The 54,942-nt window shown below is 70.1% G+C and carries 54 protein-coding genes, 1 pseudogene and 1 riboswitch (2 of these 56 cut by a window edge); of the genes and pseudogenes, 35 read left to right on the top strand and 20 right to left on the bottom strand.

What is annotated here, in order from left to right; translation table 11 throughout:
* Nucleotides 1-1,077 carry the 3' portion of an aminotransferase-like domain-containing protein gene (locus BpN12_RS12210; RefSeq protein WP_246794702.1) on the top strand. 132 nt of this gene lie to the left of the window's left edge, so only the last 1,077 of its 1,209 coding nucleotides appear in the window; the start codon falls outside the window, past its left edge; its stop codon occupies nt 1,075-1,077.
* Between the two features lie 105 nt (nt 1,078-1,182).
* On the opposite strand, the gene BpN12_RS12205 is transcribed toward BpN12_RS12210, so the two are convergent.
* Nucleotides 1,183-2,325 carry a porin gene (locus BpN12_RS12205; protein ID WP_246792844.1) on the bottom strand — a complete coding sequence of 381 codons (1,143 nt, stop codon included), beginning with the start codon at nt 2,323-2,325 and terminating at the stop codon, nt 1,183-1,185.
* Nucleotides 2,326-2,611: 286 nt separating this feature from the next.
* Between BpN12_RS12205 and BpN12_RS12200 the strand changes: the two genes are divergently transcribed.
* Nucleotides 2,612-3,325, top strand: a complete 714-nt coding sequence (locus BpN12_RS12200; protein WP_246792843.1) for a response regulator — start codon at nt 2,612-2,614, stop codon at nt 3,323-3,325.
* A gap of 168 nt (nt 3,326-3,493) precedes the next feature.
* On the opposite strand, the gene BpN12_RS12195 is transcribed toward BpN12_RS12200, so the two are convergent.
* The 3 genes from BpN12_RS12195 to BpN12_RS12185 all read right to left on the bottom strand — a co-directional run bounded on the left by BpN12_RS12195 (nt 3,494) and on the right by BpN12_RS12185 (nt 5,696).
* Entirely contained in the window at nt 3,494-4,198 is a 705-nt protein-coding gene (locus BpN12_RS12195; protein WP_246792842.1) for an SDR family oxidoreductase, read from the bottom strand.
* A gap of 104 nt (nt 4,199-4,302) precedes the next feature.
* Nucleotides 4,303-4,890, bottom strand: a complete 588-nt coding sequence (locus BpN12_RS12190; RefSeq protein WP_246792841.1) for a TetR/AcrR family transcriptional regulator — start codon at nt 4,888-4,890, stop codon at nt 4,303-4,305.
* A gap of 92 nt (nt 4,891-4,982) precedes the next feature.
* On the bottom strand, nt 4,983-5,696 hold the full coding sequence (locus BpN12_RS12185; protein WP_280529135.1) for a substrate binding domain-containing protein: 714 nt from the start codon (nt 5,694-5,696) through the stop codon (nt 4,983-4,985).
* A 220-nt stretch (nt 5,697-5,916) separates the two neighbouring features.
* On the opposite strand from BpN12_RS12185, the gene BpN12_RS12180 reads away from it, so the two are divergent.
* The 9 genes from BpN12_RS12180 to BpN12_RS12140 all read left to right on the top strand — a co-directional run bounded on the left by BpN12_RS12180 (nt 5,917) and on the right by BpN12_RS12140 (nt 12,464).
* Entirely contained in the window at nt 5,917-6,231 is a 315-nt protein-coding gene (locus tag BpN12_RS12180; RefSeq protein WP_246792840.1) for a hypothetical protein, read from the top strand.
* A 73-nt stretch (nt 6,232-6,304) separates the two neighbouring features.
* Nucleotides 6,305-6,652 carry a hypothetical protein gene (locus BpN12_RS12175; RefSeq protein ID WP_042628821.1) on the top strand — a complete coding sequence of 116 codons (348 nt, stop codon included), beginning with the start codon at nt 6,305-6,307 and terminating at the stop codon, nt 6,650-6,652.
* Nucleotides 6,653-6,671: 19 nt separating this feature from the next.
* Nucleotides 6,672-7,220: a hypothetical protein gene (locus tag BpN12_RS12170; protein ID WP_246792839.1), complete on the top strand. Its 549-nt coding sequence runs from the start codon at nt 6,672-6,674 to the stop codon at nt 7,218-7,220.
* A gap of 115 nt (nt 7,221-7,335) precedes the next feature.
* Nucleotides 7,336-7,662 carry a hypothetical protein gene (locus tag BpN12_RS12165; protein ID WP_226993714.1) on the top strand — a complete coding sequence of 109 codons (327 nt, stop codon included), beginning with the start codon at nt 7,336-7,338 and terminating at the stop codon, nt 7,660-7,662.
* On the top strand, nt 7,659-7,856 hold the full coding sequence (locus BpN12_RS12160; protein WP_246792838.1) for a hypothetical protein: 198 nt from the start codon (nt 7,659-7,661) through the stop codon (nt 7,854-7,856). The genes BpN12_RS12165 and BpN12_RS12160 overlap by 4 nt, the downstream gene beginning before the upstream one ends.
* A gap of 86 nt (nt 7,857-7,942) precedes the next feature.
* Nucleotides 7,943-9,445 (top strand): ATPase domain-containing protein, encoded by a 1,503-nt coding sequence (locus BpN12_RS12155; RefSeq protein ID WP_246792837.1) that lies wholly within the window; start codon nt 7,943-7,945, stop codon nt 9,443-9,445.
* 6 nt (nt 9,446-9,451) lie between these two features.
* Entirely contained in the window at nt 9,452-9,814 is a 363-nt protein-coding gene (locus BpN12_RS12150; protein WP_246792836.1) for a response regulator, read from the top strand.
* A 236-nt stretch (nt 9,815-10,050) separates the two neighbouring features.
* Nucleotides 10,051-10,803: a biliverdin-producing heme oxygenase gene (locus tag BpN12_RS12145; protein WP_246792835.1), complete on the top strand. Its 753-nt coding sequence runs from the start codon at nt 10,051-10,053 to the stop codon at nt 10,801-10,803.
* 14 nt (nt 10,804-10,817) lie between these two features.
* Entirely contained in the window at nt 10,818-12,464 is a 1,647-nt protein-coding gene (locus BpN12_RS12140) for a sensor histidine kinase (RefSeq protein ID WP_246792834.1), read from the top strand.
* Nucleotides 12,465-12,618: 154 nt separating this feature from the next.
* On the opposite strand, the gene BpN12_RS12135 is transcribed toward BpN12_RS12140, so the two are convergent.
* Both BpN12_RS12135 and BpN12_RS12130 read right to left on the bottom strand, forming a co-directional pair.
* Nucleotides 12,619-13,056: a response regulator gene (locus BpN12_RS12135; RefSeq protein ID WP_042628815.1), complete on the bottom strand. Its 438-nt coding sequence runs from the start codon at nt 13,054-13,056 to the stop codon at nt 12,619-12,621.
* A 101-nt stretch (nt 13,057-13,157) separates the two neighbouring features.
* Nucleotides 13,158-15,536 carry an ATP-binding protein gene (locus BpN12_RS12130; protein ID WP_246792833.1) on the bottom strand — a complete coding sequence of 793 codons (2,379 nt, stop codon included), beginning with the start codon at nt 15,534-15,536 and terminating at the stop codon, nt 13,158-13,160.
* Between the two features lie 328 nt (nt 15,537-15,864).
* Between BpN12_RS12130 and BpN12_RS12125 the strand changes: the two genes are divergently transcribed.
* The 8 genes and pseudogenes from BpN12_RS12125 to BpN12_RS12090 all read left to right on the top strand — a co-directional run bounded on the left by BpN12_RS12125 (nt 15,865) and on the right by BpN12_RS12090 (nt 23,844).
* Nucleotides 15,865-16,041 carry a hypothetical protein gene (locus BpN12_RS12125; RefSeq protein ID WP_246792832.1) on the top strand — a complete coding sequence of 59 codons (177 nt, stop codon included), beginning with the start codon at nt 15,865-15,867 and terminating at the stop codon, nt 16,039-16,041.
* A gap of 2 nt (nt 16,042-16,043) precedes the next feature.
* Complete coding sequence (locus tag BpN12_RS12120) at nt 16,044-17,024, top strand: condensation domain-containing protein (protein ID WP_246792831.1); 981 nt, start codon at nt 16,044-16,046, stop codon at nt 17,022-17,024.
* Between the two features lie 320 nt (nt 17,025-17,344).
* Nucleotides 17,345-17,683, top strand: a pseudogene (locus BpN12_RS12115) (transposase); the annotation flags it as partial.
* Between the two features lie 454 nt (nt 17,684-18,137).
* Complete coding sequence (locus BpN12_RS12110) at nt 18,138-18,935, top strand: YkgJ family cysteine cluster protein (protein ID WP_246792830.1); 798 nt, start codon at nt 18,138-18,140, stop codon at nt 18,933-18,935.
* A gap of 427 nt (nt 18,936-19,362) precedes the next feature.
* A complete protein-coding gene (gene hmgA, locus BpN12_RS12105) occupies nt 19,363-20,715 on the top strand; it encodes a homogentisate 1,2-dioxygenase (RefSeq protein WP_246792829.1) in 1,353 nt (450 codons plus the stop codon).
* Nucleotides 20,712-22,058, top strand: coding sequence for a fumarylacetoacetase (fahA, locus tag BpN12_RS12100; RefSeq protein WP_246792828.1), 1,347 nt, complete (start codon nt 20,712-20,714; stop codon nt 22,056-22,058). The genes hmgA and fahA overlap by 4 nt, the downstream gene beginning before the upstream one ends.
* Nucleotides 22,051-22,719, top strand: coding sequence for a maleylacetoacetate isomerase (gene maiA, locus BpN12_RS12095; RefSeq protein WP_246792827.1), 669 nt, complete (start codon nt 22,051-22,053; stop codon nt 22,717-22,719). The genes fahA and maiA overlap by 8 nt, the downstream gene beginning before the upstream one ends.
* 264 nt (nt 22,720-22,983) lie before the next feature.
* A complete protein-coding gene (locus BpN12_RS12090) occupies nt 22,984-23,844 on the top strand; it encodes an NmrA family NAD(P)-binding protein (protein ID WP_246792826.1) in 861 nt (286 codons plus the stop codon).
* 125 nt (nt 23,845-23,969) lie between these two features.
* Here BpN12_RS12090 and BpN12_RS12085 read toward each other — a convergent pair whose 3' ends face one another.
* Entirely contained in the window at nt 23,970-24,824 is an 855-nt protein-coding gene (locus tag BpN12_RS12085; protein ID WP_246792825.1) for a patatin-like phospholipase family protein, read from the bottom strand.
* Nucleotides 24,825-25,202: 378 nt separating this feature from the next.
* Between BpN12_RS12085 and BpN12_RS12080 the strand changes: the two genes are divergently transcribed.
* Both BpN12_RS12080 and BpN12_RS12075 read left to right on the top strand, forming a co-directional pair.
* Nucleotides 25,203-26,219 (top strand): nitrilase-related carbon-nitrogen hydrolase, encoded by a 1,017-nt coding sequence (locus BpN12_RS12080; protein ID WP_246792824.1) that lies wholly within the window; start codon nt 25,203-25,205, stop codon nt 26,217-26,219.
* Nucleotides 26,220-26,310: 91 nt separating this feature from the next.
* Nucleotides 26,311-27,201 (top strand): AraC family transcriptional regulator, encoded by an 891-nt coding sequence (locus tag BpN12_RS12075; RefSeq protein WP_246792823.1) that lies wholly within the window; start codon nt 26,311-26,313, stop codon nt 27,199-27,201.
* A gap of 86 nt (nt 27,202-27,287) precedes the next feature.
* Here the strand turns inward: BpN12_RS12075 and BpN12_RS12070 are convergent, their stop codons facing one another.
* The gene (locus tag BpN12_RS12070; protein ID WP_246792822.1) at nt 27,288-27,596 is read right to left on the bottom strand and encodes a DUF4148 domain-containing protein; all 309 of its coding nucleotides are present in this window, start codon (nt 27,594-27,596) and stop codon (nt 27,288-27,290) included.
* A 255-nt stretch (nt 27,597-27,851) separates the two neighbouring features.
* Here BpN12_RS12070 and BpN12_RS12065 point away from each other — a divergent pair, with 255 nt between their 5' ends.
* Nucleotides 27,852-29,057 (top strand): MFS transporter, encoded by a 1,206-nt coding sequence (locus BpN12_RS12065; RefSeq protein ID WP_246792821.1) that lies wholly within the window; start codon nt 27,852-27,854, stop codon nt 29,055-29,057.
* Between the two features lie 132 nt (nt 29,058-29,189).
* Entirely contained in the window at nt 29,190-29,960 is a 771-nt protein-coding gene (locus BpN12_RS12060) for an SDR family NAD(P)-dependent oxidoreductase (protein ID WP_246792820.1), read from the top strand.
* Nucleotides 29,961-30,037: 77 nt separating this feature from the next.
* Here the strand turns inward: BpN12_RS12060 and BpN12_RS12055 are convergent, their stop codons facing one another.
* Nucleotides 30,038-30,994 (bottom strand): LysR family transcriptional regulator, encoded by a 957-nt coding sequence (locus tag BpN12_RS12055; RefSeq protein WP_246792819.1) that lies wholly within the window; start codon nt 30,992-30,994, stop codon nt 30,038-30,040.
* A 277-nt stretch (nt 30,995-31,271) separates the two neighbouring features.
* Nucleotides 31,272-31,450, top strand: a riboswitch (yybP-ykoY riboswitch).
* A 67-nt stretch (nt 31,451-31,517) separates the two neighbouring features.
* Here BpN12_RS12055 and BpN12_RS12050 point away from each other — a divergent pair.
* Both BpN12_RS12050 and BpN12_RS12045 read left to right on the top strand, forming a co-directional pair.
* Nucleotides 31,518-32,516 (top strand): sodium:calcium antiporter, encoded by a 999-nt coding sequence (locus BpN12_RS12050; RefSeq protein WP_246792818.1) that lies wholly within the window; start codon nt 31,518-31,520, stop codon nt 32,514-32,516.
* A gap of 312 nt (nt 32,517-32,828) precedes the next feature.
* Nucleotides 32,829-33,497 carry an aspartyl/asparaginyl beta-hydroxylase domain-containing protein gene (locus BpN12_RS12045; protein ID WP_246792817.1) on the top strand — a complete coding sequence of 223 codons (669 nt, stop codon included), beginning with the start codon at nt 32,829-32,831 and terminating at the stop codon, nt 33,495-33,497.
* A gap of 141 nt (nt 33,498-33,638) precedes the next feature.
* Here BpN12_RS12045 and BpN12_RS12040 read toward each other — a convergent pair whose 3' ends face one another.
* Complete coding sequence (locus BpN12_RS12040; protein WP_246792816.1) at nt 33,639-34,490, bottom strand: alpha/beta fold hydrolase; 852 nt, start codon at nt 34,488-34,490, stop codon at nt 33,639-33,641.
* A gap of 350 nt (nt 34,491-34,840) precedes the next feature.
* On the opposite strand from BpN12_RS12040, the gene BpN12_RS12035 reads away from it, so the two are divergent.
* From BpN12_RS12035 to BpN12_RS12025, 3 genes are all read left to right on the top strand, one after another.
* Entirely contained in the window at nt 34,841-35,608 is a 768-nt protein-coding gene (locus BpN12_RS12035) for an HAD family hydrolase (protein WP_246792815.1), read from the top strand.
* Between the two features lie 298 nt (nt 35,609-35,906).
* Nucleotides 35,907-37,148 (top strand): NAD(P)/FAD-dependent oxidoreductase, encoded by a 1,242-nt coding sequence (locus BpN12_RS12030; protein ID WP_246792814.1) that lies wholly within the window; start codon nt 35,907-35,909, stop codon nt 37,146-37,148.
* A 773-nt stretch (nt 37,149-37,921) separates the two neighbouring features.
* Nucleotides 37,922-38,371, top strand: a complete 450-nt coding sequence (locus BpN12_RS12025) for a PA2169 family four-helix-bundle protein (RefSeq protein ID WP_246792813.1) — start codon at nt 37,922-37,924, stop codon at nt 38,369-38,371.
* A 67-nt stretch (nt 38,372-38,438) separates the two neighbouring features.
* Here BpN12_RS12025 and BpN12_RS12020 read toward each other — a convergent pair whose 3' ends face one another.
* The 8 genes from BpN12_RS12020 to BpN12_RS11985 all read right to left on the bottom strand — a co-directional run bounded on the left by BpN12_RS12020 (nt 38,439) and on the right by BpN12_RS11985 (nt 47,433).
* Nucleotides 38,439-38,759 (bottom strand): hypothetical protein, encoded by a 321-nt coding sequence (locus tag BpN12_RS12020; protein ID WP_246792812.1) that lies wholly within the window; start codon nt 38,757-38,759, stop codon nt 38,439-38,441.
* 90 nt (nt 38,760-38,849) lie between these two features.
* Nucleotides 38,850-40,376: a UxaA family hydrolase gene (locus BpN12_RS12015; protein ID WP_246792811.1), complete on the bottom strand. Its 1,527-nt coding sequence runs from the start codon at nt 40,374-40,376 to the stop codon at nt 38,850-38,852.
* Nucleotides 40,373-41,533, bottom strand: coding sequence for a mannitol dehydrogenase family protein (locus BpN12_RS12010; protein WP_246792810.1), 1,161 nt, complete (start codon nt 41,531-41,533; stop codon nt 40,373-40,375). The genes BpN12_RS12015 and BpN12_RS12010 overlap by 4 nt, the downstream gene beginning before the upstream one ends.
* Before the next feature lie 31 nt (nt 41,534-41,564).
* On the bottom strand, nt 41,565-42,575 hold the full coding sequence (locus BpN12_RS12005; RefSeq protein ID WP_246792809.1) for a zinc-binding alcohol dehydrogenase family protein: 1,011 nt from the start codon (nt 42,573-42,575) through the stop codon (nt 41,565-41,567).
* Between the two features lie 180 nt (nt 42,576-42,755).
* Nucleotides 42,756-43,772, bottom strand: coding sequence for an aldo/keto reductase (locus BpN12_RS12000; RefSeq protein ID WP_246792808.1), 1,017 nt, complete (start codon nt 43,770-43,772; stop codon nt 42,756-42,758).
* Between the two features lie 53 nt (nt 43,773-43,825).
* A complete protein-coding gene (locus BpN12_RS11995; protein WP_246792807.1) occupies nt 43,826-44,773 on the bottom strand; it encodes an ABC transporter substrate-binding protein in 948 nt (315 codons plus the stop codon).
* Between the two features lie 85 nt (nt 44,774-44,858).
* Nucleotides 44,859-45,890 (bottom strand): ABC transporter permease, encoded by a 1,032-nt coding sequence (locus tag BpN12_RS11990; protein WP_246792806.1) that lies wholly within the window; start codon nt 45,888-45,890, stop codon nt 44,859-44,861.
* Nucleotides 45,883-47,433 (bottom strand): sugar ABC transporter ATP-binding protein, encoded by a 1,551-nt coding sequence (locus BpN12_RS11985; RefSeq protein WP_246792805.1) that lies wholly within the window; start codon nt 47,431-47,433, stop codon nt 45,883-45,885. Before BpN12_RS11985 ends, BpN12_RS11990 begins: the two co-directional genes overlap by 8 nt.
* A 233-nt stretch (nt 47,434-47,666) precedes the next feature.
* Between BpN12_RS11985 and BpN12_RS11980 the strand changes: the two genes are divergently transcribed.
* Nucleotides 47,667-48,377 carry a FadR/GntR family transcriptional regulator gene (locus BpN12_RS11980; RefSeq protein ID WP_246794700.1) on the top strand — a complete coding sequence of 237 codons (711 nt, stop codon included), beginning with the start codon at nt 47,667-47,669 and terminating at the stop codon, nt 48,375-48,377.
* A gap of 67 nt (nt 48,378-48,444) precedes the next feature.
* On the opposite strand, the gene otsA is transcribed toward BpN12_RS11980, so the two are convergent.
* Nucleotides 48,445-49,866, bottom strand: a complete 1,422-nt coding sequence (otsA, locus tag BpN12_RS11975; RefSeq protein WP_246792804.1) for an alpha,alpha-trehalose-phosphate synthase (UDP-forming) — start codon at nt 49,864-49,866, stop codon at nt 48,445-48,447.
* A gap of 584 nt (nt 49,867-50,450) precedes the next feature.
* On the opposite strand from otsA, the gene BpN12_RS11970 reads away from it, so the two are divergent.
* Both BpN12_RS11970 and BpN12_RS11965 read left to right on the top strand, forming a co-directional pair.
* The gene (locus tag BpN12_RS11970) at nt 50,451-50,882 is read left to right on the top strand and encodes an Hsp20/alpha crystallin family protein (RefSeq protein ID WP_246792803.1); all 432 of its coding nucleotides are present in this window, start codon (nt 50,451-50,453) and stop codon (nt 50,880-50,882) included.
* Between the two features lie 35 nt (nt 50,883-50,917).
* Nucleotides 50,918-51,331, top strand: coding sequence for an Hsp20/alpha crystallin family protein (locus BpN12_RS11965; protein WP_246792802.1), 414 nt, complete (start codon nt 50,918-50,920; stop codon nt 51,329-51,331).
* A 102-nt stretch (nt 51,332-51,433) separates the two neighbouring features.
* Here BpN12_RS11965 and BpN12_RS11960 read toward each other — a convergent pair whose 3' ends face one another.
* Nucleotides 51,434-52,321 (bottom strand): LysR family transcriptional regulator, encoded by an 888-nt coding sequence (locus tag BpN12_RS11960; protein WP_246792801.1) that lies wholly within the window; start codon nt 52,319-52,321, stop codon nt 51,434-51,436.
* 123 nt (nt 52,322-52,444) lie between these two features.
* On the opposite strand from BpN12_RS11960, the gene BpN12_RS11955 reads away from it, so the two are divergent.
* The 4 genes from BpN12_RS11955 to BpN12_RS11940 form a co-directional block, all read left to right on the top strand.
* Nucleotides 52,445-53,293 (top strand): transporter substrate-binding domain-containing protein, encoded by an 849-nt coding sequence (locus BpN12_RS11955; RefSeq protein ID WP_246792800.1) that lies wholly within the window; start codon nt 52,445-52,447, stop codon nt 53,291-53,293.
* A 13-nt stretch (nt 53,294-53,306) separates the two neighbouring features.
* The gene (locus tag BpN12_RS11950) at nt 53,307-53,990 is read left to right on the top strand and encodes an amino acid ABC transporter permease (RefSeq protein ID WP_246792799.1); all 684 of its coding nucleotides are present in this window, start codon (nt 53,307-53,309) and stop codon (nt 53,988-53,990) included.
* Complete coding sequence (locus tag BpN12_RS11945) at nt 53,980-54,657, top strand: amino acid ABC transporter permease (RefSeq protein ID WP_246792798.1); 678 nt, start codon at nt 53,980-53,982, stop codon at nt 54,655-54,657. Before BpN12_RS11950 ends, BpN12_RS11945 begins: the two co-directional genes overlap by 11 nt.
* Nucleotides 54,658-54,721: 64 nt before the next feature.
* Nucleotides 54,722-54,942 carry the beginning of an agmatinase gene (locus BpN12_RS11940; protein WP_246792797.1) on the top strand. It continues 763 nt past the right edge of the window, so 221 of the gene's 984 nt are visible here — the first part of the coding sequence; it begins with the start codon at nt 54,722-54,724; its stop codon lies off the right edge, out of view.

Raw genomic sequence — 54,942 nt, 5'->3', positions numbered from 1 at the left:
GGCCTGGCGGCCGCGGCCGAGCGCGCCTGGCGCAACCCGGTGCGCTGCCTGCAATACGGGCCGACCGACGGCCTGCCCGAGCTGAAGGCCGCGCTGGCCGCGCGGATGGCGGCGCGCGGCGCGCCCTGCGCGCCCGACGAGCTGGTGGTGACCACCGGCTCGCAGCAGGGGCTCGACCTGCTGCTGCGCGTGCTGGTGGCGCCCGGCGACGTGGTGCTGACCGAGCAGCCGGCCTATCCGGCCACGCTCGCGGCGCTGCGCCTGCAGCAGGCCAGCATCGTCACGCTGCCGACCGATCGCGACGGGCTCGACGTGAGCGCGCTCGCCGTGCTGCTCGAATCGGGCCGCTGCGCGCGGCCCAAGCTGCTCTACACGGTGCCGACCTTCGCCAACCCGACCGGCGCGACGCTCACGCGCGAACGGCGCCTCGCGCTGCTCGCGCTGGCGGTGCGTTACGGCTTCGTGATCGTCGAGGACGATCCCTACGCGGAGCTGCGCTTCGCCGGCGAGCCGCTGCCCTCGCTGCTCGCGCTGGCCGCCGAGGTGCCGGGCGCGCGCGAGCACGTCGTGCATTTCGCGAGCCTGTCGAAGATCGTCGCGCCGGGGCTGCGGATCGGCTGGAGCGTCGCGCCGGCCGCGATCGCGCGGCGCTGCACGGTGGCCAAGCAGACCGTCGATCTGTGCAGCTCGCCGTGGACCCAGGCGATCGCCGCCGAGTACCTGGCCGACGGCGCGCTCGAACGCCAGCTGCCGCGCATCGCGGCGGCCTATCGCGACAAGTGCGATGCGCTTTGCGACGCGCTCGACGCGGCGTTTGGCGACGCCGTCACGTTCCATCGTCCCGAGGGCGGGCTGTTCGTCTGGGCACGCGCCGCCGCGGTGGAGGCGGCGGCCTGGCTCGCGCAGGCGATCGAGCGCAACGTGATGTTCGTGCCGGGCCGAGCGTTCTACGAGGATCGCGCCGATCCGGCGGCGCTGCGGCTGTCGTTCGCCGCGCCGACGCCCGACGAGATCCGCGAGGGCGTGCGGCGGCTCAGGCTCGCGTTCGACGCGACGCTCGCGCTGGAGGCGCGGTGAGCGATTGGGCGGAGTGAGGCGCGCGCCGCCATCCGCGCGCGTCATCATCCCGCCACACAGGTTGCACTCGCAACCATCCATGCGCGGCCGCCGCGCCCGAACCCGTCAGAACTTGTGGCGCAGGCCGAGCCCGACCACGGTCTGCTGGTTCGTGGAGGACGGCGTCTGGCCGCTCACGTCGGCGCCGAGCCCCGAGCCGTCGGCGCCGATGTGCTCGTAGCTGACCTGCGCATAGACGTCGGTGGTCTTCGACAGGAAGTAGTCGGCCTGCACCGACACCTCGTGCCAGCGCGGACGATGGCCGCCCGTCGCGTTCGAGATCGCGCCCTGCGTGTAGGTGTATTCGCCATTGAGCGCGAAGCTCGGCGTGAGCAGATAGCTCGCGTTGACTTCGTAGTTGCTGAAGCTCGCGCCCTGGCCGTTGCCGGCGAGGCCCAGCCCGTTCGCGCCGTTCAGCGTGGCGAGGCCGCCCAGCTGGGTGCGGGTCCAGACGAAGCCGAACAGGGCCGGGCCGAGCCGGTAGTTCACGCCCGCGCCGTAGGTGCGCTGCAGCGCGGCCACGAAGGTGCGCTCGGTCAGCGTGATCGCGCCGTTGGTGTTCGCGCTGCCGCCGTTGTTCGCCTGCAGGTAGCCGGCCGCCAGCGACAGCGGGCCGTTGCGGTACGACGCGCCGACGCTGTAGAGGCGGTTGTCGTCGAAGCCGCCGGCCTCGTTCGAGAACGCGTAGAGCGTGCCGAACTGGAAGCCGTGCAGGTCGGGGCTCGCGTACTTGATCGCGTTGTTCACGCGGAACGAGTTGTTGAGATTGTCGTTGTCGTAGGGATGGGCGGACAGGTTGTTGCCGCCCGGATGGTGGCCCGTGAAGCTGAGCGGCGCGAGGTAGTCGACCACCGAGTCGTATTGCCGGCCGAGCGTGAGCGTGCCGAGGTCGCGGTTCGCGAGCCCCACCCACGACTGATAGCCGAACAGCCGGCCGCCCTGGCGCAGCGAGCCGTTCATCACGCTGAAGCCGTTCTCGAGCGTGAAGATCGCCGCGGTGCCGGCGCCCAGGTCCTCGCGGCCGGTGATCCCCCAATGGCTGCCGGTCACGGTGCCGCTGCCCGCCTGGAACTGCTTGTTGCCGGCCGCGTTGCTCGTGTAGACGAGCGCGGCGTCGATCACGCCGTACAGCGAAACGCTGCTCTGCGCGTGGACGGCGCCGGTGGACAAGGCCGCGCACGCGGCGACTGCGAGGGTCGTTTGCTTCATCGATGGTCTGTCGTTGGAGGTGGACGGAAAACGGCCGCGGGGCGAGGCCTGGCGAATCGTTGCGTGGCGCGGGCGGCGCGGCGCCGGCGGGTGGCGAGCGGCGGGCGACGGCAGCCTGATTTCACGGTGCGAGCCGCGAAATCGGCGTGATATATTCCGAAACACGAACGATTTCTATTTACAGCGCGAGACTGTAAAGGCCGTTTGTAATGGCGGTGTGTTGGCGCGCGGCCTTTTTGTAATGAAATGCGTTGGCGCAAACCACGCGCTTTCCCCAGACATGGCGATGGATCACATCCTGGTCGTCGACGACGACCCTCACATCCGGCAACTGCTGCAGGACTACCTGCGCGAGATGGGCTATCAGGTGCAGGTGGCTTCCGGCGGCGCGCAGATGAAGCGGGCCTTGCGGCACGCGCAGGTCGACCTGATCGTGCTCGACCTGATGCTCGACGGCGAGGACGGCCTCGATCTCACGCGCGACCTGCGCCGCGAGCACGGCGTGCCGATCATCATCCTGTCCGCGCGCGGCGGCCTGCTCGACCGGATTCTCGGGCTCGAGATGGGGGCCGACGACTACCTGCCCAAGCCGTTCGATCCGCGCGAGCTGGTGGCCAAGATCAAGGTCGTGCTGCGCCGCACGCGCGCCGTGCCGGGCGGGCGCACCGCCGACGCGAGCGCGTGGATCGGCTTCGCCGGCTGGCGGCTCGACACGCGCATGAAGCAGCTGCTCTCGCCCGACGGCGTGGTGGTGTCGCTGGGCGGCTCCGACTACCGCACGCTGCGCACGCTGCTCGATCACCCGAACCGGCCGCTGTCGCGCGAATTCCTGCTCGACCGCGTGTTCGACAAGGGGCTCACGCCGCTCGACCGTTCGATCGACGTCTGCGTGAGCCGGCTGCGCCAGACGCTGAACGATTCGGCGCGCAACGCGACGCTGATCCGCACCGTGCGCAACGAGGGGTACATGCTGGTGGCCGAGGTCGCCTACGAGGCGTAGGCGAGGAGCCGGCCGATCGAAACGGCACCGCGCTGTCCGGTGCCGGCCGACGATGGCGCCGCGCTGGCCGTGAGCTTCCTTGCCGGCGCGGCTCCCCTTGCAACGAATGCGGATGGCCGCCGTGTCGCCGTGACGGCATGCCCTCATGCGGCGCTCACGGCCGCCGTTTCACCCCGCCAGCACGTCGCGCAGATACACCCCGCCCGACAGGCCCTGCCGGACCTGACGCGTCGGCTCGTCCACCAGCACTTCCTCGGCACCGGCCTCGAGCGCGTCGAGCGTGGTGCGGATCACGTCCTCGGGGCGCGCCTTCGGCACGTCGAACTGGCGGATCATGTCGGTATCGATGTAGCCGGCGTGGAAGCCGAGCACCTGCGTGCCCTGCGCGCGCAGCTCGTGGCGCAGGCCGTTGGTCAGCGCCCAGGCGGCCGCCTTGCTGACGCCGTAGCCGGCGATCAGCGGCGTGTTGGCCCAGCTCAGGATCGACAGCATGTTGACGATCGCGCCGCCGCCGTTGCGCCCGAGGATGCCCGCGAACGCCTGGCTCACGTTCAGCACGCCGATCAGGTTCGTCTCCAGCTGTTCGCGCAGCACGGCGGTGGCGCCGTCCGTGAGCAGGCCGCCGAGCCGGCCGATCCCGGCGTTGTTGACGAGCAGCGTGACGTCGCCGCATTGCCGCGCGGCCGCCTCGACCTGCTCGGGCTTCGTCACGTCGAGTTGCACCGCCGTCACGCCGGGCAGCGTGACCGAGGCCGGATCGCGGGCGCCCGCGTAGACCTTCGCCGCGCCGCGTGCGAGCGCCTGCTTCGCGAGTTCGAGGCCGAGGCCGCGATTCGCGCCGGTGATGAAGACAACCGAACCTTCGACTTTCATGCGTGTTTCCTTTCGCGCCGGGCGGCGGGTAACAATATGATCATCATCATATCGATGATCGAAAAAACGCCCCGGGGCGATCGCCGGCCGGGGCGGTGGGGCGATCAGGCCGGCGCGTAGCGCGCCAGCAGTTCGCGTTTGGTGGCCGCCAGCACGGCGCGGCCTTCGTCGTTGTCGCCGAGCGTGCGTGCCAGCTGCAGTGCGCCGAGCAGGGCGCCGGTGATGGCCCAGGCCGCGTCGGCCGGCAAGTCGGGCGGCAGCGCGCGTCGCACGTGGCGCTGCAGGCGCCGCGCGACTTCGCGCGAGGCGGCCACCACCGGCTCCGACTGGATCGGCATCTCCGAGGACAGCGCCGCCATGGCGCAGCCGCACTCGCGGTCGGCGATCACGCCTTCGTAGAGATAGGTTTCCAGCATCGCGCGAAACGGGCTCACGCCGGCCGCCACCAGCCGGTGCGCCTGCGCTTCCATGGCGGCGATGCTGCTGGCGGCGGCTTGTTCGACGGCCGCGCAGAGCAGCGCGTCGCGCGAGGCGAAGTGCGCGTAGAAGCCGCCGTGCGTGAGGCCGGCCTCCTTCATCACGTCGGCGATGCCCACGCCGTGGAAGCCGGCGCGGCGCACGGCCCGGCCGCCGACCTCGAGGATGCGGGCGCGGGAGGCGGCCTTGCGGTCGCCGGAAGCGGGTTGGTTCATGCGAGGAATGCGATGACGTTCAAAATATGATGAACATCATATTCGTGAGTGGAGGGCGAGGCAAGCGAAATTCCCTGGCCGGCCCGGCGTGCTCAGCGCGCGGCCCACGGCGGCACGGCCAGCTGCGCGGCGATCCAGTCTGAAAACGCGCGCGTCTTGGACGGCGTGCCGCCCGCCGCCGGCGTGACCACGTGGACCGAGCCGCGATCGAGCAGCGGCCAGTCGGGCAGGATCTCGACCAGCCGGCCCGCGGCCAGATCGCGGCCGGCATACCAGTCCGACGTGTACAGGATGCCCATCCCGCCGACGGCCGCCTCGACCAGCAGCTCCGCGTCGTCGGACGCGAGCGGGCCGGACATGGTGACGCCGGGCGGCGCGCCGCCGGGCTGGGCGAACTGCCATCGGTAGGGATCGTGGCGGCCCGTGAAGCAGAGGCACGGATGCTCGGCCAGATCCTGCGGCGCGCGGATGGCGGGCCGGCCGGCGAGGAACGCCGGGGCGGCGCAGATCAGGCGGCGGCGCTGCGCGACCTTGCGCGCGACGAGACGCGAATCGGGCAGCTCGCCCATGCGGATGGCGAGATCGAAGCGCTCGCCGATCAGGTCGACGAAGCGGTTGCTGGTATCGGCCTCGAGGGTGATGCGCGGATGCCGGCGCAGGAACGCGACGATCAGCGGGTTCAGCCACAGGCGGCCGAAATTGCCCGGCAGCGTGATGCGCAGGTGGCCGCGCTCCCGCCGTCTTCTCGTCGGTCTCCCGGCACACGCCCCCGTGTGCCTCGCGGCCTCTGCGCGACCCCCGGCCAGCCCCGCCGCGGAAGCCGTCGCGCCACCCCGAAACGTGCCCTTCGCGAGCGCGTTTCAGCCACCCCTTCCACGCTGGCCCGAATCTTGCCCATAGGTAGCGCCGATCTCGCCGGGAAGCTTGCCGGGCGGGGCCGACAGGCCGCTGCACCCACACGGCGGCGCGCCGATTTACCAAAACACGTCACGTCGAATTGTAATTTTTATAAGAAGGATGAATCCAATGAACGAGGTTCAATTCGTCAGGCTGATTGCCGCCACGTTGTTCCTGATGGTCTGCTGGTCGGTGGGAGGCGCGGTGCGGATTGCCGCGCGCAGCCCGATCGAGGGCGCGGTGCGACGCGCGCAGACCGTGGTCCGGCTGATGCGCTCGGTGGTCTATGCCGCGCTGCTCTACGTGCTGTCCGCGTGGTGCGCCTACGAGGCATGGCTCGCGCCCGAGTTCGTCTCGTACACGCTCGCCACGCTGCTGGTGACGGGCGCGATGACCGGCTGCTACATCGGCTGGGTGTACCTGACCGTGCGGCCACCGGTATGAACGCGCGCCGCCACGCCGTGATTTCGCGCCGGAGCGGGACGCCGGCGCGCCATCCCACCCGCCGGACCTGCCGATGATCGCCACCCAGACCGCACAAGACGTTTTCACGGCGCTCACGCGCGCCGGCTTCGAGATCAGCCTGCCGCTCTCGCTCGCCCCGGTGCGCGAGGATCGCGATTACCGCGCGCTGGTGGCGGCCGGCATCATCGGCCTGAACCTGCCCGTCCACGCCTGGGCCGACACCGAGATGTGGGCCGTGGTGGCCGCCTACGTGAACGTCCACGGCCTGGTGCGGATCAGCGAGATCCAGGCCGCGAAGCTGCGCCTGACGCCGTTCGAAGCCTCGGCGGCCAATTCGATCATCGCGCTGGCCGCGCAGATCGCGTCGCTGGCGGCCGTGCCCGGCCGCCGTGCCGCCTGACGCGACGACGGAGCGCGTGATGAAACGACGCCAACTGAACAAGGCCCAGCTGCTGCCGCTCGCGCCCGACCACCAGCGGCGCGTGCAGCTGCGGCACCACCTCGCGCTGGCGGCGCTGCGCGACGCGCGGGCCACGCCGGAGCAGATGGCGCTGCTGCTCAGCACGGTGCAGATCGCCTACCTGCTGCGCGCGCCGGTCGCGCGCGACCTGTTGCACGACGACGGGCCGGGCGAAGGCGTGGCCGGCGGCGACGGCCTGGACCTCTACCGCCGCGCCGAGCAGGCGCTCGAGCGCTGCTACGCGCGCCTGGGCGGCGGGGCGCCGATCGCGCTGCGCGACGACGAGCGCAGCGACCTCGAACGGCTCGTGACCGCCTACGACGCGCGGCTCGCCGGCCTGCCGTCGCACCGCTACGCCGACGCGCAGGTCGAGCTGCACCACTACGTGTTCACGGGCCGCTCGCCGATCCCGCCCGCCGCCGCGCGGCGGGCTGCCGAACCCGCCGCGCCGGTCGCGCGGCGGCAGGCCGAACCCGCCGCGCCGCTGGCCGCGGCGGCTCACCCATGACCCCCGGTTTCTGCAACCGCATTGCAAAAAACGCCCGGCCTGGCCCGTGTGTCCGGCCGGCGCGTGTCTCATCCTTCGAGGTATCCGCATGAGTTTCAGCATGAACGAAAAGCCCATGTCCTGTCCGCGTCCGGACGCGCCGCGCCGCGTCGACGGGATCGTGTTCCACCTGGCGCTCAACGACAGCTGGATCGAGACGATCGGCATGCCGTTCGAATGCCGCGGCCGCGTCTGGGCGGTCCACCGCTCGCCGCTCGTGGCGCCCGACAGCCATCCGCGCTATACCGTCTCCGACGTCGAGACCGGGCGCAGCTTCCGCCGCCTGCTGGAGCCTACCGTCGAGGCCGCGCGCGCCGCGGCGATCGGCGTGATCACCACCATGCCGCCGCCCGTCTGGGCCAAGATGGTCCGCTCGCGCGATCACGCCCAGGTGGCGGCATGAGCACGGCCGGCTTCGACTATCGCGCCGACGCGCGCGGCGGCGAGGTCTCGCTGCCGCTGCGCGCCTCGATGCGCCTGCCGGCCTCGGCGCGCCGCCACGGGCGCCTCGGCGGCGACGATGCGGCGGGGCGGGCGCGCCGCTTGCTCATCGATGTCGAGAGACGAAAATCTCGCAGCGGCGGACGCACACGTTAGAATCGCGAATCCGTATCCGCCCCCGCTTTCGGGGCACGCCGCGCCCGGTCCGCCGGGATCGGCCCTCGACATCTGAACGACTGAACATGACCCAGGACGACTCCGCGCCCCATGCCCCGGCGCTCCCCGACATCGAGCCATTGGAAAACGTGGAGACGGGCGTGCCGGGCTTCGACGAGATCCTCGGTGGCGGCTTCGTGCGTGGCGGCCTTTATCTGATCGAGGGGATGGCCGGCGCGGGCAAGACCATCCTGTCGAGCCAGATCGGCTTCCATCGCGTGCGCCAGGGCGACCGCGTGCTCTACATGACGCTGATCGCCGAGTCCCATGACAAGCTGCTCGGCCATCTGCGCGCGCTCGATTTCTTCGATCCGGCCGCCGTCGCGCAGAAGATGATGTTCGTGTCGGGTTATCACGAACTGATGCAGGACGGCCTCGACGGCTTCCTGAAGCTGATCGCGGCGAGCCTCGCGAACTACCGGCCCGGCCTGCTGATCGTGGACGGCTTTCGCAGCGCGCGCGAGTTCAGCGAGACCGAGCTGTCGCTGTCGAAGTTCATCCATGAACTGAACGCGCTGGTGGCCGCGATGGGCTGCACCACGCTGCTGCTCGCGCCGCTGTCGGGCAACGAGCCGCATCCCGAGCACACGCTGGTGGACGGCCTGATCGAGCTGAACCGCTATACCGACGGCGGCATGCGCCGCGCGCGCGAGATCGAGGTCCACAAGATGCGCGCGCGCAACCACCTGCTGGGCCGTCACTTCTTCCGGATCACCTCCGGCGGCCATGCGATGTACCCGCGCCTGGAGGCGCGTTTCGCGAACCTCGAGGACGAGCGCGACCTGCGCCAGCGCCTCGACACCGGCCTGCCGCATCTCGACCATCTGCTCGGCGGCGGCTTCGTGCGCGGCTCGACCACCACGGTGCTGGGGCCGTCCGGGGTCGGCAAGACGCTGCTCGCGCTGCAGTTCCTGCAGGCCGGCGTCGCGCGCGGCGAGAAGGTGGTCTATCTCGGCTTCTACGAATCGCCGCAGCGGCTGATCGGCAAGGCCGAGACGGTCGGCATCCGGCTGCGCGACGCGTTCGCCGACGGGCGCCTGTCGATGCAGTGGCAGCCGGCCGTCGAGCTCGAGGTGGACGAGCTGGCCGCCAACACGCTCGCGCTGATCCGCCGGCTCGGCGCGTCGCGGCTCGTGATCGACGGCATGGAAGGCTTTCGCGATTCCGCGCTGCGTCCGGCACGCTTCGGCCTGTTCCTGAACGCGTTCAATCACGCGCTGCGCGACGCCGGCATCACCACGCTGCTGACCGAGGAGCTGCCGCTCTACGCGGACCCGTCGCACGGCAAGGGGCTGCGGCTGTCGGCGCTGACCGAGAACCTGGTGCTGCTGCGCTACGCGGAGACCGACGGTCGCCTGCGGCGCATGCTGTCGGTGGTCAAGCAGCGCGAGAGCGCGCACGACACCTCGCTGCGCGAGCTGATCATCACGCCGGAAGGACTCGACGTCACGCCGAACGCGATCGGCGCGGCGGGCCTGCTTTCGACACAGGGGCTGACCGTGATGCACCGCCCGATGACGGGTGGCTAGCCGTACATGAAAACCATCCTGATCGTGGACGACGAGTTCGACATGCTGACCGTGTGGCGCCTGCTGCTGGAGCAGTGCGGCTACGCGGTGTTCACGGCGTCCAACGGCGCGCTTGCGCTCGACCGGATCAAGGAGGGCAAGCCGGACCTGATCGTCACCGACTTCATGATGCCGGTAATGTCGGGCGGCGAGCTCTGCGCGGTGCTTGCGCGCGAGCCGGACTGGCGCGCGATCCCGATCATCCTCTGCAGCGCGGCGGTCGATATCCCGCCGCAGCCCAATCCGTCGATCCTCTACGCGCGCAAGCCGCTGTCATTCGACGCGCTGCTCGGGATGGTGCGGCGCCAGCTCGGCGAGGCGGCCGGCTGAACCGAATCGGGAGACAAGCCAAAAGCCGCGCCGGGCGTGCAGTCCCACGATGAGCTCCGGGCTGATTGGGGTTCGATCGAGGCCGGCGTTGCAGGCCGTGAAAAAGCGTGCGCCGATTCCGCCGGCATGCGATAGTCACAATATTGCCTGCGGCGGAGTGTCTCTAATCCACCGTTCTGGCCCTCTCTGCTGCCCCGGTTTCGCGCGGCGGAGCCCAACCGAGGAACGCCAATCCGATGCCGGACGAGATCCGACAGGGCGGTGCCGTCGCGGCATCGCCGTCCACCGCCGCCGAGACCGTCGCGGCAGCGTCCGCCGTGGGCGCCACGGCTGTTTCCAGCGTCGCGGCTTCGGCGGCGATCCCGGCCGTGCTCGCCGCACTGCGCGCCGCGACCGGCGAGCAGCATGAACGGCTGCACCAGCTGATGCCGTTGTCGGCCGACACGGCCGGCCTGCACGATTACCTCGCCCATCTGCGGATCCTGCGCGCCTGGCTGGCGCCGCTCGAGCCCTGGCTCGACGGCCCCGCGCGACAGGCGCCGGCGCACGACGACGGCGCGCCGGAGGCGAATGCCGCCGCGCTGCCGCCGGTGCGGCGCGTGGCGTTGATCGACGCCGATCTCGCCGCCGCGCCGGCCGCCGCGCTGGCCGCGCTGCCTGCCGGCCCCGCGCCCGCCGAACCGTGGTGGCCGGCCGATGCCGGTGCCGCGTATCGATGGGGCGCGCGCTACGTGATCGAAGGCTCCCAGATGGGCGGCGCGGTGCTCTACAACCAGCTCCACGAACGGCTCGCGCCGCATCCGCTCGGCTTCCTCGCGGCCGGCCGCCACGGGCTGTCGGCGCGCTGGAAGGCGTTCGTGCGCTGCCTCGCGGCCGAGGTCGAGGCGCCCGCCGCGATCGCGGCGGCCTGCCGTGGCGCGACCGACGCGTTCGACCATCTCGTCAGGCTGGCCGGCCTGGCCGACGCCGCGCGCGGCGTGCCTGCCTGATGCGGATTGCCCCGATGCACGAATTCAACGACCCGGACCCGGTCCCGCAACCCGATTTCGGCGCGGCGGCGGCGGCCTTCGACTGCCTGCCCGACGCCTACCTGATCATCAACGCGCGCCACGAGGTGGTGCTCGCGAACCGCCGCTACCTGAAGCTGGTCGGCGTGGCGCCCGAGGCGATCCTCGGGCGCCGCCTGCAGGACATCAACCAGTTCGGCACCGACGCGCAGCGCGAGGCGCGCCGCGAGTGGCTCGAAGGCACGCTGAACCGGCTGCCGCTGCGCGAATCGGTGTGGTCGCCGGTGTTTCGCTACGAGATGCCGGTCGAGCACGAGAGCGGCGAATGGGTGGCGGTGCCGCGCTACTGGCGCATCAAGGCGACGCCGCTCGACGCGTCCGGTTCCCGGCTGGCCGGCGCCGTCGCGATCCTCGTCAGCGAGGTGACCGAGCACGTCGCCGAGTACGAGCGCGACCAGCGCGAGCGCGCCAAGCTGCGCTCGCAGGCGCAGCTGCGCCAGGTGGTGGCCGAGGAGGCGCGCGCGCAGCTGCGCGAGCACCAGGAGCGCCTCGAGATCGCGATGGCGTTCTCGCAGGTGGGCGCCTGGGAGCTCGAACCGCTCACGGGCGGGATCCAATGCACCGACCAGTGCCGGACCAACCTCAGGCTCGGCATCGACGACCTGCTCACGCGCGAGCGCTGGTTCGACGAGATCGTCCATCCCGACGACCGGCCGCGGCTGCGCGAGGCGATGACGCAGGCCCTCGACATGCACGAGCCGTTCGAGGTCGATTTCCGGGTGGGCTGGGAGCACGGCCAGGTGCGCTGGATCCTGGTGCGCGGCGTGGGCCGCTATCAGGCCAACGGCGCGCTGAGCTCGGTACACGGCTTCACGCTCGACATCACCGCGCGCAAGCAGACCGAACTCGAGACGCAGGCCAACGCGGTGGCCGAAAAGCGCGCGCGCGAGCAGAGCGACCGGCTCGCCACCGCGATGGACCACTTCATCACCACCGTCAGCCACGAGCTGCGTTCGCCGCTCAACGCGATCCTGAGCTGGTGCGAACTGATGCGGCGCTCGCCCGAGCCGTCGCTCGTCACGCGCGCGGGCGAGGTGATCAACCGCAACGGGCGCCAGCTCGCGCACATGGTGGACGACCTGCTCGACAGCGGCGCGATCGTGACCGGCAAGCTGTCGGTGATCCCGCGGCCGGTCGATCTCGGCGCGCTGGCCGGGATCGTGGTCGAGGACATGCGGATGATCGCCGAGGCCAAGGGGCTCACGCTGATCGCCGACCGGCTGATGCCGGCGATGGTGATCGCCGACGAGAACCGCATTAAGCAGATCGTCTGGAACCTGCTGTCGAACGCGGTGAAGTTCTCGCCGCAGGGCACCATCGAGGTATCGATCACGCCGCTCGGCGAGCGCGTCGAGCTGACCGTGCGCGATACCGGGCGCGGCATCGATCCGTCGATGCTGGAGCGCGTGTTCGAGCGCTTCCAGCAGTCGGCGGCCGATGGCGAGGGACGCGTGGCCGGTCTCGGCCTCGGCCTCTGGCTCGCGCGCAACCTGATGGAGCGGCAGGGCGGAGAGATCGTCGCCGAGAGCGCCGGGGTGGGACACGGCTCGACGTTCCGGCTGTGGTTGCCGGTGTACCGCTGAGTCTCGCGGGCCGGGACCGGCGCTGTGGTGCCGCAGCGGTGAGGCGGGATGGCGGGGGGGAGCGGTGTCGCCGGTCACGGCGCGCGCCGCTCGGCGGGGTGGGCAAGCTGGCCGGAGGCTTCAGCGGCCGGCCGGGTTCGGCGGCTTCGGCCGCTCAGCGCTGGTACGGCGGCGGTTCGTTCAGGACCGCCCAGAACATGCCGAGATCGTTGATCGCGGCCATGAAATCGTCGAATGCCACGGGCTTCACGACGTAGGCGTTCACGCCGAGGTCGTAGCTGCGCAGCAGGTCCTTTTCCTCGCGCGAGGACGTCAGCATCACCACCGGAATGTGGCGCAGGTGCTCGTCGCCGCGCACGATCTTCAGCACTTCATGGCCATCGAGCTTCGGCAGCTTCTTGTCGAGCAGGATCACCGCCGGGCTTTCGTCGGGGCGCTCGGCCCACTTGCCGTCGCGGCGCAGGAACTGCAGCGCCTCTTCGCCGTCCCGTACCGATACCACCGGATTCGCGAGTCGCGTCTTCTCCAGCGCGATCATCGTCAGTTCGATGTCGTCGGGGTTGTCTTCCACGAGAAGGATCGGTCTTAACACGCTTGCTCCATTGAACTTGATTTGCCGATTCGGGTATGGCGCTTTTACAAGGGCGCCACCCGATATTGCAGGGGCCGCCCGGCCGTCGGTGCCCGGCGGTGTTACTTCTGCTGCTTCGGTACCGAGCGCGTGCGGCGCGTCGGTGCCAGCGCCTCGAGTCGCGCCACCGCGCTGTTCGAGGTTTCCTCGCGTTCCACCGCCGCGCCGGCAAACACGCGCGGCAGCGCGAACGAGATCGTCGCACCGCGATCGGGCTCGCCACAGGCCCAAACCTTGCCCCCGTGCCGCTCGACGATCCGTTTTACCGAAGCAAGTCCTATGCCAGTGCCGTCGAACTCCTCGACGTGATGGAGCCGCTGGAACACGCCGAACAGCTTGTCGACGTAGCGCATGTCGAAGCCCACGCCGTCGTCCTTGACGAAGAACACGTCGTGGCCGGCCAGCTCGCGTTCGCCCGCATAGCGGCCGATCTCGATGTGAGCCACGTCCCGCGCAGCCGAGAATTTTACCGCGTTCTCGATCAGGTTACGCAGCACCAGATGGATCAGCACCGGGTCGGCGGTGACGTGGCCGAGCTCGCCGACGCGCCACTCGATCGCGCGCGGCGCGGCGGTGCCGTCCTGCGTCGCGTCGCGCGTCTCGTCGGCGATCAGCGCGTCGGCCATCGCGCGCATGTCGATCTTCTGCGGGCGCAGTGCCGAACGGCCCATCCGCGAGAACGCGAGCAGATCGTCGACCAGCTTGCCGCCCACGCGCGCCGAATTGACGATGCGATCGACGAAGTGGCGGCCGCGCTCGGACAGGTTCGCCATCTCCATCTCGCGCAGCAGGTCGGCATAGCCGACGATGTGGCGCAGCGGCGCGCGCAGGTCGTGCGAGACCGTATAGGAGAAGCCTTCGAGCTCCTGGTTGGCGCGCCCGAGTTCGAGCGCGAGCTCGGCCAGCTCCTCGGCGCGGCGCAGCACGATGCCGAGCAGCGCCGCGCGGAATTCGAGCGCGATCTCGCGTTCGGCCGGGCGCCACGGCGGCGAGTAGCCGCGCACGATGTCGGTCCAGACGTCGAAGCTCTTGCGCGGCGAGAGCGAATCGGCCATCGGCGCGAGTTTCTCGCGCGGATCGCCGGCCCACTTGATGGTCTTCACCACCTCGGGCCGGAACCAGACGAGATAGTTGCGGAACAGCCGCGAGATCGACACCGCCAGCGCGCCCGCGTAATCGGGGTTGGCCTCGATCACCGGCACGTCGCGCGCGAGGTTGTCGGTCCAGAACACCTCCTCGATCTGCGTGTCGAGCCACTTCACGAGCTGGCCGACCTGCGCCTCCGACGGCGTCGCGCCGGCCAGCACCACGCGCCCCTCGAACACGATCGCCACGCCCGCCGAATGGGTGAGCCGCAGCAGGTCGCGCGGATCCTCGGCGAGCGCGTCGACGAAGCTCTCGGTGTCGGCCATCGACGCCAGCAGCCGCGCATGCAGGTGGCGCAGGTCGAGCCGCAGCTCGGCCTCGGCGTGGTCCTCCTTGGCCTCGATCTGCAGCGACAGCACCTGCGCGATGTGCTCGCAGGCGGTGCGTACCTCGAACGGCGGCACGCGCGCGGTGTCGTGGTGGCACGAGATCAGGCCCCAGAGCTTGCCGCGCACCACGATCGACATCGACATCGAGGCCAGCGTGCCCATGTTCTTCATGTACTGCACATGGACCGGCGAGACGCTGCGCAGCGACGCGTAGGTCAGGTCGGTGGGGCGCTGCGTGGCCGGATGCAGCGGCGGCACCAGCCGCACCGGCCGGTAGCTCGCGTCGGCGATCAGGCGGATGCGGTTGCGCACGTAGAGCGCGCGGGCCTGGGCCGGGATGTCGGAGGCCGGGAAGTGCTGGTCCGCATACGAGGTGTAGCCGGGCTCGATGCATTCGGCGATCACGTGGCCGTTGCCCTGCTCGTCGAAGTTGTAGACCAGCGTGCGGCCGAAGCCGGTGATGCGCTGCACCTCGGTGGCCGCGAGCCGCGCCAGGTCGGCGGTGGTCTCGACGTTCTCGAGCTGGTTGATGAAGGTGCGCACCAGCGGGTACATCGACGAGAACACGTCGATGGTGCCGCGCGCGGGTTCCAGTTCGACGATCGCGAGGCCGTCGTGGCGGTGGACCACGATCGCGAACGGCGAGCGGCGCGCGGTACCGGCGGCGCGCGGATCGTCCATCGAGCCGACGTAGAGCGGCAGGCCGTTCGATTCGTGGCTGCGCAGCGCCTCGATCACGGTGGCGGCCCAGTCGGCGCCGACGAAGCGCGCGAGCGGCAGGCCCGGCAGCGCCTCGGGCGCGCCGCCCACCAGCTCGACCGCGTTCTCGCTGGCCTGCACGACGATGCCGGCATCGTCGATCGACAACAGAAAACCGTGGGGCTGGATGCCGCCCGGGATATGGATGGGTTCGCGCGCGCAATCGGCGCTATTCGTATCGGAAACGGAGGGGAGCGGGGCTGCCATTGGCACTCCTGGCTGGGGTACCGGCATTTTCGCACAGCACCATCGGGCGCGCGGGCCCCGGGGCGCGGCGCTTCGCGGCGACGCGCCCGGCGTCGCTCGCGGTGCCGGACGGGGCGTGGCGGGCGGTCGTGACCCGACGCGCGGCGCGGTTGCATCGGCGCGGGCGCGGCGGGCCGAGCCCGCGGCCGCCGCCGGCCGCTTCGCGCCGGTGCGGACGATATTTGAGATGGACCGGAATTCAAGGACAGACAACGACGCGGCGGGTCGTTTTAATAGGCATAGAGAGAGCCGTAACCGATTCTTCCGATTATTCAGCCAGGAGAGCCTGATGTCGAATCCGTCCGACCACGGCGAGGCCGTGCGTCCGGTGTCGCGCGCCTTCGTGCGCCGCGCCCCGGCGCTGCCGTCGTGCGGGCGGACGGCGGCCTGGCTGGTGGCCTCGCTGGCAGCGTGGTCGGCGGCCGGGCGCTCGCCCGGCATCGCGGCGGCGCGGCGGAGGGCATGACGATGCGTGCCGATGCCGTATCTCCGGTCGACGACCGGATCGTCCATCCCGGCCCGGCGCCGCTCGAACCGGGCGCGCTGATCGCCGCGCTCGGCTACTGGCGCGACACGCTCGCCGGCCTGCCGGCCGCGCTGGCGCTGCCGGTGGACCGGTGCCGCGAGCGGCCCGCCGCGCGCGTGGCCGAATGCATCGACTTCGAGATCGATCCGGTCCGCCATGCCGCGCTGCGGCGCCTCGCCGTCGCGCACGGCGCAACGATGTTCGAGGTCATTCACGCCGCGCTCGCGATCGTGCTCGGCGGCATCGCGGCCCAGCACGATCTGGCGATCGGCACGCCGGTGCGCCAGGGCGGCGCCGCGAACCGCGTGGTGCTGCGCACCGACCTGTCCGGCAATCCGTCGGCCGGCGAACTGCTGAGGCGGGTTCGCACCGCCGACCGCGCCGCGCTGGCGCGCCGGCAGCTGCCGTTCGCGCGGCTCGCCGCGCTCTTCGCGCCCGAGTCCGGCGCGACCCATCCACTGTTCCAGGTGATGTTGGCGGTCGGGCAGGTCGGCGACGACCTGTCGTGGGCCGCGCGCGCCGTCGCCGACGGCGTCGAACTCGCGTTCGCGCTGCGCGACACCTACGGCGCGCTGATCGGCGCAATCGTCTACGCGGAGCAGTGGTACGACCGCGAGACGATCGAGTCGATTCGTGCGCGCCTCTGGCAGGTGCTCGACACGATCGCTTCCGATCCGTCGCGCCGGTTCGGCGACATGCCCCTGTTGACCATTGACGACCGCGAGCGCCTGCGCTCGTGGATGCGGGCGCCCGGTTCGCCGGGCGCGGCCGGACGGCGCGCGGCGCCGGTGGCGAGTGCCTCGCCGCCGGCCGCGGCGCCCGCCTGCGCGGGCCCGGGCAGCGACGCGACCGCCGACGCGGCGGCGCGCGCCTGCCGCCGCGCGGCCGCGAAGGACGCACCGGGCGAGCCGGTCGCGGCTTGAGCGGCCGGTGCGGGCCGCGCGCGTGTCGTGCGCGAGCGTGCGATCGAGCCGGCCTGGCCGCCGTGCCGGGTTGGGACCGCGCGCCGATCGCTGTCGGGATCGGCGCGCGGGGCAGTGCATCGGGCCGGACGGGCCGCCGCACGCGCAGTGCGGCCGGCCGGTCCGGCCCGGTTGTGAGGATTTCGAGCCCGTCGTGCCGGCCGGTCGGCCGGACCCGGCCGCGGGCCATTCCGCTGGATGCCGTCCGCCCGGCGACCGCGTCATGCGACGCGGGCCAGGCCGGCATTCGTGTCATCTGGCATTCCGTTGACGAGGTAATGATGACTGAACCGATACTCGACGATGCGCTGTGGTCGCTGATCCAGCCGTTGCTCCCGCCGCCCAAGCCGCGTCGGACCCGCTATCCCGGTCGCAAGCCGCTTGACGACCGGGCGGTGATGGCAGGCATCCTGGTCGTGCTCGAATCGGGCATTCCCTGGGGGCAGCTGCCGCAGGAAATGGGCTATGGCTCCGGCATGAGCTGCTGGCGCCGGTTGCGCGACTGGCAGCAGGCGGGCGTCTGGGAGCAGATCCACGCGGTGTTGATGGTGGCGCTGCCGTCGGCCGGCAAGATCGACTGGTCGCGCGTGGTGATCGAATCGCCGTCGCCGCGCACGCTCAAGGCCGATCCGGAACGCCTGCCGATCACGCCGCGCATCCTGCACGAGCCGCCGCCGCGCGTGGTGGTGCATGCGCCGATGCTGCCGCAGCCGCAACTGCACGACGTGTCCGAGGTCAGCTGACGCCGGCTGCCTGACGGCGCCGGCAGTCCGCGGCGGCGCCACGACGGTTCGCGACACGTTTTTTACCCGGCCGATCCGGGCTCGCATGCTGTCGCATGCGCGCACTTCGCGCCCGCAACACCCCGCCAGTCAATTGCGATCGCAGTTCGATCAGCCCGCCGCGCCGCCGGATTCCTTCCGCCAGGACGCGCGCCAGGACCGAAAACTCGCTATAGTTCCCGCACCAACAGGACGCCCGCCGTGCGCGCCCGCCGGCTTGCGTTTGCCTTTCCGGGCGCCGGCCCGGCGGGCGGTGCGCGAGGCCGGCGCCGTCACCCCCATCAAGGTCCCCGTGAGCGACATTTCCTTCCAATGTACGGAGTGCGGCAACTGCTGCAAGGATCTCCGTCTGCCCGTCACGCCGGCCGAGGCGCGCACCTGGCTCGAACGCGGCGGGCGCGTCGACGTGCTGTGCGAGGCGCTGCCGTGGCCGGCCGAACCGGAGTCGGGCAACGTGTTCGCCGAGTACAAGCGGCGCCGCTCGTTCGCGGCCGACAGCGGCACGCTGCCGGTGCGCATCGACGTGACGCTGGCCGCGTCGTTCAGCGGCCCGTGCCCGAACCTCGGCGACGATCTGCGATGCCGCGCCTACGACACGCGTCCGCTGGTCTGTCGCGTCTATCCGGCCGAGATCAACCCGTTCATCGAGTTGCGGCCCGAGAACAAGGGCTGTCCGCCCGAGGCATGGCGGCCGGGCACGGCGCCGTTGCTGGCGGGCGGCACGATCGTCGACGCGACCACGCGCGAGGCGGCCGAGCGCAGCCGCGTCGAGCAGGAGCTGGCCGTGCCGGCCAAGCAGGCGATCTGCGCGGCGCTCGGCATCGATCGCGCGTCGGTGGCGAACGAGGGCTTCCTGATTCTGTCGCCCGAGCCGGCGGACCTGCTGGCGGCGCTGTGCGCGCTGCCGCAGGCGCCACAGGCGCCGGAACCGGCGCCGGGCGAGGGCGCGGCGCCGCGCGGATGGACGCTGGTGTCGAACCGCCAGCAGACGATCGACGTGCTCGGGCAGGTGGGCGCGCTCGGCGAACTCGATCGCGCGCCGCAGGGCGAGCACGCCTATCTGTACATCGGGATGCACGCGGCGTCGTGATGCTTCGGCGGTGAGCGCCCGGGCCGGGTAGGCGCGGGCGCCTTGCCGTTCCCTGAATTGGCGGTTCGCCGCGTCTCCTGCTGTTCCCCCTCGCTTCGTCTTCCTCTCGCGGTTTTCCCCTGTTCCTCACCACGCCCGGCCTTGGCGCCGGTCGCTGCCGCACGCTCCCGACAGACATCCCGCCTTGCCGCCGGCCCGCGCGTTCGCGCCTGAGCGTCGCCGTCTTACGGGTAAACCTAAATTCACCTATGGGATATGAGTTATACAATTCGTAAAAAATAGCGCGGGCGATGCCGGTCCGCGCGTCACCCCTGACGGAGGTTGCTCACATGACGGTGGTTGATGATCGGCGGCGGCGTTGCGACGCCTGGCTGCCCCGAACCCGGCGCCGCGCCGCGCGCCCGGGCCGCCCGGCCGGAGCCGCGAGATGAAGCCCGAGATCGAGCCGGCCGGCCGCGCCGGCTACCAGTGCGGCTTCGCGAACCATTTCGCCACCGAGGCGCTGCCGGGCGCGCTGCCCGAGGGACGCAACTCGCCGCAGCGCGTGCCCTACGGGCTCTATGCCGAGCAGCTGTCCGGCACCGCGTTCACGGCGCCGCGCGCCCATAACCGCCGAAGCTGGCTGTACCGGATTCGCCCGGCTGCGACGCACGGGCCGTTTACGCGGCTCGACCGGCCGCGCGCCCGGGCCGGGCTCGCGGCGCTGGTGGCCGATTTCGCCGAATCGGCCGAGGTGCCGCCCACGCCGCCCGACCCGTTGCGCTGGGATCCGCTGCCGGTCCCGACCGAGCCGACCGATTTCCTCGACGGCTGGGTGACGATGGCCGGCAACGGCTCGGCGGCCGCGATGAACGGCTGCGCGATTCACCTGTACGCCGCGAACCGGTCGATGCAGGACCGCTTCTTCTACAACGCCGACGGCGAACTGCTGATCGTGCCGCAGCAGGGGCGCCTCGCGATCGCCACCGAGCTGGGCCGGCTCGACCTCGAGCCGCAGCAGATCGCCGTGATCCCGCGCGGCGTGCGCTTCAGCGTGGCGCTGCCCGACGGCGAGGCGCGCGGCTATCTCTGCGAGAACTTCGGCCAGCCGCTGCAGCTGCCCGACCTCGGGCCGATCGGCTCGAACGGCCTCGCGAACCCGCGCGATTTCGAAACGCCGCACGCGGCCTACGAGGATCGCGAAGGCGAGTTCGAACTGGTGGCCAAGCTGAACGGCCGGCTCTGGCGCGCGCCGATCGGCCATTCGCCGCTCGACGTGGTGGCCTGGCACGGCAACTACGCGCCGTACCGCTACGACCTGCGGCGCTTCAACACGATCGGCTCGATCAGCTACGACCATCCCGATCCGTCGATCTTCCTCGTGCTGCAGGCGCCGAGCGACACGCCCGGCGTGGACACGCTCGACTTCGTGATCTTCCCGCCGCGCTGGCTCGCGGCCGAGGCCACGTTCCGCCCGCCCTGGTTCCACCGCAACGTGGCGAGCGAGTTCATGGGCCTGGTCCACGGCGCCTACGACGCGAAGGCGGCCGGCTTCGTGCCGGGCGGCGCGAGCCTGCACAACTGCATGGCCGGACACGGGCCGGACGCCGGCACGTTCGAGAAGGCGTCGGCGGCCGACACCTCGGCGCCGCACAAGCTCGACGACACCATGGCGTTCATGTTCGAGACGCGCACGCTGCTGCGGCCCACCCGCTTCGCGCTGGCCGGCCCGCAGCGGCAGGCCGACTACGCGCGCTGCTGGCAGGACCTCGCCAAGCACTTCAACCCGGAGCAACGATGACGCCCGTCACCGATCTCGACGCGACGCGCTCGCCCGCGCTGCGCAGCTGGCTCGACAGCGCCAACCACGCGGACTGCGATTTCCCGATCCAGAACCTGCCCTTCGGCATCTTCAGCCTCTTCGGCGCCGCGGGCCGCCCGGCGCCGCGCGCCGGCGTGGCGCTCGGCGAATGCATCGTCGATCTGGCGGCGCTGGCCGAGGCCGGGCTGCTCGCCGTACCCGGCGCTGGCGCGCGCGAGGTGTTCGCGCAGCCCACGCTGAACGCGTTCATCGCGCTCGGGCGCGAGGCATGGCGCGCGGTGCGCGTGCAGCTGAGCGCGCTGTTCGCGCGCGACAACGCACGGCTGCGCGACGACGCCGCGCTGCGCGAGGCGGTACTCGTGCCGCTGGCCGGCGCCACGCTGCACCTGCCCGTGGAGATTCCCGGCTACACCGATTTCTATTCGTCGAAGGAACATGCGACCAATGTCGGCATGATGTTTCGCGATCCGAAGCATGCGCTGCTGCCGAACTGGTCGGAGATGCCGATCGGCTACAACGGGCGCGCCTCGTCGGTGGTGGTGAGCGGCACGCCGGTGCGCCGGCCGCGCGGCCAGCTCAAGCTGCCCGACCAGGCGCGGCCGGTGTTCGGCGCGAGCCGCCGGCTCGACATCGAACTCGAGACCGGCTTCATCATCGGGCGCGGCAACGCGCTCGGCGAGCCGATCGCCTGCGAGGCCGCCGAGGCGCACATCTTCGGCATGGTGCTGCTCAACGACTGGAGCGCCCGCGACATCCAGCAATGGGAGTACGTGCCGCTCGGGCCGTTCAACGCGAAGGGCTTCGCCACCACCATCTCGCCGTGGATCGTCACGCTCGACGCGCTCGAACCGTTCCGCGTGGCGCAGCCGAAGCAGGATCCGCTGCCGCTGCCGTACCTGCGCCACGCCGGCGAGCACGGCTTCGACATCGAGCTCGACGTGACGCTGCAGCCGCATGGCGCGGCCGAGGCCACCACGCTCACGCGCACCAGCTTCCGGCACATGTACTGGACCATGGCGCAGCAGCTCGCGCATCACACCGTGTCGGGCTGCAACACGCGGGTGGGCGACCTGATGGGCTCGGGCACCGTCAGCGGGCCGGACAGGGGCGCCTGCGGTAGCCTGCTGGAACTGACCTGGGGCGGCAAGGAGCCGATCGCGCTGACGGGCGGCGGCACGCGCGGCTTCATCGAGGACGGCGATACGCTGACGCTGCGCGGCCATTGCCAGGGCGACGGCTATCGCATCGGCTTCGGCAGCTGCGCCGGCACGATCCTGCCGGCGTTGACGGACACCGGAGAAGGCGGGGCGCGCGATGACTGAGCCCACGCTCTACAGCTATTTCCGCAGCTCGGCGTCGTACCGCGTGCGCATCGCGCTGAACCTGAAGGGCATCGACTACCGGCAGGTTCCCGTGCATCTGCTGCGCGGCGGCGGCGAGCAGCTGGGCGAGGCGTACCGGCGGATCCAGCCCGACGGCGTGGTGCCCGCGTTCGTCGACGGCGACGGGCCGCCGCTCGCGCAGTCGCTCGCGATCGTCGAATACCTCGACGAGTGCGTTCCGCAGCCGCCGCTGCTGCCGGCGGCGCCGGCCGATCGCGCCTACGTGCGCGCGGTCGCGCTGCAGATCGCCTGCGAGATCCATCCGCCCAACAACCTGCGCGTGCTGAGCTACCTGAAGACGACGCTCGGCGTCAGCGACGCGCAGAAAAGCGCCTGGTACGCGCACTGGATCGGGCTCGGCTTCGCCTCGCTCGAACAGAAGCTCGCCACCGACCCGCGCGTGGGCCGCTGCGTGTTCGGCGACACGCCGGGGCTGGCCGACCTCTGCCTCGTGCCGCAGGTGTGGAACGCGAAGCGCTTCGCGGTGCCGCTCGATGCCTACCCGACGCTCATGCGCCTGTATGAACATGCGGCGGCGCTGCCGGCCTTCGCGCGCGCCGAGCCGTCGGTGCAGCCCGACGCGGAGCCGCCGCGCGCGTAGCATGCCGGCCCGGCGTCTTGCACCGCGCTTTCCTTCATCTCCCGGACCGCCCGCCGCCCTCGATCGGCGGCGCCTTGCTTTTCCGTGCATCTCATCCTCCGACCCATGACGAAACGTCATCGATGTATTGACGTCGCGGCCATTCGTCGGCGCGGCCTCGCGGCGTAGCCTGCACGCAGTGGTCGAGCGCGCCGCGCTGCCGGTGACGGCAGGCGGCGGTTCGGGCCGATCTCGAACGAAGTCAGCGATCCGGAGGAAACGACGATGTATGCAGTGATGGGTGTGACCGGCAAGGTGGGTGGGGAAGTGGCGCGCGCGCTGCTAGCGGCGGGGCTGCCGGTGCGCGCGGTGGTGCGCGACGCGGCGAAGGGCGCGAGCTGGGCGGCGCGCGGCTGCGAGGTGGCGGTGGCGGAAATCGGCGATGCCGGCGCGCTGACCAAGGCGTTCAGCGGCGCCGCGGGCGTGTTCCTGATGACGCCGCCGAACTACGATCCGGCGCCGGGCTTTCCCGAGACCGTGGCGCATTGCGCGGCCGTCAGACAGGCCGTCGAGGCCGCGCGGCCCGGCCGGCTGCTGTTCCTGTCGACGGTGGGCGCGCAGGTGGCCGAGCCGAACCTGCTGAACAATTCGAGGATGACCGAGGCGATGCTGCGCACGCTCGACCTGCCGGTGTGCCTGCTGCGCGCCGCGTGGTTCATGGAGAACGCGGCATGGGACGTGGATGCGGCGCGCAGCGGCACGCTGCCGTCGTTCCTGCAGCCGCTCGATCATCCGATCCCGATGGTCGCGACCGCCGACATCGGCCGCACCGCCGCCGCGCTGTTGCGCGAGCCCTGGACCGGCACGCGCGTGGTCGAACTCGAAGGCCCGCGCCGCTACAGCGCGAACGACATCGCCGCCGGGTTCGCGGCCGCGCTCGGCCATGACGTGACCGTGCAGCCGGTGCCGCGCGAGACCTGGGAGGCGCTGTTCCGCTCGCAGGGCATGCAGCATCCGCTGCCGCGCGCGCGGATGGTGGACGGCTTCAACGAAGGCTGGATCGATTTCGAGCGCAGTGGCACGGAACACCGGATCGCGCCGACGGAGCTGGCGGAGGTGCTGAAGGGGCTGGTTGGCGATCGCTAAGGACAGCTACCATTGTTTTCATGGTGGAAGGGCCGTCGAGCACGGCTCTCGTGAGTGCCGGCGCCAACAAAAAAGGACCCGCGGGTCCTTTTTTGTTGAATGTCTTACGGATTACGCAACCACTTTTACCTGGCCGGTTTGCGTTTCCTGCCGTGCCGCTTCGGATTGCTCATTGGCTTGATCGATCGGCGGCGGGTCCGGTTGCCGTTTGCGGCAACCGGTTTCCTGAATGCGTCGGTCACAGTCGATCGACTCGGTTCGCCCGGTCCGGCTGACCTGTGCCGCGCTCGATCAACCGCAGTCATGTCGCCCTTGCCGGGCAGGATCGCGCTATATAGGTCCTCGAACGTGAGATTGCCAGGGATTTCGTCCCGCGGTTTTTCGCTCCGCTCCGCGAGTTTCAGCCGGATCGCGAGGTCGACCAGATCCCGAATGGGTTTCACGGTGGTGATGCCATGGAGAAACCAAAGTCCGATGGCGGCCGTCAACAGTGCCGCGACCAAACCGAAGCCGATTATCCAGCCCGGATGAAATACGTCGAGCACAAGGGCGCCGGCAATCATGCAAGCCAATAATCCAGTAATCGGCATCCATCGCTTTTTGATCCCGCGAAAGAGGGAGATCGTTGCCCAGCCTGCCGTGCTGAACAACGCGGGGGCTTTATCGTAACCTTCAGCGCGAAACTGCTGCAGGATATGCGTCTTCGCAGCGGGGTCCAGCAATTCCTGCGACGTGTAACCCGCCGCGATCAATACGGCCACCATCGCGCCGGCCGAGGTGCCGGCAACGGCTTCGATGGGCAGCTTCAGTTCCTCGACGGCCATCAGCGCGCCGATGTGGACGATGCCTTTTGCGCCGCCACCCTGAAATGCCAGGCGAACGCCGTCGATGAACTCATCGAGGCCGGGAGGCTGATGCACGGGCGCATCGGCGGATTGATCGCCTGAAACAGATTGCAGGGTGATTTCGGACGACATCATGAAATGCATCGCGAATTTGCAGAGCGGCAATCGTACTCAACGATGCGTTTCAATAAATCTCGGTCATTCGATATATCCGCGTTTACGTGAAATCGATTATTTTGTTATATCCGTATTCGCGTGTGTCAGTCGATATCGGTGTATTCCTTCCGGCGCCGCCGACGCAAGCCGGAATCGCGCACGGAAACATCGGTCCGATCGAACAAGAGAACGACTCGCCGGGGCATGGGGAGATGAAGCCGGCATGCCTAGACTGCTCGCAGGGATGGCGCCCGTCGCGGTGCCACCTTCTCGCAGCGATCGTCCGTGCGGCCCCCCGGTCCGACGGCGGGCGACCTTTGACCGATACACCGTCATTTCCCCAGGAACCCGTTCCCCATGATCCAGAAGCCCTCGAAATCCCGGACTGTCCGCGTCGCCGCGGTCCAATATGCCCCCGACCTGAACACCACCGAGGCTACCGTGCGTCGCGTACACGACGCGGTCGCCGAGGCCGCGGCCAAGGGCGCCCGGCTGGTCGTGTTTCCGGAGGCGTTCATTCCGTACTATCCGTACTTCTCGGCGGTGCTGCCGCCCTCGCTGATGGGCGCCGAGCAGAACCGGCTCTACGACAACGCGGTGCTGGTCCCGGGGCCGGTCACCGAGGCCTTGAGCGAGGTCGCCCGCCGGCACCGGATCGTGCTCGCGGTGGGCGTCACCGAACGCGAGCACGGTTCGCTCTACAACACGCAGCTCGTGTTCGACGTGGACGGCGTGCTGATCCAGAAGCACCGGAAGATTTCGCCGGCGCCGCACGAGCGCTTGATCTGGGCCCAAGGCGATGGGACCAGCATCAAGGTCGTGGACAGCGCCGCCGGGCGCCTCGGCGCGTTGACCTGCTGGGAACACTACAATCCGCTCGCGCGTTTTTCCCTGATGGCCCAGCAAGAGGAAATTCATATCTCGACCTACATCGGCTCGCTGTTCGGCCCGCTGTTCGGCAAGCAGACCGAAACCCAGCTGATGAATCACGCGCTGGAGAGCGGCTGCTTCGTCGTGAACGCCACCTCGTGGCTCAGCGACGCGCAGCGCGCCAGCATCACGAACGACGCCGAGATGCAGGCGGTCCTGAGCGGCGGCTGCATGACCGCGATCATCGGCCCGGACGGCCAGCACGTGGTGCCGCCGTTGCTCGAGGGGGAGGGCATCCTGATCGCGGACCTGGATTTCGCCGAGATCACCAGCGCCAAGCGCGGCAGGGATTCGGTCGGGCATTATTCGCGGCCCGACCTGTTCAGCCTGGCCGCGCACGGCAAGCCCACCCCGCATATCCGCGGCCTGCCCGCGTCGGAACCGGGGCAGCGGGAGGCGGCGTCGATCACGGACGCCGCGGCCGACCGGGAACCGGCCGCTTGAGGCACCGACGGCACGACACGTTGCGCGGGCTCGCGCGTGGCGTGCCGTACCATAGCGAGACTTCGAGCCTGATTGACGGGATGGAATCGTCGTGGTCCCACCAGATGCCCTGAGCCAGCTTCTGCTGCTGCACCCGGTGCGAACGGCGCTGGACACCCGCTGTCTTCTCCATGCGCCGCAACGCATGGCGCATCCGGCCACGGATGCGCAGGTCGCCCCCTATCATCTGGTGGTGGCGGGGGCGGCAAGGGTCGAGATCGACGGACGGGCGCCGCTGGCGCTTCGTGCCGGCGATGCGGTCGTGTTCCCGCGCGGCCATGCGCATCGATTCTCCGTGCTGGAGCGGGACGGGCAAACGCCGATGGCCGGGGCACCGTTCGCGACGGACGCGACGGCTGACATCCTCTGCGGGCAATTCCACTTCGATGCCGCGCATTCGCGCACGCTGATCGACGCGCTGCCGGACGTCGTGCTGGTGCGCACCGCGGGGCTCGCCGAGTTCGAGGCCTTCCAGTCGCTCGTCAGGCTGCTGCTCGAGGAAACCGGTGAGCCGGGGCTCGGCGCCAACGCGGTCGTTTCGCATCTCGCCTCGGCGTTGCTGCTGCGGCTGCTGCGAGCCTGGCTCAAGCAGGCCGGGGCGCTGCCCGGCCTGTTTTCATTGCTGGCCGACCGCAAGCTGAATCATGCGCTGCACGCCATGCTGGCCGAGCCGGGCCGTGCCTGGACGCTGGAACAGCTGGCGCAGGTCTCGGGCATGTCGCGGACCACCTTCGTGCGCACGTTCCGCGCGAAGGCGGGCACTACGCCCGCCAATCTGCTGCTGTCGATCCGGATGGCGCAGGCCGCGCAATGGCTGAAGCAGAGCCACCGCAGCGTCGGCGAGATCGGCGAGCGCGTGGGATACCAGTTGGAAGCCGCGTTCAACCGCGCGTTCTCGCGCTGCCATGGCGTCGGGCCGGGCCGGTTCCGCCGGGGGCCTTGAGTTCACCGTCGGGCACGGCATCCTTCAAGGAGGAAATCGCGCGATCGTCATGATGGCGCCCGACGGCATCCGTCAGCCGTTCCGACTCAGTGATGCGCATAGGGCGATGCATTACCGGCATTCGCGACGCGCTTCGATGAACCCGCTTCGGCGCGCGCCGCGCCCGTGCCGCCGACGCCCGACGTGGCGGCATCGAGCTTCGTTTCAGCGGCCTGCAGCGAGTCCGGGTAATGCACGTCGTTGCGCGCCGGGCGATATCCGACGCTTTCGAGTTGCACCAGTTGCTCGCGCACCTCGGCGCGCGTGACGGGGGAGGGCGGTGCAGCCTGCGATTCGGCAAGTGCGGAGGCCGACAGGGCGATCGAGACGAGCAGGAACAGGGAAGTGCGATGCATGGCAAGGCTCCGATGACGTTGAGGAAAACGAACGACGTTGCTGTGAGTGCATTGTCGCGAATGACCTACCGAAGATGAATGGCCGAGGGCGCATCGGGCCGATGCCGCGATGTCATCAATCTCGCGCGTCCCATGCCGCACGCGAGCCGGCCGGTACTCATGCGGCGCATGCATCACCGCCATGACGCCGACGGCATCGTCGGCGGCGGCCTGCCCGCGGACAATCGGTGCCTGTTGACCGACAGGAGCCGCGCCATGTCCCACGATCCGAACGCCCTCGCCACGCCGTCCGCGGCAATCGTGCTGCTGATGGCGTTCAGTTGCGGCCTGGTGGCCGCGAGCAGCTATTTCGCGCAGCCACTGCTTGCCACGATCGCGCGCGACGTAGGGCTGCCGGCCTGGGCCGCAAGCTGGATCATCACGTCCAGCCAGTTCGGTTATTGCGTGGGCCTGCTGGTGCTCGCGCCGCTCGGCGACTGCGTCGAGAATCGCCGGCTGGTGCTGCTCACGCTCGGCGGGCTCTGCGCAGCGCTGCTGGCCATGGCGCGCGCCACCGGCGGCGTGGCCTTGCTGGCCGCCGCGTTCGCGATCGGGCTCGGCTGCACGCTGGTGCAGATGCTGGTGCCGCTGGCCGCACGGATGGCCGGTGCCGACTCGCGCGGCCGCGTGGTGGGCAAGGTCACGAGCGGCCTGCTCGCCGGCATCATGCTGGCGCGCCCGGCCGCGAGCGTGGTCGCTGCGCAGGCCGGCTGGCGCGCGCTGTACGTGGCTGCCGCGCTCGTGCTGGCCGCGCTCGGCCTGCTGCTGGCGCGCGTGCTGCCCCGGCATGCACCGGCCGCGCCCACGCCGTACCGGCAGGCGCTCGGCTCGCTGCACGGGCTGCTGCGCCGGCACGCGCCGCTGCGCCGGCTCGGCGCGGTGCAGGCGTGCCTGTTCGGCGCGTTCAGCCTGTTCTGGGGCGCGGCGCCGCTCACGCTGTCGCGGCGCTTCGGCCTCTCGCCCGACGGGCTCGCGCTGTTCGCGCTGGCGGGCGCCGCCGGCGCGCTCGCGGCGCCGCTGGCCGGGCGCGCGGCCGACCGGGGGCGCGGCGTCGCGCTGCGCGCGCTCGGCATCGCGCTGGTGGCGGCCGGCTTCGCGCTGACGCTGGTGCCGAATCTGGCGGCGTGGGTCGTCGCGGCGCTGATGATCGACGCCGGCGTCCAGGTCTGCCATGTGATCGCGCAGCGCACCGTGCTGTCGCTCGACGCGGCCGCGCACAACCGGCTCAACAGCCTCTACATCGCGATGTTCTTTTTCGGTGGCGCGCTCGGCTCCGCGCTGGCCTCGGCCGCGCTCGCGCCCGGCTGGCCCGCCGTGGCCGGACTCGGCGTGCTGCTGGCGGCGGCCGCCGCGCTGATCGCCGGCGAACCCGGAATCGCGTGCGCCGGGCCCGGGGCCGCCCGTCGCGCGGCGCGGCGATGAAGCCGTCGATGACACGTCAGGGGCATCGGGTGCGAGCCTTGCGTGCGAGCGTTGCCGCACGCCGCAAGCCTTCCCGCCCCTATCATTTCGCACCACCGGATCCGGTGAGCGGATCCACAACCGGAGATCGACATGGCACGGGTTTTCATCACGGGATCGACGGACGGCCTCGGGCTGATGGCGGCGCAACTGCTGCTCGAAGGCGGCCATCGCGTCGTGCTGCACGCGCGCGACGCCGGGCGCGCCGAGCACGTGCGCCAGTGCCTGCCCGGCGCCGACGCGGTCGTGACGGGCGATCTCGCCACGCTGCGGGCGATGCGCGAGGTGGCCGGGCAGGCGAACGCGCTGGGCCGGTTCGACGCGGTGATCCACAACGTCGCCGTGGGCTACCGCGAGCCGCGCATCGAGACCGCGGACGGCCTGCCTCACGTATTCGCGGTCAACGTACTCGCGCCCTATGTGCTGACGGCGCTGATGCAGCGGCCCGGGCGCCTCGTCTATCTCAGCTCCGGCATGCATCGCGGCACGCGCGCCGCGCTCGACGATCTGGCCTGGACGCGCCGGCGCTGGAGCGGCGCCGAGGCCTATGCCGAGAGCAAGCTCCACGACGTGCTGCTCGCGTTCGCGGTGGCGCGCCGCTGGCCCGAGGTGCTGTCGAACGCGCTAGAGCCGGGCTGGGTGCCGACGCGGATGGGCGGCCCCGGCGCGCCCGACGATCTCGACCAGGCGCATCGCACGCAGGCCTGGCTCGCCGCGAGCGACGACGCCGGCGCGCGCGTGAGCGCGCAGTACTTCTTTCACATGAAGCCGCGCCAGCCCGATCCGGCCACGCGGGACACCGCGCTGCAGGAGCGGCTGCTCGCCGAATGCGAGCGGCTGTCGGGCATCGCGCTGCCGGACTGAGCGCCGGGCGTGCCGCGCGCCGGCACGATGCCACGCATCGTGCCTCCTGCCTCATGCGGAGATCGCGGCGGCCCGCGCTATTGGCGCGCCTTCGTCTTGCGTGCCGGCGCGACGGCCGCCCCGGCGCCGTCCGTCAGCGACACGACGAAGTCGAGGAACGCGCGCGTCTTGGCGGGCGGATGGTTCGCGCTCAGGTACAGCGCGTGGAGCGGAAAGCGTTCGTCGGGCCAGTCCGGGAACAGCTCGACGAGCTGGCCGTCGGCGAGCAGCGGCTCGGTGCCGAGCGCCATCACCTGCGCGATGCCGTAGCCGGCCACGCAGGCGCTCAGCATCGTGCCGACCTCGTTGACGATCAGCCGGCCCCGCGTCTCGACGCTCACGCGCTGCGTCTTGCGATGGAATTCCCACTTGAACGGCCGGCCCGTCTCGGGATCGCGATAGTCGATGCAGGTATGGCCGCCCTCGCCGAGTTCGCGCGGATGCAGCGGCCGGCCGCGACGCGCGAGATAGGCGGGCGCGGCGACGGTCAGGATGCGCGTGTCGAGCAGCTTGCGCGCGCGCATCGCCGAATCGCGCGGCACGCCGAAGCGGATCGCCAGATCGAAGCCGTCCACCACCATGTCGCCGAGCTGGTCGCGCGTGACGAGTTCGAGCGTCAGCTCGGGGTGGTGCGCGAGGAACGCCTCGAGGCGCGGGCCGAGCATCAACCGCGAGAAGAACGGGTCGAGGTTCACGCGCAGCCGGCCGCGCACGGCGGTGGCGCTGCCCGAGGCCGTGGCGGCGGCGTCCTCGAGTCCCGCGAGCAGCGGCGTGATCTGCCGGTGGAAGCGCCGCCCCTCGTCGGTCAGCGAGACCGCGCGCGTGGTGCGATCGAACAGGCGGATGCCGAGCCGGGTTTCGAGCCGTGCAATCGCGCGGCTCACGCCCGGCTGCGACATGTCGAGATGCTCGGCGGCGGCCGCGAAGCTGCCCGCTTCCACCACCGCCACGAAGATGCTCATGCCGTTCAGCACGCGTTCGTCGAATCCCGGCATCGCCCAAGTTCCCCGTCGAGAAGATGCGGCGACGATAGCACAGGCATGCGCGCCGGCCGGCCCCGGCGCGGTGCCGCGCGATACGCGCCGAAGCCGGCGCGGCGGGCCTCGGCGGCGTGGCGCAAGGGCGTCGTCTGCTTGCTCATGCGCGTTCGTCATGACCGTGATGACGAGCGCGGCATGGCCGGGGCGGCGCGAACCTGCCGGGGAGAGACGCAGGCGAAGGACGCGGCCGTCTCGTCAAAATTCGATACCGTCACGCGGTTCGGCTAGAATAGCGGCAGTCTTAGGGGAGTAGTCTGCTTCGCCTCCCACGCGAAGCGCCGTCGTCAACATATTTGGCCGAATCCGGGCCATGGCGCCGGCAGCCGTTTCCACGGCCTGACGAGACCTATGACGTTACCCTTCCACCCGGGCCGGGCGAAGGGCAGCGTCATGGTTGCGTCGCCCGGCCCTGGAGATAACAACAGATGTTCCCCACATCCCCATTCCCGGTAGACGCCGTCGTGGCGAGGTGCGCACGATGGTCGTGACTTTCGCCCTGCTGCTCGCGGCGGCCGGCATCATCTATTTCTCCTGCGAGACCTTCGTGAACGGCGTGGAATGGCTCGGCCGCAAGCTGAACCTGACGCAGACGGCCACCGGCACGATCCTCGCCGCGTTCGGCACCGCGCTGCCCGAGAGCGTCGTCACGCTGGTGGCGGTCGCGTTCGGCACGACGCCGGCGCACAAGGAGATCGGTGTGGGTGCCGCGATCGGCGGCCCGCTCGCGTTGAGCACCGTGGCCTACGCGGTGGTGGGCTTCGCGCTGCTGGCCGTGGCGCGCCGCGCGGGCCAGGTCACGAAGGCCGGCGTCGACGCGAACACGGCGCAGCTGCGCCGCGACCAGCTCTGGTTTCTCGCGATCTTCGTCGCCAAGATCGGCCTCGGCCTGGTGGTGTTCCAGTTCAAGCCGCTGCTCGGCATCGCGTTCCTGGCCGCCTACGCGTTCTACTGCTGGCGCGAGCTGACGGCCGACGGCGACGGCGCCGTCCACGACGATCTCGAACCGCTGATGCTGCGGCCGCGCTCGGCCGATCCGGCGCTCGGCTGGGTGATCCTGCAGACGCTGGGCGCGCTGGTGGTGATCTTCGCGGCCTCGCACCTGTTCGTCGGCCAGATCGGCGCGGTGGGGCCGTGGCTCGGCCTGAGCCCGCAGCTGACGGCGCTGCTGTTCAGCCCGATCGCGACCGAGCTGCCCGAGATCATGAACGCGGTGATCTGGGTGCGCCAGCGCAAGGAGCGGCTCGCGCTCGCCAACATCAGCGGCGCGATGATGATCCAGGCCACCATCCCCACCGCGTTCGGCCTGTTCTTCACGCCGTGGCACCTGGCGCCGCCGTCGATCCTCGCGGCCGTGATGACGGCGATCGCGATCGTGTTCCTGCAGTTCGTGTTTCGCGCGCCGCTGGTCAGCCGCCATCTGCTGGCCTGCGTGGGCGGCTTCTACGCGGTGTTCGCCGCGCTGCTATTCGTGATCTGACGGTGATCTGACGGTGATCCGACGCCCCGAAGCGGGCGGCCATGCCCACGTGGCGCCCGAAGGGGGCCGCCGCGCCGGGCCGGCGCCCCTGCCGCGTTGTTCCCCTCACGGCCGTTCCGGCCGAAGCCGCGGGCCGCGCGGCGCCTTGCTCCGGAATACCGGCAGCGTCATGCCACTGTCAGTTGGCAGGCGCATGATTTGAAAGTAATAATGATTCTCGTTTCACCCGACAGACGCGCGCCGCGCGGGGTGCTTCAATACCGTGGCCCGCCGACCGCGGCGCGCCGGTCCCGTTCAACCGAAAGGCTTCCCATGCATGATCATTCCGCTTCCTTTTGCCAGCACACGCCCGAGCCGGCGAGCCGGCCCGCGTTCTACCCGCTCGAGCAGTTCCCGCGTCTCGCGGCGCTGGCCGCGAAGTGGGAGATCATCCGCGATGAATGTCAGCAGCTGAACGCGCCGATGCTCGAGATCGACCGGGTCGGCAAATCGCACCTGCAGGTGTACGCGGAGACGGTGGAGCACATCCGCGCCGGCGGCGAATACGGCTGGCTGAAGGGCTGGGGCGAGGGCGGCGTGAGCAACGCCGACTGGACGCAATACGGGCTGGTGGTGCGCGACCAGCCGATCCCGTTCGCCGCGAGCCGGATGCCGAGGACGCTCGAGATGCTCAAGGAGATCGCGGGCATCAAGGTGTGCGCGCTGTCACGCATGCTGCCCAATACGCTGCTCAACACGCACCGCCACCCGGAGCTGCATGACGAGGGCATGCTGCAGATGCATATCACGCTGGATGCGGCGAGCGAGCGCGGCTTCGCGTACCTGAACGTGGCCGGCCATTTCAACCAGAACCGGGTGGGCAACGCGATCGTGTTCGACGGCTCGCTCGATCACTTCGCGCTGAACGCGTCGCCGCAATCGCGCACGATCTTCTACCTGGAATTCGAACGCGCGAAGCAGATGGTGCCGGCGGCGGGCTGAGCGCGGCGCGTTTGCGGAAGGGGATCGGGGCGGACGGCGCCGGGGAGCTGCGAGGGCCGTCGTGCCGGACCGGCTGCGGGCATTCGGCGGCGGCCCGTGATGCTTGCCGGGCGGGCAAAGCGGCCCGCCGCGGCAGCAGGCTCAGACGCCCTGCAGGAATGCCGTCAGGTGACGGTTGAAGGCGCTCGGGCGCGCCAGGTTCATGCCGTGCGAGGCGCCTTCGATCGTGACGCGCGAGGCGTTCGCGATCCAGCCGGCGAGCGCGCCGACGTTCTCACGGAACATCGCGGGGCTCTTCTCGCCTTCGATCAGCAGCGTCGGGCAGGCGATGCGGCCGGCCAGTTCCGCCGAATAGGGCGGCAGCGGGTCGCGCAGCTGCATCGACAGCGTGCGCGCGTTGTCGGTGGCCATGGTGCGGAAGCCCGGCGAGCTCTTCTGCCAGGTGCCCGCGCGGCTCACGGAATCGACGAACAGCTCGAGGCCGGCATCCACTTCGCCGTTCGCGATCAGCGTCACGGCGCGCGTGCGCAGGCGCTTGGTTTCGAGCGAGGCGGTGGGCGCGGACGGGTTCGGCACGCCGGTCAGGCCGCCGCCCGGATCGCAGAGCGTGAGCGAGCGCACCAGCTCCGGAAAACGCAGCGCCATGTGGAATGCCACCGAGCCGCCGCGCGAATGACCGACCAGATGGACCGGGCCGGCGTCGAGCTGGCGCACGAACGCGCCGAGCTGGTCCGCGTGCGTGCTCCAGCTGAAGGTGGGCAGATCGTCCGACGGCTCGGCCGGCCAGTAGTGCGTAAGGCTCGGCGCGATGCAGGCGAAATTCGGCGCGAGGCCGCTCAGTTGCGGTTGCCAGAAGCGGAAATCGCAGAGCGAGCCGTGTACGAACACGACGAGGTCGCCTTCGCCCGTCCGGACATAGGGCATCTTGATGACGGGGCCGGTACCGGGAAGGTCCAGCGAGACGGGGGCTGCGAGAGAGGCGACGGGGTTCACGATCGTTGTTTGAGCGGCTGTGGGAGCCATCATAATGGATTTCCCTGATATCCCATGACTGTGCAAAAAAAACGACAGCAGCTGCGATGCATCCCCGAATTCGTTGGATTTGCTCGAAATCCTTGACTGGCAAGGGTTTTCGGCGTCCCGGGCGGCGTACGGAAAGGCGAAATGAATACCCGTGATTGTTGTATGGATTTGCGATAATCAAAATTGACAAGGGGCGATTCGTCGCGCACGGGTGGCCGCGGCAGCGTCAGGAACGGGTGTCGGGGCGGCCCGGTGCGTGGCGCGCCGGGCTTTACAATCCACGCCGTCATCTCGTGTTTCCTCGCCCATCCCCAGCCTTCATGCAAGACAACCCAACCGTGCCGGCCCCGGCCGCTGCCGCTTCCGATCCTCCCCCGCGCCGGCCCGCGGCCCGCGCGATCCTCTGGGACATGGACGGCACGCTCGCCGACAGCGAGCCGCTGCACTTCGCATCGCTGCTCGCCGCGCTGCGCCACTTCGGCGTGGCGGCGGACGAGACGCTGCAGGCGCCGACCTGCGGCATGACGGGGCGCGCTTCCTATGATTTCTGCGTCGAGCGTTTCGGGCAGGCGTTCGATTTCTCGACGTGGTCGCGGGTCCGCTCCGAGACGTTCGCCGCGAGCCTCGGCCGGCTGCGTGCCCGGCGCGGCGCGCTCGCGCTGTGCCGCGCGGCGGCGCGTGCCGGCCTGCGTCAGGCGGTGGTGTCGAACGCGGGGCGCGGCACGCTCGATGCCGGCGTGGGCGCGCTCGGGCTCGACGCCTGGCTGGCCGTGTCGATCTGCGCGCACGACGTGCCGGCCGGCAAGCCCGCGCCGGACGGCTATCGGCTCGCCGCCGAGCGGCTCGGCGTGCAGCCCGGCGAGGCGGTGGTCGTCGAGGACAGCCGCCTCGGCGCGCGGGCCGGCGTGGCGGCGGGGATGCGCGTGCTGGTCTGGCTCGGCGCCGACGACGTGGCAACCGGGTTTCCGCCCGAGGCCGAAATACTACGCACCCCGAACGAACTGGCCGATGCGCTGGGCCTGGTGATCGACCCGCTCGATACCTTCGATTCACACGGTTCTCTCGACACCGCCATCCCCCGCGAATGACACTTCGCGCCGGCCGCGAACGCAAGCGGCGCGCGCCGGATTGCCATCATGCAGGCCGAGCGATCGCCCGCATGCGGCGCGTGCCGATTGATGCGCGCGCGCCGAACGGCGATACTCGCGGTTCGCCGATGCGCGTGCCGGGCCGCATGCTTGCCGCCCCGTGTCGCGCGATGGCTGGATGTTTCATTTCGTTAGGCATGCCGCCGCGGCGCACCGGACACGCCGGTGCCGGCTCGCGCGCTGCCGCCGGGATCGCGTCCGGCCGGACCACGGGCGCAACTGAACAAAGGAACGAAGCATGGACGCATTGGATGTGGTGATCGTCGGGGCAGGGCATGCGGGCGCGAATTGCGCGGCCGAACTGCGCAAGGCAGGCTTCGAGGGCACCGTCGCGCTGCTGTCGGACGAGGCCGAGCAACCCTACGAACGGCCGCCGCTGACGAAGGACTACCTGACCGGCGATCGCGGCGCCGAGCAGATCCGCTTTCGCACGCCGGAGGCGTGGCTCGAACGCGCGATCGACGTGCGCCTCGCGCATCGCGTCGAGGCGGTCGATGCCGAGGCGCACGTGCTGCGCCTGGCCGACGGCAGCGCATTGCGTTACGGCAAGCTGGTGTGGGCCGCGGGCGGCACGCCGCGCCGGCTCGGCTGCGAGGGCGCGACGCTCGACGGCATCCATGTGATCCGCGCCAAGCACGACATCGATGCGCTGAAGGCGGACCTCGCCGGACGCGAGCACGTGGTGGTGGTGGGCGGCGGCTACGTGGGGCTCGAGGCGGCCGCGGCGCTGACCAAGCTGGGCGGCGTGCGCGTGACGGTGGTCGAGGCGCAGGCGCGCCTGCTCGCGCGCGTGGCCGGCGAGGCGCTGTCGTCGTTCGTCGAGGCCGAGCATCGCGGCCGCGGCGTGGAGATCGTGACGGGCGCGCAGGTCGCCGCGCTGAAGGGCCGTGACGGGCGCGTGGCGTCGGTCGAGCTGGCCGACGGCCGCTCGATCGCCGCCGATCTCGTGATCGCCGGCATCGGCATCGTGCCGAACGCGCAGCTGCTGATCGACGCGGGCGCGCGGGGCGGCAACGGCGTGGACGTGGACGAGGCCTGTCGCACCAGCCTGCCCGACGTCTACGCGATCGGCGATTGCGCGCGCCGCGCGCATCCGCTCGTGGCCGGCGACGCGCTGCGCATCGAGAGCGTGCCGAACGCGGTCGAGCAGGCCGGCATCGTGGCCGCCGCGATCACCGGCAAGCCGGCGCCGAAGCCGGGCGTGCCGTGGTTCTGGTCGACCCAGTACGACCTGCGCATCCAGATGGCGGGGATTCCCGACGGCCATGACGAGGTGGTGGTGCGCGGCGACGTGGCCGCGCGCGCGTTCGTCGTGCTCTATCTTCGCGCGGGCCGCGTGATCGCGCTCGACGCCGTGAACGCGACCAAGGAATACGTGCAGGGGCGCGCGCTGATCGCGACCGACGTCGTGCTGACGCGCGAGCAGCTCGAGGATATGTCGGTGCCGCTGCAGGCGCGCATGCCGGCCGCGAGCGTGTGAGCGTCCGAACGTCCGGGCGCCTGCGCGCTCGAACGACGGGCGGCTCCCCGAGTGACCGAGGCCGGTCGCGCATCGCGCGGCCGGCTTTTTTCATCGCGTCGCGAGGCGGGCGCCGGACTTCGCCGGCCTCGGACGATGACGTCCGGCCCGGCTACGGCAGGCTTGTCCACGAAGCGTGTCGAATCCGGCTGGTGCCGGTGCGCACCGCTTCCCGCAGGCGCCGCCGGCCACCGCCCGCCTGGGGAGCGTTCGCACCGCCTCCGCGATGGAGTGCGACATCGGCGGGAGTGGTGCAACCGCCATGGCCGGCAGTCCGACCGCCTCATCGATACGACGAATCGGCGCGATCCGCTCGCGGCTTCCGGGCATGGGCGTCAGGGCGACCCTGGCGACCGTCCCGGCACCTCGCCATGCGGCGACACCGATCCGGGGGCGCCGGCTGGCCGCCAGAGCATGAAAAAATCGGTTCGACGTTTGTATTTGCTGCCATTCCCGGTGCCGGTCACGGCCCGCCGATGCCGGCGTCGCGGCAGGCCCCGCTGCCCGACAGGCGCGGCGAAGGACGTGGCGCCGGCGGCGCGGCCGCCGTCGCTCAATCCAGCGCGGCCGCCGCCCCGCCTGGACCTGCCTTGCCGCCATGGCCTCTTCTCGATACCTCGCCGCGCGAGCATGCCGACGCCCGCGAGGTGGCCGGCCGGGCGATGGGTACGGCACTTGCTCGAAAGGCTTGCCGTCTGTCGGCACCCTTCCTTCCATCCACGAGGAGATACGCCATGAGCACGAACGTTGTGTCGGTTCTGAACGACCTGGTCGAAACGTCAAAGGACGGGCAGCTGGGTTTCGAAAAAGCGGCACAGGATGCCCACGATCCGCAGTTGAAGGCGTTGTTCCAGACGCGTGCCGCCGATTGCACGCGCAGCGTCGGGGAACTGCAGGCCCTGGTGCAGCAACTCGGGGGCGACCCGAAAACGGGCGGCTCGACCACGGGCGCGCTGCACCGCGGTTGGGTCAATCTCAAGTCCGCCGTCACCGACCGCAGCGACCATGACATCCTCTCCGAGTGCGAGCGCGGCGAGGACGCCGCGAAGAAGCGCTATCACGATGCGCTCGAAAAGGACGAACTGCCCGTCGAGGTGCGCGCGCTGGTCGAGCGGCAGTACCAGGGCGTGTTGCAGAATCACGATCGCATTCGCGATCTGCGCGACCAGTTCGCGAACCGGTAACGGCCGGCGGCCCGGCGCTGCCGGGTCGCGCCCTTGCCGGCGCGGCCCCCGCTTGGGGGCCGCGCGCCTACGGGGCGTCTTGCACGCGGTCGTGCCGCTCGCGAGCGCCGCCCCCTTCATCGCCTGGCGGCTCGCCGTCGCCGAGTTCGCGCAGGAGCCGAAGCACCGCGGGGATGTGAAAGTCCTGAACGCAGGGCGCCGCGAGCCGTCGTTGCCGACACATCTGCTCGGCCAGCTCCAGTGCCCGCCGGCGCGAATCGATCAGCAGCAGCAACGCCTCGCGCATCAGCGAGCACTCCAGCGAAGACAGTGAAACGGACCGCGCCGCCGGCCCGGTCCGATGCTTCCGCGCGCGCCGCTCGATCGTCGTGGGGTACACGTCGTTCATTCGTTCTCCCAACTACGTGGCCGCCCGACGCGACCATCGAACGTCATCACCGACTGCAACTACCCGCCGTCACCGCCGGACCGTGGTCCATCACATCACCGCCCCGCGCAGCCAGGGCACGAACTCGCGGTCGCCGATGCCGTTGTCCTCGCCGCTCGTGCGTCGTCCCGAGGCGACCTCGAGCATCAGGCGAAACAGTTGCGCGCCCGCCGCCTCGACGCCGAGCCCGCCATCGACGATCGGGCCGCTGTTGAAATCCATGTCCGCGCGCATCCGCTCGAACAGGCCGGTCGTGGTCGCGATCTTGATGGTCGGCACCGGCTTCGAGCCGAACACCGAGCCGCGGCCGGTCGTGAAGCCAATCAGGTTCGCGCCGCCGGCGACCTGCCCGGTGGCCGACACCGGGTCGTAGCCGGGCGTATCCATGAACACGAGGCCGCGCGCGGTGACCGGCTCGGCATAGTCGTAGACCGCATTCAGCGGCGAGCTGCCGCCCTTGGCCACCGCGCCCAGCGATTTCTCGAGAATGGTGGTGATGCCGCCGGCCTTGTTGCCGGGCGATGGATTGTTGTTCAGCTCGCCGCCGTGCTCGGCGGCATAACGCTCCCACCATTGCAGCCTGTCGAGCAGGCGCCCGGCGACGTCGCCGGAAGCGGCGCGCGCCGTCAGCAGATGCTCGGCGCCGTAGATCTCCGGCGTCTCCGAGAGGATCGCGGTGCCACCGTGGCGCACCAGCAGATCGACGGCCGCCCCGAGCGCCGGATTGCCGGTGATGCCGGAGTAACCGTCCGAGCCGCCGCATTGCAGGCCGACTTTCAGCTGCGAGGCGCAGACGGCCGTGCGGCGCGCGCGGCCGGCATGCCCGATCAGCTCGCGCACGATGGCCACGCCGCGCGTCACCGTCTGGCGCACGCCGCCTTCGTCCTGGATCACGAGCGTGCGGACCGGGTCGGCGCCCGGCGCGTCGAGCAGGTCGAGCAGGCCGTCGAGCTGGTTCACCTCGCAGCCGAGGCCCACCAGCAGGATGCCGCCGAAGTTCGGATTGCGGGCGTAGCCCGCCAGCGTCCGGCGCAGCAGGGCGATGCCGTCGCCGGCGGCCGCCAGCCCGCATCCGCTCTGGTGCGTGATCGCGACGACGCCGTCGATGCCGGGAAACGCGTCGAGGGCCGGCCCGCGGAACGCATCCGCGATGGCGTGGCACACCGTTGCCGAGCAATTGACGCTCGCGATCACGCCGATAAAGTTGCGCGTGCCCACCTGGCCGTCGGGGCGGACGAAGCCCATGAAGGTATCGGACAGCGCGGCGCCGGCCGCATGCGGCGGCGCGGCGGCGGGCGCGGTGCCGCCGGCGGGATGCGCCGGCATGTCGACGTTATGCACGTGCACGTGCTCGCCCGCTTCGATTCCGTGGCGCGCCACGCCGATCGTCTGCCGGTATTTGGTCACGCGCTCACCGCGGGCGAGCGCGCGGGTCGCGATCTTGTGGCCGGCCGGCACCGGCGTGAGTACCGGCAGGGCATGCCCGTCGAGTTCGACGACGCTGCCGGCCTCTAGCGCGCGCAGGGCCAGCGCGACGTTGTCGTCGCCATGCAGCTTCAGGAGCGTGGCTGGATTCATGATGGGTGGACCTCTGAACTCGGTTCCGGCAGGTTGTGCGCGGCCAGCAGGCCGCGCAGACGCGGTTGGGCGCGGCCCGGCGCGTGCGCGTGCGCCAGCGCGATCAACGGGCGGATCCGGCGCCGGATCTTCTCGTCGTGGTGATTCGCGATGTCCGCGATGCGATGGTCGAGGTAAGGGTTGAGCAGACGGTCGCGCACCGTGTCGATATAGCGCTCGGCGGCATCGCGCTGGCCCAGCGCGACGAACACCGGCAGCACCTCGTCGCGCCAGACTTGCTCGATCCCGTCGCCCAGCCTGGGATCGCCCATCGCCTCGCGCACCGTTTCGTCCGGCGGGCGGCCCTGGCGCAGCCACTGCTCGGCCAGCCAGGTATGGCCCAGGTTCAGGAAGAACAGCTTCAGGCGTTCGTGGCCGGCGAGGTCGTCCGTCACGACGATCTGCTCATGCGTGCAGGGCAGCGTCATGCCGGCGTGACGCTCCACGGCCCACAGCGCATACGGCTCGGCGATCGCGCCGACCGGATCGATCGCCCCGGATACGATCCGGTCCACGAGCGAATTCACCCAGACGCAGGTGTGCAGCAGGTAGGCGATCAGGCCGTCGGGCAGGCGCCACTGCCGGGCCAGGCCCAGCACGATGTCGCGCAGCGTGTCGCCGTTGCTCGCGATCAGCTCGCAGGGCAGCAGCGTGACGCCGTCGGCGGGGCGCTCCCGCCAGCGCGCATGCAGCAGCGTCAGCAGCTTTGCCGGGAAGCTGTGCGGCACCCGTGTCGCGTCGGCGAGCGCGTCGGCAGAGTCGCGTTCGTCGAGCCGGTAGCCGGCATCGGCCGTGTTCGACACGATCACGCGCACGTCGTCGACGGCGGCCCGGCGGATCGCGGCCCAGTCGGTCGCGGCCGTCCATGCCCGGCGGACGGCCAGGCACTCGACCACGCGTTCGATCGCGACGCCGTCGGCCCGCCCGCGCAGATGCACCGGATACCGGCCCGTCGCGGCCAGCGCGTCGATGCGGGCCCGGCTCGACGGGTTCGAGGTGGTCTGCACCACGCCGATGCCGCCGATCGCCTCGCCGCGCGCGAGCGCCTCGGATACGAAGAAGGCGACGTGCGCGAGCAGGAACCGGCTGGTGCCGAACTGAAGGATGGGGACGCTCATGCGGCGAGTCCTGATGGCGTGGTCATGCCGGTCAGCACTCGACGAGCGCCTTGACCACGGTCTGCCCCGGCTCCAGCAGCCGCGGCAGCGCCTCGGGCACTTCGTCCAGCCGCATGCGGTGCGTGTTCAGCGCCTGGTCGGGAATGTGCCCGTCGCGCATCGCCGCCAGCACGGTGTCGAAATCGGCGGCGGTGGCGTTGCGGCTCGCCAGCAGCGTCATCTCGCGCTTGTGGAATTCCGGATCGGAGAACGTGACCTGGCCCGGCACGATCGAGATCAGCACGTACCGGCCGCCGTGCGCGACGAACGCGAAGCCGCGGTTCATGGCGTCGATGTTGCCGGTCGCATCGAACACGACGTCGAAGAACTCGCCGTTCGTCAGCGCGGCCAGCCGCGCCGCGTCGCCGTCGCCCACCGGCACCGTGGCCTCGATGCCGAGCTGCGACCGGCAGAACGCCAGCCGGTCGGCGCGCGTGTCGAGGCACGTCACCGTGCCGCCGCGCAGCCCGGCGAAGATCATCGCCGCCATGCCGATCGGTCCCGCCCCCACGACCAGCACGCGCTGGCCCGGCTGCACGTCCGCGCGCCGCACGGCGTGCGCGCCGATGGCCAGGAATTCGAGCATCGCGGCCTGGTCGAGCGATATGCCCCGGGCCTTGTGTACGAACTGCGCGGGAACGCTCAGATACTCGGTCAGGGCGCCGTCCCGATGCACGCCCAGCACCTTGATGTCGACGCAGCAGTTGGTCTTGCCCTGGCGGCAGGCCACGCAGTGTCCGCACGACAGATAGGGCATGACGTAGACGCCGTCGCCCGCGTCGAAACCGGAACCGGCCTCGGCCTCGACGACGACCGCCGACAGCTCGTGTCCCATCACGCGCGGATATTCGAGGTACGGCTGATTGCCGGTGAAGATGTGCAGGTCGGTGCCGCAAATGCCGACGCGGCTCACGCGCAACAGTATTTCGCCGCTGCCGCGCACGGGCAGGTCGCGTTGCAGCGCCCGCAGCACGCCGGGCGCTTCGCAGATCACGCTAAGCATGGAAGCTCCTTTCAGTGGAATCGAGTGGACCGGCCCGACGGACCGATTCCGTGGAAACGACAGGCATGACCGCCGAAGCGGTCGCGAGCGGCATCGAAGATCGCCTGCGGATGGCGAGGCGGCCAATGACCGGCGCGCGCCTCGATCCGCCGGTCGTGCCGGTGGGCGTCGACGCCCGCATCATGTCGCGCTCCGCGGCACCGGCGCGGCATCGTCGATCAGCGCCTCGCGCCGGAGCGCGTCCCACAGCGCGTCGGGAATGTCGCGTTCGAGCCAGGCGATGTTCTGCTGCAGCTGCGCCACGCTGCGCGCGCCGATCACGCACGACACCACGGCCGGATGCGCGAACGGGAACTGCAGCGCCGCGGCCGGCAGCGGGACCGCGAAGCGCTCGCAGACGGCCGCGAGCCGCGCCACCTTGGCGACGACGGCGGCGGGCGCGTCGGCATAGTTGAATTTGCCGTTGCCGGCGAGCACGCCGGAGTTGAACACGCCGCCGACGACGAGGCCCGTGCGTGCCCGAACGCAGCGGTCGAGCAGCGGCGCGAGCGCCGTCTGTTCGAGCAGCGTGTAGCGGCCGGCCAGCAGGATCACGTCGAGCGCCGTCTCGTCCAGGGCGTCGGCGGCCACTTCCCACTCGTTGACGCCGAGGCCGACGGCGCCGATCTCGCCGGCCGCGCGCAGCGCTTCCAGCGCACGGAATCCGCCGCCCTTCGTCAAGCAGTCCCAATGGTGCGCATGGCGCTCGCCATGCGTCATGCGGCCGATGTCGTGGACGTACAGCACGTCGATTCGCGCCAGGCCGAGCCGCTGCCGGCTGTCGTCGTGGGAGCGCAGGATGCCGTCGTAGCTGTAGTCGAAGACGGGGCGGAACGGCAGCGGCGCGGCCCAGCCGTCGTCGCCGGGCCGCACGCCCGGGTCGGGCCGCATCAGGCGGCCCACCTTGGTGCTCAAGGTGAACGCGTCGCGCGGGCGTGCCGCGAGCGCGCGCCCCGTGCGGTGTTCCGACAGCGTGTAGCCGTAGAACGGCGCGGAGTCGAAGTAGCGCAGGCCGGCGGCCCAGGCCGCCGCCATCAGCGCCTCGGCCTCGGTGTCCGGCATGGCCTCGTAGAGGCCGCCCAGCTGCGAGCAGCCGAGGCCGAGCGCCGTCAGCGGCAGCCCGTTGCGGGGCAGGGCGCGGGTTTCGTGAGCGTTCATGATGCGGACAGGAAAATGGCGAACCGGCGTTAAGTGGAGCGGCGGGCACGGCCTCAATAGAGGACGTCTTTCGCTTCCTTCGAATCGAGGTTCTGCTTGTCGATCATGACCACGCCGGTATCGACGAACTTCGCCACCGGCTTGCGTTCGATGACGCCGACGACGGTCTGGATGCCCCGGTTGCCCATCTGCCACGAGCCCTGCACGGCGATCGCCTGGAGCGTGCCGTCGCGCACGAAGCCCTGCAGGTCCTCGTTGCCGTCGAAGCCGATGGCGGTGATCCTGCCCGCCTTGCCGGCCTGCTTGAGCGCGCGGCCCATGCCCACCGCGGTCGGCTCGTTCGCGCCGAAGATGCCCTTCAGGTCGGCGTTCGCCGACAGCACGTCGGTGGTCTGGTTCAGCGCCGTCGCCATCTGCGACTGCGAGTAGTACGGGCCGACGATCTGCAGCTTCGAATGCGCCGCGATGTATTTGCGGAACCCGCCCACGCGGCCCACTTCCGAGCCGGCGCCGGGCACGTAGGACATCACGGCGATCTTGCCGGTCTGGCCGACGCGATCGATCAGCGCCTTGGCGCACAGTTCGCCGGCCTTCTCGTTGTCGGTCGACAGGAACGACTGGTAGTACGGCTTGCCCGACGCCGATACCGGCGAATCGATCAGCACCACCGGGATATGCGCTTCCCATGCCTTCTTGATGGCGGGCACCAGCGCGTCGGGATCGGACGCGGCCAGCACGATGCCGGCCACATGCCGGTTGACGGCGTTTTCCACCATGTTCACTTCGTCGGCGATGTTCGATTCGGCCGCCGGCCCCTGGAACGTCATCGTGTAGCCCGGCGCGCCGTCGAGCGCCGCCTTCGCGCCCTTCTGCACGTTCTGCCAGTAGTTCGAATTGACCGTCTTGACGATCACGGCGATCTCGCCGCCCGCCGCGAATGCACCGGTACTGAATGCCGCGCACGCCATTGCCGCTGCCGCCAGCAGGGAAAGTTTCCGCATGTCTCGCTCCTGTCTCGTGTTATTGGACTGCCTGTGTTTGGACTGCCTGGGTGAAACGCACTTCGGGAACTGCGCTTCGTGGGGTTTACCGCTTCCGGTTGCGCAGCTGGTCGATCCAGACCGTGCCCAGGATCACGACGCCGATGATGATCTGCTGGATGAAGCTCGACACGCCGTTCATGTTCAGGCCGTTGCGCAGCACGCCGATCACGAACGATCCGATCGCGGTGCCCGAGATCGTGCCGACGCCGCCCATCAGCGAGGTGCCGCCGATCACGGAGCTGGCGATCGCATCGAGTTCGTACATGACGCCTTCGTTGGGCTGCCCGGTCACGAGGCGCGACATCAGGATGCAACCCGTCACGCCGGCCATCGCGCCGGATAGCACGTAGGTGAACAGCGTCACGCCGCGCACGTCGACACCGGACAGCCGCGCCGCCTCCGCGTTCGAGCCGACCGCGTAGATGTGGCGCCCGAGCGAGGTCTTCGACAGCAGCACGGACACGCCCACGAACAGCACGATCATCACGACCACCGGATAGGGAATGCCGGGGAAGGTGACGTCGGGAAACCCGTCGGGGCCGATGCGCGAGATGCGGAACAGGGCGCCGTTGCCGAGCGTGCCGAACGCGTCGCCGAGATCCGAGACGGGGCGCGCCCCGGTGATCTGCAGCGCGAGGCCGCGCGCCACCAGCATCATGCCGAGCGTGGCGATGAACGGCGGCAGGCCCATGCGCGTCACGCAGATGCCGTTGACGATGCCGCACAGCGCGCCGACCAGGATCCCGCACAGCATCGCGGCCGGCACCGGCACGCCCGACCTGGCCAGCAGCGCGGCCGAGACGCCCGCCAGCGCCAGCACCGATCCGACCGACAGATCGATGCCGCCGGCGATGATCACGCAGGTGGCCGCGACCCCGAGGTAGGCGATCGAGGTCACCTGCAGGCAGACGGTCATCAGATTGTCGACCGAGAAGAACGCCGGACTGGCGAGCGAAAACGCGATCACGAGCGCGACCAGGCTGCCCAGCGCCGCGAACTTCTGGATGAGGTCGCGGCGCCGCTGATGGGCGGCCTGCCTGGCGACGTGGGTGGGATCGGATGTGATGTCAAGCATGGGTGCGCCCCGAAGCGTAGTGCATGATTTCCTCCTGGCTGGTGTGCGGCGTGTCGAGCACCGCCGTCACGCGGCCCTCGTGAAAGACGGCGATGCGGTCGGTCATCCCGAGCAGCTCGGGCAGTTCCGAGCTGATCAGCACGACCCCCACGCCCTGCGCGGCGAGCCGGTCCATCAGGCCGTAGATGGCGAACTTCGCGCCGACGTCGATGCCGCGCGTGGGCTCGTCGAAAAACAGGATCCGCGAGCCGCGGTAGAGCCACTTGCCGATCACGACCTTCTGCTGGTTGCCGCCCGACAGGTTGCGCACGATCTGGTCGACCGACGGCGTGCGGATCGCCAGGTCCTTCACGTAGCGCTGCGCGACGCGCTGCTCCTCGCGAAACCGCAGGAAGCCGGCGCGCGACGAGATGGCCCGCACGTTGGTCAGCGTGAGATTGGCGGCCACCGGCATCGCCAGCGCGAGCCCCTCCTTCTTGCGGTCTTCCGACAGGTAGGCGAGGCCGTGCCGGATCGCTTCGCGGGGCGAGCGGATCCTCACCGGCTCGCCGTGCAGCGCGATCGTGCCGCCGTCGAGCCGGTCGGCGCCGAAGATCGCGCGCGCCACCTCGGTGCGTCCCGCGCCCATCAGCCCGGCAAAGCCGAGAATCTCGCCGCGGCGCAGGTCGAACGACACCGGGCCGAACACGCCGTTGCGATGCAGGTCCCGCACGCTCAGCAGCACCTCGCCGGTGGGCACCGATTCGCGCACCGGATAGGCCTCGTCGAGCGAGCGGCCGACCATGCGCGCCACGATGTCGTTGACGCCGAGGGCGGCGAAGTCGTCGGTCGAGATGTGGCGGCCGTCGCGCAGCACGGTCACGCGATCCACGATGTGCGCCATTTCATCGAGCCGGTGCGAGATGTAGAGGATCGCCACGCCCTCGGCGCGCAGTTCCTTGATGATGCGGAACAGCTGGGCGGTTTCCGATTCCGTCAGCGACGACGTCGGCTCGTCCATGATGAGCAGCCGGGCATCGAGCGAGAGCGCCTTCGCGATCTCGACCATCTGCTGCTGCGCGATCGACAGCGTCCCGACCAGCGTCGACGGCGGCACCTTCAGGCCGATCCGCGCGAGGCAGCGGCCGGCGTCGGCCTTGAGGCGGCGCGTGTCGACGAACGGGCCGCGCCTGGGCTCGCGGCCCAGGTACAGGTTCTCCGCCACGCTCAGGTGCGGGACGAGATTCAGCTCCTGGTGAATGATCGCGATGCCGGCCGCCTGTGCCGCCGAACTCGAGCCGAACTGCACCGCCTCGCCGCGATAGCGGATCACGCCGCTGTCCGGGCGGTACTGGCCGCTGATGATTTTCATCAGCGTCGACTTGCCGGCGCCGTTCTCGCCGCAGACGGCATGCACCTCGCCGCAGCGCACGCCGAACGTGATGCCGTCGAGTGCCACCACGCCGGGGAAGCGCTTGCCGATGCCTTCCAGGCCGAGGATCTCCTCCGTCGGGGGCCTGGCAGGGGCCGCCGCCGCGCCGGGCAGGCTGCTGGGAATGCTCATCGTGTCTCCTTCAAGGTGGCCGGCCTGGCTTTGCGCTGGTCAGTCCAATTGCGGCGAATTAGACCGTATTGTGGTAGTTTGGTCAAGCCAATATGAAGTTTTGTGATGGGCCTGACCAATGGTGAAAACCCTGATTTCGGGTGAGAAAGCCCGTCAGTAGAGGCTTGCGCGGCATGCTAGACTTGCCCGGCCGTGCGTCCCGCGTGGCCTCGTCCGCTCGCCGAACCCTCAACATGAAAGCAACCGAGCCCAAGCGGCTTTACCAATCCATCGCCGCCCAGATCCTGACGCTGATTCGCCAGGGCGATTTCCCGCCCGGCGAGCGCCTGCCGCCGGAGCGCGAACTGGCGGTGAAGCTCGGCGTCTCGCGTCCGTCCCTGCGCGAGGCGCTGATCGCGCTCGAGATCGGCGGCAACGTGGAGATCCGGGTCGGGTCGGGGGTATACGTGCGCGAGGCGGGCGTCGGCGACGAAGCCGCCGTCGCGTCGTTGGGCGACAGCCCGTCGGAACTGATGCAGGCGCGCGCGGCCATCGAGGGCAGCGTCGTGGTGCTGGCCGCCGCGCGCATGACGGCGGCGACGGCGGACCGCCTGCGTCGCTCGATCGAGCGGATGCATCGGCTGGCCGCCGCCGGCAAGTCACCGCTCGAGGCCGACCGGCAGTTCCATATGCTGATCGCGGAGGCCGCCGGCAATGCGGTGCTGAGCCGCTTCGTCGCCGAACTGTTCGACAGCCGCCACGATCCGATCGCGGCCGCGCTGCGCGGGCACGTGGAAAATCCATTGACCTGGACCGCCGCCGCGCGCGAGCACGAGGACATCCTGCGGGCGCTGCAGGCGGGCGATCCGATCGCCGCGCAAACGGCGATGCGCGCGCATCTTCGCGCTTCCGAGGGACGATGGACGGAAGGCGAGATGGCCGCGCAGGGGCGGGCGGCCGACTAGGAAACCGCTGCGCCAAGAGCAGCGGGGCGGCGGCGAACGGCGCTCGCGTGGCGCCACCGACACGGAACTAGGCGAGCGAATCAGCCGGCTCCCGCAAGCAACGCGCCGGCGACGGACGGCCGGTTTCCTCGAGCGCGCCGAGAAAACCCGCGCTCCATCCATGCACGTCGTGCTTGCGGATCTCCTCGAGCAGGGCCGTGTGGCGCCGCACGCGCTCGTCCAGCGGCATCGTCAGCGCGGCGTGGATCGCGCGCGCGGTGCCCTGGACGTCGTAGGGGTTCACCAGCAGCGCGTCGGTCAGCTGCTCGGCGGCGCCGGCGAAGCGCGACAGCACCAGCACGCCCGGGTCGTTCGCGTCCTGCGCGGCGATGAACTCCTTGGCCACCAGGTTCATGCCGTCGCGCAGCGGCGTGACGAGCGCGACGCGGCTCGCGCGGTAGAGGCCCGGCAGCGAGGTGCGATCGAGGCTGCGATGGATGTAGCGCACCGGCATCCAGTCCAGCTCGCCGTAGTCGCCGTTCACGGAGCCGCACAGCGAATCCATTTCCTGGCGCAGCTGGTCGTAGGCGTCCACGTCCTCGCGGCTCGGCGCGGCGATCTGGATCAGCGTCGCGCTCTGGCGCATCTCGGGATAGCGGTCGAGCATCTCGCGGAACGCCTGCACGCGCTGCGGCAGCCCCTTCGAGTAGTCGAGCCGGTCCACGCCGAGCAGCAGCTTGCGGCGCGAATACTCGTCGCGCATCTGCTCGTAGACGTTCAGGCCGTCGTCGTCGGTGGCCATCTGCGCGAAGCCGTCCACGTCGATGCCGATCGGGAACGCGCCCACGCGGATCGTGCGGTCGAACGCGCGCAGCCGCTCGCCGTCGATCAGCTGCGCATCGGCCTCGGCCTCGGCGTAGCGCACGAAATGCGTGACGTCGGTATGGGCCTGGAAGCCGACCAGGTCGTAGGCGAACAGCGAGCGCATCAGCCATTCGTGTTCGGGGATCGCGGCCATGATCTGCGGCGGCGGCACGGGGATGTGCAGGAAGAAGCCGATGCGGTTGCGGCAGCCCTGCGCGCGCAGCTCGGTGGCGAGCGGGATCAGGTGATAGTCGTGGACCCACAGGACGTCGTCGGGCTGCAGCAGCGGAATCAGCTTCTGCGCGAACAGCCGGTTCACGCGGCGGTAGCCGTCGCTGAACTGCACGTCGAAGTTCGCGAGGTCGAGCCGGTAGTGGAACACCGGCCACAGCACGTTGTTGGAGTAGCCGAGATAGAACGCGTCGTAGTCGCGCTGCGACATGTCGATGGTCGCGAGCTGCATGTTGCCCACTTCGCGCGTCTGCACTTCCTGGGTTGCCGGGTCGGCTTCGGTGAGCTTGCCGCTCCAGCCGAACCAGATGCCGCCGCGCTGCTGCAGACTCTCGTTCAGCGCGACGGCCAGGCCGCCCGGCACGGGGCTGTCCGGATCATAAGTGCGATTCGATACCACGACGAGACGGCTCATGACGGGCTCCTGCTGTTCGTTGGGATTCCTGTTGTATGTGGTGACGAAAGCCGGTATCCGGCACGACCGGCAGCCGGTGGCGACTCTGCCGGACGCACGACGTCGTCGCGAGCCCGGCGCCGCGCCGCGCCTGCGAACGGTTGCAAGAACGGGACGGCCAGCTGCGTCGATGTGCGCCGCCGCGTGTGTGTGGCCGTGCGTGGATCTGGCGGCACTCGAAATGAAGGCGGCCCGGCCGTGGTTCAAGAGGCCGGTGGCCGGCCGGAATGTAACGGAATGTATCGCGTCGTCCCGCGCGGCTGACACGATGCACCTTGCGGGCGAGCGCTGTGTCCGACGCCGCAGGCATGCTCCCCGGCCGGACGCCAGGGGCGAACAAGGCGCAAAAAAAAACGCTTCGCGGGCAGCACGCCGGCCCTTGAAATTTTCATTCGTTGCGCTATTTTAAGCATCGCTCAGGCAGTCGCGATTCGCGCTGCGTGTTTCGATTTGTTTGTCGATGGGGTTTCCCCACGAACGGACGAACTGGAGCGCGTGGTTCCATTCGCCGTTCGTGAAGCGCCCCGATTTTCAAGGAGCCAATCATGAGCGACTTCTTCTTCAGTACCGATCTGTTGGGCGAGTTCGATCGCCTGCACCGGCAGGTGTCCCGGCTGGCGGGCTTTCCCGCCAGCCTGCGTGCCACGCGCAGCGAGAGCTTCCCCCCTCTCAATATCGGCGACACCGACGACAGCGTCGAGATCGTCGCATTCGTACCGGGCCTCGAACCGTCTGCGATCGACGTTACGGTAGACAAGCGGCTACTCATCATCAGCGGCGAGCGCAAGGCGCCCGAGCGTGAGGCCGGCGCGCGCGTGTATGCGCGCGAGCGCTTCATGGGCGCCTTCCGGCGCGTCGTCGAGCTGCCGCAGCATGCCGATCCCGACCGCGTCGACGCGCGTTACGAGAACGGATGCCTGATGATCAGCATCGGACGTTCCGAGGCGTCGAAGCCGCGGGCCGTCACGGTGCAATGACGTTTCAACGACCTATCTTCGAACAGGAGCCCATCATGAGCGCAAACAGTGAAATGATCGCGCGCCGGACGCCATCCTCGCAGGTTGACCACGAAGACGCGCAAGGCGCGGAGCATGTCGAGCGCACCTTGCCGGCGGTCGACGTGGTCGAGGACAGTCACGGCGTCACGCTGTATGCCGACCTGCCGGGGGTGCCGCGGGACAAGCTTGATATCCGCGTGGCCGACGGCAGCCTCAGCATCGAGGCGGAGGCGGTGATTCCGGTGCCTTCCGGGCTGCGGCTGCGACACGGAGAAATACGTCATCCGCGTTTTGCGCGCGTGTTCACGTTGAGCCACGATCTCGACACCTCGCGCATCGACGCGCAGTTGCGCGACGGCGTGCTGACGCTGAGCATTCCTCGTCGTGAAGAGGCGCAGCCGCGGCGCATCGAAATCCGGGCCGCCTGAGCGATTCGCGACACGCGGCCCGCCCCGGAGCAGGCATCCCGGGGCACCACGAACGACCGGCGGGCCGTCCGTCGCGGCAGCCCCCGGTCGCCCGCGGCTGCCTCAACCCGGATGCGCCTCGCGCAGCAGGTTCAGGAACGCCTCGACACTGCGCGTGACGGGCCGCGCCTCCTCGATGATCGCGCAGAACGACACCGAATAGGCCGGCGAATCGGGCAGCACCTCGAAGCCGTAACGCGGCCCGAGCCGCGCCACCAGATGCTCGGGCAGCAGCCCGACGTAATGGCCGGTGGCCACCATCATCGCCACCGCTTCCAGCCCGACCACCTCGGGCCCCTGCTCGAAACCCTGCAGCGACAGCGCGTCCTCCACGAACGGATGCGCGCGATAGACGAGCGGCAGCGCGCGCGCATCGCCGTGCGCGGGGATCTCGCCCGCGACGGCCGGGTGATAGAACACGCGATGGGTCTCGGTGAACAGCGGGAAGTGGCGAAAGCCGCCCACCCGCTTGTAGGCGCCGCGAATCGCCACCTGCACGCGCCGCTCGACCAGCGCGGCGCTGAGATCACGATAGGTCATCACCGACAGCGACGGCCGTACCAGCGGCGCGATCCGGTGCAGTTCGGCGAGCGCCTGCGGCACGCGGCAGCCCTCGTGCGTCATCACATGCTCGGACATGCCGAGCTGCAGCGGCCCCGACAGCACGCCGCGCACCGCGTCCACCTCCGGCTTGATGCGCTCGAGCGCCTCCAGCGCCTCGGAGGCGACGCGCAGCGCCACCTCGCCGCCCTCGGTCAATTGAAAGCCGCCCGGCCCGCGCTCGCAGAGCTTGAGGCCGAGGCGCGCCTCCACCTCGTTGATGTGGCGGCTGATCGATGCCTTGGACATGGCCAGCGCGCGCTCGGCGGCGGCGAATCCGCTCGCCTGCGCGGCCGCGCAGAACACGCGCAGCGAACGCAGGTCGCGCTCGTCCAGGTCCATTTTCTTCATCGCCGCGGGCCGCCAAAAGGTTTCGGTTTTCGAAACCATAGCAATAAAAAAATAGTTTTCCAAAACAATTTGACCTGCCTACATTGGTCCTCACCGACCCCCTCGATACCAGGACCGCCCCCGATGAACACCCTCAACCGCCGCCATTTCCTCGCCCTCGCGGGCGGTGCCGCCGCCGCGCTGGCCATGCCCACGCTGTCGTTCGCCGAGGGCGGCACGCTGGCCGACATCCGCAAGCGCGGTGTGCTGACCGTCGGCACCGAAGCCGCCTACGAGCCGTTCGAATTCGTCGAGAACGGCCAGGTCACCGGCTACGGGCGCGACATCCTGCAATACATGGCGGGCAGGCTCGGCGTGAAGCTGAACCAGATGAACCTGCCGTTCCAGGGGCTGCTGCCGGGCCTGATGACGCACAAGTTCGACTTCGTGGCCACCAGCGTGGGCATCAACGCCGAGCGCGCGAAGCGCTTCGCGTTCTCGCAGCCGGTGGGCGTGGTCGACACGGTGCTGGTGGTACGCGCCGGCGACACGGCGATCCACCAGCCCGGCGACGCGGGCGGCAAGGTGGTGGGCACGCAGATGGGGTCGTCCTCGCAGCCGATCGCGCAGGCGTTCGACACGCAGCTGAAGGCGAAGGGCGCCGGCTACGCCGACATCAAGCTGTTCCAGGCCTACCCGGACGTGATGGTGGCGCTGTCGAACAAGACGCTCGACATCGGCATCATGCCGTCGAACATCGTCGCGGTGTTGATGAAGAAGGAGCCGGGCCAGTTCCGCGTGATCGGCAAGATCGGCGAGCCGAAGGTGCTCGCGTGGGTGGCCAATCCGCAGGACAAGGAGATCCGCGACTTCATCAACGCTTCGCTGACCGAGCTGGAAAAGAACGGCCAGCTCGCGCAGATGCAGAAGAAGTGGTTCGGCTACACGATGAACCTGCCGACCTCCGGCTACCTGCCGGAAGGCGCCGTCTGAGGCCGCGCCGATCATGCCGTCCGCTCCGCTGATCGATACCGCCGCGCTCGCGCCGTTCCTGCACGACGTGGCGGCCGGCGCGGCCACCACGCTTGCGGCGAGCGTGGCCGCGTTCGCGCTCGGCCTCGTGCTCGGCGCGCTGCTGTTGCTGCTGCGCCGGCACGGCGGGCGCGTGGCGGCGGCCGCCGTGATCGGCTACGTGAGCGTGATTCGCGGCGTGCCGGCGCTGATCCAGATGCTGGCGGCGTACTACGTGCTGCCCGCGCTGCTCGACATCACGCTCTCGCCGCTGCAGGCCGGCATCCTCGCGCTGGCGCTGAACACCGCCGCCTACATCTCGGAGATCCTGCGCGGCGCGCTGCATTCGCTGGGCCGCGGGCAGATCCCGGCGGCGCACGCGCTCGGCATGTCACCGGTGCAGGTCTGGCGCCACATCGTGTTCCCGCAGCTGTTCATGCGCTCGGTGCCGCCGCTGACGAGCGAATTCACGATGCTGCTGAAGGCCTCGTCGCTGATGTCGATCATCGCCGTCCACGATCTCGCCACCGTGGCGCGCGACGCGACGCTGCAGACCAACCAGCCGCTCGAGGTGTTCACGGCCACGGCCGCCGTCTATTTCGTGATCCTGCTGCTCGTGTCGTCGGCCTCGCGCGGCGTCGAGCGCCGTCTCGCCAGGATGTTGCCCCATGTCCATTGATTTCTCGATCGTCACCGCCGCCGTGCCGCCGCTGCTCGCGGGGCTGAAGGTGACCGCGCAGGTCTGCGTGCTCGGCATTCCGCTCGGCATCGCGGCGGGCACCGCGGCCGCCTACTGCCGCACGCTGCCCGGCGGCCGGTGGCTGTTCCGGCTGCTGCGCGCGGGCTCGCTCGCCTATGTCGAGGTGGTGCGCAACGTGCCGTTCCTGATCCTCGTCTACCTGAGCTTCTTCGGCCTGCCGAAGCTCGGCCTGATGGTGCCGGCCTTCGCGATCGGCGTGGCGGCCACCGCGTTCTACACCGGCGGCTACTTCTGCGAGATCCTGCGCGCCGCGCTCGCGAGCCTCGCGCACGGCCAGCTGCAGGCGGCACGCTCGCTCGGGCTGACCGCGCTGCAGGTGCAGCGCCACGTGGTGCTGCCGCAGATCGTCGGCTTTCTCGCGCCGGCCACCACCAGCCTCACGATCATGATGTTCAAGGATTCGTCGATCTTCTCGGTGATGAGCCTCGCCGAGCTGACCTACCAGAGCAACCTGCTGACCGCCGACACCTTCGCCTACGTCGAGGTGCTCGGCACCACGGCCTTCATCTACTGGTCGTGCAGCGTGCTGCTCGACATCGCCGGGCAATGGGCCGAGCGCGTGGCCACGCGCTACCGCCGCGCCTGATCCGGCATTCACCGAAGCGCCAGATCGCCAACCGATATCCATTGCATAAAGAGGATTCCTGAACATGAACAAGCCCCTGACCGTCGCGCCGCGCACCGGCCACCAGACGCTGCTGTACTCGCAACTCGCGCTGGACCTGGACCGCCTGGAGGCCGACATCGCCGTGCTCGGCATGCCGTATGGCGCCGCCTACTCGGCGGCCGACTTCACCAACGACCAGACCAACGCGCCCACCGCGATCCGCCAGGCCACCGACCGCGTGGTGCGCTCGCCCGGCCATTACGA

The organism is Burkholderia perseverans (genome assembly GCF_022870505.1).
In the GTDB taxonomy this organism is placed as follows: Bacteria; Pseudomonadota; Gammaproteobacteria; order Burkholderiales; family Burkholderiaceae; genus Burkholderia; species Burkholderia plantarii.
This window is presented reverse-complemented; position numbering and strand designations above follow the sequence as displayed.

Excerpts from the sequence above, each read along its gene's own strand:
- hmgA (WP_246792829.1), top strand. The coding sequence starts at position 19,363 with ATGAAGCCCGAGATCGAGCCGGCCGGCCGCGCCGGCTACCAGTGCGGC.
- BpN12_RS12080 (WP_246792824.1), top strand. The coding sequence starts at position 25,203 with ATGATCCAGAAGCCCTCGAAATCCCGGACTGTCCGCGTCGCCGCGGTC.
- BpN12_RS12030 (WP_246792814.1), top strand. The coding sequence starts at position 35,907 with ATGGACGCATTGGATGTGGTGATCGTCGGGGCAGGGCATGCGGGCGCG.
- BpN12_RS11990 (WP_246792806.1), bottom strand. The coding sequence starts at position 45,890 with ATGCTTGACATCACATCCGATCCCACCCACGTCGCCAGGCAGGCCGCC.
- BpN12_RS11945 (WP_246792798.1), top strand. The coding sequence starts at position 53,980 with ATGTCCATTGATTTCTCGATCGTCACCGCCGCCGTGCCGCCGCTGCTC.
- BpN12_RS12120 (WP_246792831.1), top strand. The coding sequence starts at position 16,044 with ATGCGTGCCGATGCCGTATCTCCGGTCGACGACCGGATCGTCCATCCC.
- BpN12_RS12010 (WP_246792810.1), bottom strand. The coding sequence starts at position 41,533 with ATGAGCGTCCCCATCCTTCAGTTCGGCACCAGCCGGTTCCTGCTCGCG.
- BpN12_RS12175 (WP_042628821.1), top strand. The coding sequence starts at position 6,305 with ATGATCGCCACCCAGACCGCACAAGACGTTTTCACGGCGCTCACGCGC.
- BpN12_RS11980 (WP_246794700.1), top strand. The coding sequence starts at position 47,667 with ATGAAAGCAACCGAGCCCAAGCGGCTTTACCAATCCATCGCCGCCCAG.
- BpN12_RS12055 (WP_246792819.1), bottom strand. The coding sequence starts at position 30,994 with ATGCCGGGATTCGACGAACGCGTGCTGAACGGCATGAGCATCTTCGTG.
- BpN12_RS12145 (WP_246792835.1), top strand. The coding sequence starts at position 10,051 with ATGCCGGACGAGATCCGACAGGGCGGTGCCGTCGCGGCATCGCCGTCC.
- BpN12_RS12045 (WP_246792817.1), top strand. The coding sequence starts at position 32,829 with ATGCATGATCATTCCGCTTCCTTTTGCCAGCACACGCCCGAGCCGGCG.
- otsA (WP_246792804.1), bottom strand. The coding sequence starts at position 49,866 with ATGAGCCGTCTCGTCGTGGTATCGAATCGCACTTATGATCCGGACAGC.
- BpN12_RS11995 (WP_246792807.1), bottom strand. The coding sequence starts at position 44,773 with ATGCGGAAACTTTCCCTGCTGGCGGCAGCGGCAATGGCGTGCGCGGCA.
- BpN12_RS12155 (WP_246792837.1), top strand. The coding sequence starts at position 7,943 with ATGACCCAGGACGACTCCGCGCCCCATGCCCCGGCGCTCCCCGACATC.
- BpN12_RS12060 (WP_246792820.1), top strand. The coding sequence starts at position 29,190 with ATGGCACGGGTTTTCATCACGGGATCGACGGACGGCCTCGGGCTGATG.
- BpN12_RS11965 (WP_246792802.1), top strand. The coding sequence starts at position 50,918 with ATGAGCGCAAACAGTGAAATGATCGCGCGCCGGACGCCATCCTCGCAG.
- BpN12_RS12200 (WP_246792843.1), top strand. The coding sequence starts at position 2,612 with ATGGATCACATCCTGGTCGTCGACGACGACCCTCACATCCGGCAACTG.
- BpN12_RS12160 (WP_246792838.1), top strand. The coding sequence starts at position 7,659 with ATGAGCACGGCCGGCTTCGACTATCGCGCCGACGCGCGCGGCGGCGAG.
- BpN12_RS12165 (WP_226993714.1), top strand. The coding sequence starts at position 7,336 with ATGTCCTGTCCGCGTCCGGACGCGCCGCGCCGCGTCGACGGGATCGTG.
- BpN12_RS12180 (WP_246792840.1), top strand. The coding sequence starts at position 5,917 with ATGAACGAGGTTCAATTCGTCAGGCTGATTGCCGCCACGTTGTTCCTG.
- BpN12_RS12090 (WP_246792826.1), top strand. The coding sequence starts at position 22,984 with ATGTATGCAGTGATGGGTGTGACCGGCAAGGTGGGTGGGGAAGTGGCG.
- BpN12_RS12000 (WP_246792808.1), bottom strand. The coding sequence starts at position 43,772 with ATGAACGCTCACGAAACCCGCGCCCTGCCCCGCAACGGGCTGCCGCTG.
- BpN12_RS11955 (WP_246792800.1), top strand. The coding sequence starts at position 52,445 with ATGAACACCCTCAACCGCCGCCATTTCCTCGCCCTCGCGGGCGGTGCC.
- BpN12_RS12020 (WP_246792812.1), bottom strand. The coding sequence starts at position 38,759 with ATGAACGACGTGTACCCCACGACGATCGAGCGGCGCGCGCGGAAGCAT.
- fahA (WP_246792828.1), top strand. The coding sequence starts at position 20,712 with ATGACGCCCGTCACCGATCTCGACGCGACGCGCTCGCCCGCGCTGCGC.
- BpN12_RS12035 (WP_246792815.1), top strand. The coding sequence starts at position 34,841 with ATGCAAGACAACCCAACCGTGCCGGCCCCGGCCGCTGCCGCTTCCGAT.
- BpN12_RS12015 (WP_246792811.1), bottom strand. The coding sequence starts at position 40,376 with ATGAATCCAGCCACGCTCCTGAAGCTGCATGGCGACGACAACGTCGCG.
- BpN12_RS11960 (WP_246792801.1), bottom strand. The coding sequence starts at position 52,321 with ATGAAGAAAATGGACCTGGACGAGCGCGACCTGCGTTCGCTGCGCGTG.
- BpN12_RS12085 (WP_246792825.1), bottom strand. The coding sequence starts at position 24,824 with ATGATGTCGTCCGAAATCACCCTGCAATCTGTTTCAGGCGATCAATCC.
- BpN12_RS12195 (WP_246792842.1), bottom strand. The coding sequence starts at position 4,198 with ATGAAAGTCGAAGGTTCGGTTGTCTTCATCACCGGCGCGAATCGCGGC.
- BpN12_RS12140 (WP_246792834.1), top strand. The coding sequence starts at position 10,818 with ATGCACGAATTCAACGACCCGGACCCGGTCCCGCAACCCGATTTCGGC.
- maiA (WP_246792827.1), top strand. The coding sequence starts at position 22,051 with ATGACTGAGCCCACGCTCTACAGCTATTTCCGCAGCTCGGCGTCGTAC.
- BpN12_RS12150 (WP_246792836.1), top strand. The coding sequence starts at position 9,452 with ATGAAAACCATCCTGATCGTGGACGACGAGTTCGACATGCTGACCGTG.
- BpN12_RS12065 (WP_246792821.1), top strand. The coding sequence starts at position 27,852 with ATGTCCCACGATCCGAACGCCCTCGCCACGCCGTCCGCGGCAATCGTG.
- BpN12_RS12205 (WP_246792844.1), bottom strand. The coding sequence starts at position 2,325 with ATGAAGCAAACGACCCTCGCAGTCGCCGCGTGCGCGGCCTTGTCCACC.
- BpN12_RS12190 (WP_246792841.1), bottom strand. The coding sequence starts at position 4,890 with ATGAACCAACCCGCTTCCGGCGACCGCAAGGCCGCCTCCCGCGCCCGC.
- BpN12_RS11950 (WP_246792799.1), top strand. The coding sequence starts at position 53,307 with ATGCCGTCCGCTCCGCTGATCGATACCGCCGCGCTCGCGCCGTTCCTG.
- BpN12_RS12025 (WP_246792813.1), top strand. The coding sequence starts at position 37,922 with ATGAGCACGAACGTTGTGTCGGTTCTGAACGACCTGGTCGAAACGTCA.
- BpN12_RS12125 (WP_246792832.1), top strand. The coding sequence starts at position 15,865 with ATGTCGAATCCGTCCGACCACGGCGAGGCCGTGCGTCCGGTGTCGCGC.
- BpN12_RS11985 (WP_246792805.1), bottom strand. The coding sequence starts at position 47,433 with ATGAGCATTCCCAGCAGCCTGCCCGGCGCGGCGGCGGCCCCTGCCAGG.
- BpN12_RS12130 (WP_246792833.1), bottom strand. The coding sequence starts at position 15,536 with ATGGCAGCCCCGCTCCCCTCCGTTTCCGATACGAATAGCGCCGATTGC.
- BpN12_RS12005 (WP_246792809.1), bottom strand. The coding sequence starts at position 42,575 with ATGCTTAGCGTGATCTGCGAAGCGCCCGGCGTGCTGCGGGCGCTGCAA.
- BpN12_RS11970 (WP_246792803.1), top strand. The coding sequence starts at position 50,451 with ATGAGCGACTTCTTCTTCAGTACCGATCTGTTGGGCGAGTTCGATCGC.
- BpN12_RS12070 (WP_246792822.1), bottom strand. The coding sequence starts at position 27,596 with ATGCATCGCACTTCCCTGTTCCTGCTCGTCTCGATCGCCCTGTCGGCC.
- BpN12_RS12050 (WP_246792818.1), top strand. The coding sequence starts at position 31,518 with ATGGTCGTGACTTTCGCCCTGCTGCTCGCGGCGGCCGGCATCATCTAT.
- BpN12_RS12170 (WP_246792839.1), top strand. The coding sequence starts at position 6,672 with ATGAAACGACGCCAACTGAACAAGGCCCAGCTGCTGCCGCTCGCGCCC.